General features: G+C 70.0%; 47 protein-coding genes and 1 tRNA gene. 21 read left to right on the plus strand and 27 right to left on the minus strand.

Translation table 11 applies throughout. The features are described from left to right. Positions 1 to 434: 434 nt before the first annotated feature. The 5 genes from ACFXOA_RS20210 to ACFXOA_RS20230 all read right to left on the minus strand — a co-directional run bounded on the left by ACFXOA_RS20210 (position 435) and on the right by ACFXOA_RS20230 (position 7,701). On the minus strand, positions 435 to 1,940 hold the full coding sequence (locus tag ACFXOA_RS20210; protein ID WP_385030033.1) for a methyltransferase: 1,506 nt from the start codon (positions 1,938 to 1,940) through the stop codon (positions 435 to 437). A 110-nt stretch (positions 1,941 to 2,050) separates the two neighbouring features. Then, the gene (locus tag ACFXOA_RS20215; RefSeq protein ID WP_385030036.1) at positions 2,051 to 2,677 is read right to left on the minus strand and encodes a small secreted protein; all 627 of its coding nucleotides are present in this window, start codon (positions 2,675 to 2,677) and stop codon (positions 2,051 to 2,053) included. A gap of 279 nt (positions 2,678 to 2,956) precedes the next feature. Further along, a complete protein-coding gene (locus ACFXOA_RS20220; protein WP_385030039.1) occupies positions 2,957 to 5,398 on the minus strand; it encodes a sodium-translocating pyrophosphatase in 2,442 nt (813 codons plus the stop codon). Positions 5,399 to 6,694: 1,296 nt separating this feature from the next. Beyond that, positions 6,695 to 7,141 (minus strand): ATP-binding protein, encoded by a 447-nt coding sequence (locus ACFXOA_RS20225; RefSeq protein WP_385030042.1) that lies wholly within the window; start codon positions 7,139 to 7,141, stop codon positions 6,695 to 6,697. A 206-nt stretch (positions 7,142 to 7,347) separates the two neighbouring features. After that, positions 7,348 to 7,701 carry an STAS domain-containing protein gene (locus tag ACFXOA_RS20230; protein ID WP_003967428.1) on the minus strand — a complete coding sequence of 118 codons (354 nt, stop codon included), beginning with the start codon at positions 7,699 to 7,701 and terminating at the stop codon, positions 7,348 to 7,350. Between the two features lie 79 nt (positions 7,702 to 7,780). Here ACFXOA_RS20230 and ACFXOA_RS20235 point away from each other — a divergent pair, with 79 nt between their 5' ends. Further along, positions 7,781 to 10,294: a DEAD/DEAH box helicase gene (locus tag ACFXOA_RS20235; protein ID WP_385030045.1), complete on the plus strand. Its 2,514-nt coding sequence runs from the start codon at positions 7,781 to 7,783 to the stop codon at positions 10,292 to 10,294. A gap of 105 nt (positions 10,295 to 10,399) precedes the next feature. Here the strand turns inward: ACFXOA_RS20235 and ACFXOA_RS20240 are convergent, their stop codons facing one another. From ACFXOA_RS20240 to ssd, 7 genes are all read right to left on the minus strand, one after another. Beyond that, positions 10,400 to 10,768 (minus strand): Rv3654c family TadE-like protein, encoded by a 369-nt coding sequence (locus tag ACFXOA_RS20240; RefSeq protein WP_385030048.1) that lies wholly within the window; start codon positions 10,766 to 10,768, stop codon positions 10,400 to 10,402. Continuing rightward, the gene (locus ACFXOA_RS20245; protein WP_385030051.1) at positions 10,765 to 11,142 is read right to left on the minus strand and encodes a TadE family type IV pilus minor pilin; all 378 of its coding nucleotides are present in this window, start codon (positions 11,140 to 11,142) and stop codon (positions 10,765 to 10,767) included. The genes ACFXOA_RS20240 and ACFXOA_RS20245 overlap by 4 nt, the downstream gene beginning before the upstream one ends. Then, on the minus strand, positions 11,129 to 11,320 hold the full coding sequence (locus tag ACFXOA_RS20250) for a DUF4244 domain-containing protein (RefSeq protein ID WP_385030286.1): 192 nt from the start codon (positions 11,318 to 11,320) through the stop codon (positions 11,129 to 11,131). Before ACFXOA_RS20250 ends, ACFXOA_RS20245 begins: the two co-directional genes overlap by 14 nt. A 482-nt stretch (positions 11,321 to 11,802) precedes the next feature. Then, on the minus strand, positions 11,803 to 12,276 hold the full coding sequence (locus ACFXOA_RS20255; protein WP_385030054.1) for a type II secretion system F family protein: 474 nt from the start codon (positions 12,274 to 12,276) through the stop codon (positions 11,803 to 11,805). 338 nt (positions 12,277 to 12,614) lie between these two features. Further along, the gene (locus tag ACFXOA_RS20260; protein WP_385030057.1) at positions 12,615 to 13,481 is read right to left on the minus strand and encodes a type II secretion system F family protein; all 867 of its coding nucleotides are present in this window, start codon (positions 13,479 to 13,481) and stop codon (positions 12,615 to 12,617) included. Beyond that, complete coding sequence (locus tag ACFXOA_RS20265; RefSeq protein ID WP_385030060.1) at positions 13,478 to 14,626, minus strand: TadA family conjugal transfer-associated ATPase; 1,149 nt, start codon at positions 14,624 to 14,626, stop codon at positions 13,478 to 13,480. Before ACFXOA_RS20265 ends, ACFXOA_RS20260 begins: the two co-directional genes overlap by 4 nt. After that, on the minus strand, positions 14,623 to 15,759 hold the full coding sequence (ssd, locus tag ACFXOA_RS20270; protein WP_385030063.1) for a septum site-determining protein Ssd: 1,137 nt from the start codon (positions 15,757 to 15,759) through the stop codon (positions 14,623 to 14,625). Before ssd ends, ACFXOA_RS20265 begins: the two co-directional genes overlap by 4 nt. Positions 15,760 to 16,259: 500 nt before the next feature. Between ssd and ACFXOA_RS20275 the strand changes: the two genes are divergently transcribed. Continuing rightward, on the plus strand, positions 16,260 to 17,099 hold the full coding sequence (locus ACFXOA_RS20275) for an HAD family hydrolase (protein WP_385030066.1): 840 nt from the start codon (positions 16,260 to 16,262) through the stop codon (positions 17,097 to 17,099). 537 nt (positions 17,100 to 17,636) lie between these two features. Here ACFXOA_RS20275 and ACFXOA_RS20280 read toward each other — a convergent pair. Continuing rightward, entirely contained in the window at positions 17,637 to 18,461 is an 825-nt protein-coding gene (locus ACFXOA_RS20280) for an oxidoreductase (RefSeq protein ID WP_385030069.1), read from the minus strand. 102 nt (positions 18,462 to 18,563) lie between these two features. On the opposite strand from ACFXOA_RS20280, the gene ACFXOA_RS20285 reads away from it, so the two are divergent. Beyond that, a complete protein-coding gene (locus ACFXOA_RS20285) occupies positions 18,564 to 19,556 on the plus strand; it encodes an ATP-binding protein (RefSeq protein ID WP_385030072.1) in 993 nt (330 codons plus the stop codon). Between the two features lie 25 nt (positions 19,557 to 19,581). On the opposite strand, the gene ACFXOA_RS20290 is transcribed toward ACFXOA_RS20285, so the two are convergent. Continuing rightward, entirely contained in the window at positions 19,582 to 20,910 is a 1,329-nt protein-coding gene (locus ACFXOA_RS20290) for a hypothetical protein (protein WP_385030075.1), read from the minus strand. 299 nt (positions 20,911 to 21,209) lie between these two features. Between ACFXOA_RS20290 and ACFXOA_RS20295 the strand changes: the two genes are divergently transcribed. The 6 genes from ACFXOA_RS20295 to ACFXOA_RS20320 all read left to right on the plus strand — a co-directional run bounded on the left by ACFXOA_RS20295 (position 21,210) and on the right by ACFXOA_RS20320 (position 29,561). Then, positions 21,210 to 23,708, plus strand: a complete 2,499-nt coding sequence (locus ACFXOA_RS20295) for a SulP family inorganic anion transporter (protein ID WP_385030078.1) — start codon at positions 21,210 to 21,212, stop codon at positions 23,706 to 23,708. A 183-nt stretch (positions 23,709 to 23,891) separates the two neighbouring features. Then, positions 23,892 to 25,859, plus strand: coding sequence for an acetate--CoA ligase (gene acs / locus ACFXOA_RS20300; protein WP_385030081.1), 1,968 nt, complete (start codon positions 23,892 to 23,894; stop codon positions 25,857 to 25,859). 445 nt (positions 25,860 to 26,304) lie between these two features. Then, on the plus strand, positions 26,305 to 27,708 hold the full coding sequence (nhaA, locus tag ACFXOA_RS20305) for a Na+/H+ antiporter NhaA (RefSeq protein WP_385030084.1): 1,404 nt from the start codon (positions 26,305 to 26,307) through the stop codon (positions 27,706 to 27,708). Positions 27,709 to 27,747: 39 nt separating this feature from the next. Beyond that, the gene (locus ACFXOA_RS20310) at positions 27,748 to 28,278 is read left to right on the plus strand and encodes a phage holin family protein (protein ID WP_385030087.1); all 531 of its coding nucleotides are present in this window, start codon (positions 27,748 to 27,750) and stop codon (positions 28,276 to 28,278) included. Further along, on the plus strand, positions 28,275 to 29,252 hold the full coding sequence (locus ACFXOA_RS20315; RefSeq protein ID WP_385030090.1) for an alpha/beta fold hydrolase: 978 nt from the start codon (positions 28,275 to 28,277) through the stop codon (positions 29,250 to 29,252). The genes ACFXOA_RS20310 and ACFXOA_RS20315 overlap by 4 nt, the downstream gene beginning before the upstream one ends. Positions 29,253 to 29,357: 105 nt before the next feature. Then, on the plus strand, positions 29,358 to 29,561 hold the full coding sequence (locus ACFXOA_RS20320) for a hypothetical protein (protein WP_385030093.1): 204 nt from the start codon (positions 29,358 to 29,360) through the stop codon (positions 29,559 to 29,561). Between the two features lie 328 nt (positions 29,562 to 29,889). Here the strand turns inward: ACFXOA_RS20320 and ACFXOA_RS20325 are convergent, their stop codons facing one another. From ACFXOA_RS20325 to nth, 3 genes are all read right to left on the minus strand, one after another. Beyond that, the gene (locus ACFXOA_RS20325) at positions 29,890 to 31,095 is read right to left on the minus strand and encodes a MarP family serine protease (protein WP_385030095.1); all 1,206 of its coding nucleotides are present in this window, start codon (positions 31,093 to 31,095) and stop codon (positions 29,890 to 29,892) included. Between the two features lie 90 nt (positions 31,096 to 31,185). Beyond that, positions 31,186 to 31,923: an NUDIX hydrolase gene (locus ACFXOA_RS20330; RefSeq protein ID WP_385030098.1), complete on the minus strand. Its 738-nt coding sequence runs from the start codon at positions 31,921 to 31,923 to the stop codon at positions 31,186 to 31,188. 106 nt (positions 31,924 to 32,029) lie between these two features. Then, positions 32,030 to 32,938: an endonuclease III gene (gene nth / locus ACFXOA_RS20335; protein ID WP_385030101.1), complete on the minus strand. Its 909-nt coding sequence runs from the start codon at positions 32,936 to 32,938 to the stop codon at positions 32,030 to 32,032. 290 nt (positions 32,939 to 33,228) lie between these two features. Here nth and ACFXOA_RS20340 point away from each other — a divergent pair, with 290 nt between their 5' ends. Beyond that, positions 33,229 to 33,903, plus strand: a complete 675-nt coding sequence (locus ACFXOA_RS20340; RefSeq protein WP_031090867.1) for a Crp/Fnr family transcriptional regulator — start codon at positions 33,229 to 33,231, stop codon at positions 33,901 to 33,903. Between the two features lie 142 nt (positions 33,904 to 34,045). Here the strand turns inward: ACFXOA_RS20340 and ACFXOA_RS20345 are convergent, their stop codons facing one another. The 4 genes from ACFXOA_RS20345 to ACFXOA_RS20360 all read right to left on the minus strand — a co-directional run bounded on the left by ACFXOA_RS20345 (position 34,046) and on the right by ACFXOA_RS20360 (position 36,647). Further along, a complete protein-coding gene (locus ACFXOA_RS20345; protein WP_385030105.1) occupies positions 34,046 to 34,876 on the minus strand; it encodes an MBL fold metallo-hydrolase in 831 nt (276 codons plus the stop codon). Next, complete coding sequence (locus tag ACFXOA_RS20350; RefSeq protein ID WP_385030108.1) at positions 34,869 to 35,822, minus strand: NUDIX hydrolase; 954 nt, start codon at positions 35,820 to 35,822, stop codon at positions 34,869 to 34,871. The genes ACFXOA_RS20345 and ACFXOA_RS20350 overlap by 8 nt, the downstream gene beginning before the upstream one ends. A 196-nt stretch (positions 35,823 to 36,018) precedes the next feature. Beyond that, complete coding sequence (locus tag ACFXOA_RS20355) at positions 36,019 to 36,489, minus strand: RidA family protein (RefSeq protein ID WP_385030111.1); 471 nt, start codon at positions 36,487 to 36,489, stop codon at positions 36,019 to 36,021. Next, positions 36,489 to 36,647, minus strand: a complete 159-nt coding sequence (locus tag ACFXOA_RS20360) for a DUF4177 domain-containing protein (RefSeq protein WP_019992579.1) — start codon at positions 36,645 to 36,647, stop codon at positions 36,489 to 36,491. The genes ACFXOA_RS20355 and ACFXOA_RS20360 overlap by 1 nt, the downstream gene beginning before the upstream one ends. A 72-nt stretch (positions 36,648 to 36,719) precedes the next feature. Between ACFXOA_RS20360 and ACFXOA_RS20365 the strand changes: the two genes are divergently transcribed. Both ACFXOA_RS20365 and ACFXOA_RS20370 read left to right on the plus strand, forming a co-directional pair. Beyond that, on the plus strand, positions 36,720 to 37,751 hold the full coding sequence (locus ACFXOA_RS20365; protein ID WP_385030114.1) for an ArsA family ATPase: 1,032 nt from the start codon (positions 36,720 to 36,722) through the stop codon (positions 37,749 to 37,751). Continuing rightward, entirely contained in the window at positions 37,748 to 39,217 is a 1,470-nt protein-coding gene (locus tag ACFXOA_RS20370) for an ArsA family ATPase (protein WP_385030117.1), read from the plus strand. The genes ACFXOA_RS20365 and ACFXOA_RS20370 overlap by 4 nt, the downstream gene beginning before the upstream one ends. Before the next feature lie 65 nt (positions 39,218 to 39,282). Here the strand turns inward: ACFXOA_RS20370 and ACFXOA_RS20375 are convergent, their stop codons facing one another. After that, positions 39,283 to 39,645, minus strand: a complete 363-nt coding sequence (locus tag ACFXOA_RS20375) for a WhiB family transcriptional regulator (protein ID WP_385030120.1) — start codon at positions 39,643 to 39,645, stop codon at positions 39,283 to 39,285. A gap of 398 nt (positions 39,646 to 40,043) precedes the next feature. On the opposite strand from ACFXOA_RS20375, the gene ACFXOA_RS20380 reads away from it, so the two are divergent. Next, positions 40,044 to 42,284: a transglycosylase domain-containing protein gene (locus tag ACFXOA_RS20380; protein ID WP_385030123.1), complete on the plus strand. Its 2,241-nt coding sequence runs from the start codon at positions 40,044 to 40,046 to the stop codon at positions 42,282 to 42,284. A gap of 231 nt (positions 42,285 to 42,515) precedes the next feature. Here ACFXOA_RS20380 and ACFXOA_RS20385 read toward each other — a convergent pair whose 3' ends face one another. Then, positions 42,516 to 42,980 carry a GatB/YqeY domain-containing protein gene (locus ACFXOA_RS20385; protein ID WP_385030126.1) on the minus strand — a complete coding sequence of 155 codons (465 nt, stop codon included), beginning with the start codon at positions 42,978 to 42,980 and terminating at the stop codon, positions 42,516 to 42,518. Positions 42,981 to 43,059: 79 nt separating this feature from the next. Here ACFXOA_RS20385 and ACFXOA_RS20390 point away from each other — a divergent pair, with 79 nt between their 5' ends. From ACFXOA_RS20390 to ACFXOA_RS20400, 3 genes are all read left to right on the plus strand, one after another. Continuing rightward, positions 43,060 to 43,998: a metallophosphoesterase gene (locus ACFXOA_RS20390; protein WP_385030129.1), complete on the plus strand. Its 939-nt coding sequence runs from the start codon at positions 43,060 to 43,062 to the stop codon at positions 43,996 to 43,998. Positions 43,999 to 44,086: 88 nt separating this feature from the next. Continuing rightward, positions 44,087 to 44,160: transfer RNA gene (locus ACFXOA_RS20395), tRNA-Pro, on the plus strand. 646 nt (positions 44,161 to 44,806) lie between these two features. Beyond that, the gene (locus ACFXOA_RS20400; RefSeq protein ID WP_385030131.1) at positions 44,807 to 46,396 is read left to right on the plus strand and encodes an MFS transporter; all 1,590 of its coding nucleotides are present in this window, start codon (positions 44,807 to 44,809) and stop codon (positions 46,394 to 46,396) included. On the opposite strand, the gene ACFXOA_RS20405 is transcribed toward ACFXOA_RS20400, so the two are convergent. Beyond that, positions 46,320 to 47,174 (minus strand): helix-turn-helix domain-containing protein, encoded by an 855-nt coding sequence (locus tag ACFXOA_RS20405; RefSeq protein WP_385030134.1) that lies wholly within the window; start codon positions 47,172 to 47,174, stop codon positions 46,320 to 46,322. The two genes, ACFXOA_RS20400 and ACFXOA_RS20405, sit on opposite strands and share 77 nt — an antisense overlap. A gap of 275 nt (positions 47,175 to 47,449) precedes the next feature. Next, positions 47,450 to 48,010, minus strand: coding sequence for an NAD(P)H-dependent oxidoreductase (locus ACFXOA_RS20410; protein WP_385030136.1), 561 nt, complete (start codon positions 48,008 to 48,010; stop codon positions 47,450 to 47,452). Between the two features lie 117 nt (positions 48,011 to 48,127). Here ACFXOA_RS20410 and ACFXOA_RS20415 point away from each other — a divergent pair, with 117 nt between their 5' ends. Then, a complete protein-coding gene (locus ACFXOA_RS20415) occupies positions 48,128 to 48,781 on the plus strand; it encodes a TetR/AcrR family transcriptional regulator (protein ID WP_385030139.1) in 654 nt (217 codons plus the stop codon). Here the strand turns inward: ACFXOA_RS20415 and ACFXOA_RS20420 are convergent. After that, on the minus strand, positions 48,756 to 49,982 hold the full coding sequence (locus ACFXOA_RS20420) for a damage-control phosphatase ARMT1 family protein (RefSeq protein WP_385030142.1): 1,227 nt from the start codon (positions 49,980 to 49,982) through the stop codon (positions 48,756 to 48,758). The genes ACFXOA_RS20415 and ACFXOA_RS20420 overlap by 26 nt on opposite strands. 178 nt (positions 49,983 to 50,160) lie before the next feature. On the opposite strand from ACFXOA_RS20420, the gene htpG reads away from it, so the two are divergent. From htpG to ACFXOA_RS20440, 4 genes are all read left to right on the plus strand, one after another. Continuing rightward, positions 50,161 to 52,074, plus strand: coding sequence for a molecular chaperone HtpG (gene htpG / locus ACFXOA_RS20425; protein ID WP_385030145.1), 1,914 nt, complete (start codon positions 50,161 to 50,163; stop codon positions 52,072 to 52,074). Between the two features lie 362 nt (positions 52,075 to 52,436). Next, entirely contained in the window at positions 52,437 to 53,231 is a 795-nt protein-coding gene (locus ACFXOA_RS20430) for an SGNH/GDSL hydrolase family protein (protein WP_385030147.1), read from the plus strand. A gap of 326 nt (positions 53,232 to 53,557) precedes the next feature. Beyond that, the gene (locus tag ACFXOA_RS20435; RefSeq protein ID WP_385030150.1) at positions 53,558 to 55,429 is read left to right on the plus strand and encodes a S9 family peptidase; all 1,872 of its coding nucleotides are present in this window, start codon (positions 53,558 to 53,560) and stop codon (positions 55,427 to 55,429) included. Positions 55,430 to 55,491: 62 nt separating this feature from the next. Then, the gene (locus ACFXOA_RS20440) at positions 55,492 to 56,268 is read left to right on the plus strand and encodes an SURF1 family protein (RefSeq protein ID WP_385030153.1); all 777 of its coding nucleotides are present in this window, start codon (positions 55,492 to 55,494) and stop codon (positions 56,266 to 56,268) included. Positions 56,269 to 56,474: 206 nt separating this feature from the next. Here the strand turns inward: ACFXOA_RS20440 and ACFXOA_RS20445 are convergent, their stop codons facing one another. Then, positions 56,475 to 57,626 carry a hypothetical protein gene (locus ACFXOA_RS20445; protein WP_385030156.1) on the minus strand — a complete coding sequence of 384 codons (1,152 nt, stop codon included), beginning with the start codon at positions 57,624 to 57,626 and terminating at the stop codon, positions 56,475 to 56,477. Positions 57,627 to 57,671 lie beyond the last annotated feature (45 nt).

A 57,671-nucleotide genomic window follows, 5' to 3' on the forward strand; every position in this document is an offset into this window, starting at 1 on the left:
GTAGAAGAGCCAGCGTCCGGCACGTGGGCCGGTACCGTGCGGCGGCGTCCGGCACGTGGGCCGGTACCGTGCGGCGGCGTCCGGCACGTGCGCCGGTACCGTGCGGCGGCGTCCGGCACGTGCGCTGGCACCGTGCGGCGGCGTCCGGCACGTGCGCTGGCACCGTGCGGCGGCGTCCGGCACGTGCGCTGGCACCGTGCGGCGGCGTCCGGCACGTGGGCGGAAGGTGCCCGTACGGACCAGCGCGTGTTCGCGGGACCCGCCCCGCGAACCGACCGGCAGCACATCACCCGCCCGTTTGACGGACGGGCTCGTCCGGCGGGCTCGTCCGGCGGGCGCCCGGGGGGGGCGTCCGAGGGCTTCGCGACGCGCTCCGGCGGACGCGCTTCGGCACACTCGACCTGTCCGGTACCACCGCCCGCCGGGCGTCCGGGTCAGCTCAGCGGCTCCAGAAAGCCCTCCTCCACCAGCAAGCGGATCGCCTGAGGCGTCCGGTCACGCAGCAGTACCGGGTCCTCGGACATCAGCTGGGCGATGGCGTCCAGAATCCGGCCTGCGGGGAGCGAACCGTCGCACACACCGGCGAATCCGGCTCCGACCGCGTCGACCTTCGTCGCCCGCCGCATCCCGCGGTGCTGACGCAGCACCACGTGTTCGGGATCCTCGGCGCCCGGTAGGCCGACCTGCTCCTGCACGACTTCCTCGGCCAGGGTGAAGTGCGCGGCGAGCAGGGCGGCGTCGTCGTGCTCCCGCAGGTAGTCCTGGCGGGCGAAATGGGCCTCGACGGCGGGCCCAAGGGGCTGTTCCACCGCGTGCGGCCACTCCTCGGTGACGACCGACGGATCACCGGCGGCTGCAGCGGCGGATCTGCGGAGCGTGATCCAGCCGAAGCCGACCGCCTTGGTGCTGCGGGCCTCGAACTCGTCGAGCCAGGCCTCGTAACGCTCGGTGTACAGCGCCGGGTCGGTGCGGTGGTCGCCGCTGTCGCGCAGCCAGAGCTCGGTGTACTGGGTGACGTCCTGCACCTCGCGCTGCACGATCCAGGCGTCACAGCCGGCGGGCACCCAGGAACGCACCCGGTCCTGCCAGTCCTCGCCCTCCACGTGCTGCCAGTTGGCGAGGAACTGCGCGTAACCGCCCTCGTTGAGCCGGTCGCCGGCCTGCTGCACAAGAGTGCGGCAGAGGTCGTCGCCCCCCATCCCTCCGTCGCGGTATGTCAGCCGGGCACCGGGCGAGATGACGAACGGGGGGTTGGACACGATCAGGTCGTACGTCTCCGAGCCGACCGGCTCGAAGAGGGAACCCTCACGCAGATCGGCGGCCGCCGCTCCGGACAGCGCGAGCGTCAAGCGGGTGAAATCCAGTGCGCGCGGGTTGACGTCGGTCGCGGTGACCCTGGTGGCGTGCTGGGCCGCGTGCAGTGCCTGGATACCGGAGCCCGTCCCCAGATCCAGCGCTGACTCCACCGGTCCGCGCACGGTGATCCCGGCGAGCGTCGTGGATGCTCCTCCGACGCCGAGAACGACTCCTTCCTCGTGCGAGCCGATGCCACCGGCCCCGCCCACCGCGCACCCCAGGTCGGAGACGATGAACCAGTCCTGTCCCTCGGGACCGCCGTAGGGGCGTACGTCGACCGTGGCACTGACCAGGTCCCCCTCACGGACCACCCAGCCGTCCTGCAGGCACTCCTCCAGTGGGAGAGCCGCGGCGGCCGCGTCCGCCGGCACGGAGCGCTGCAGGAGGAACAGCCGTACCAGCGTGTCGAGCCGGGAATCGCCGCGCGTGGCCCGGAGCGCGGGGACGGTCTCGCTGCGGGCGAGCGCGGTGTAGGCGGGCGCACCGAGGCGTTCGAGAAGGCCGTCGGCGGTGAAGTCGGCGGCGATCAGGGACTCACGGAGCCGGGGAGCGCGGTCGGATGCGGGGAGGCTGCTCTTACTCACCCGTCCATTGTGGCGGCTCCCTCCGACAACGGCATCGGCCCGGCACCCACGAGGAGCGCCGGGCCGATGCCGTGTCATCAGGATCGCCGTGTCACGTACCAGGCGTCATGTCAGGCCTTCTTGCTCGCCGACGCCTCGGGCGAAGGGGACTTCGAGGCATCGGCCGACGGCCCGGACGCGGGCGGGGCGGACGCCGTCGGCCGCTGGCACCCCTTCTGCTTGGCCATGGCGGAGCCGACGTCTCCCGACTGCAGCTTCTGCAGTGCCTGGTCGCCGTTGGTGCTGATCTTGTTCAGCTCGTCGGCGATTCCCTTGAGACCGTCGGCGAACTTCGCCTGGTCGTCCGTGTCGAGGTCATCGACCTTCGTCTTCAGGTTCGCGTAGGCGACCGAGGAGGCGTTGAGCTCCTTGACTGCCTCCTTCTGCGTGGTCTCCCCGTCGTCCACCGGCGGGGCGCCCGCCTCCTGCACAGCGGTGCCCAGCGCCTTGTACGCCTGCGAGATCTGCTGGAAGGCGGCCGAGTCGGTCTTCTGGACATCGGCGGGCTTGCTGTTGTCGGCGGTCTGCTGCTGGATCGCGGCGTTGGCGTTCGCGATCTTCTGCAGCTGGGGCTGGACCTGGTCGCAGACCTTCTTCGCCCAGTCGTTCACCTTGTCGTCGCTGTCGTCGCTGCAGCCCGACAGTGCCAGTACGAGTACCGCACCACCGGACAGTGCGGCTGCAAGCTTCTTGTTCACCGGATGGGGTCCCTTCCAAGGCTCTCGGCCCCGGAACTTACACGCCGGGCAGGTGCCATCGAGGCGTCAGGCATCCGGTATATATTCTTTTGCAGCCATTTGCACCAAGCAAAATGAGGGAGATTCAGCTCACCTCCGCCCCTGGATGCATATGCGGGGCATTCAGGCCCGGCGAGGGAGCGTGACGCGCGAGGCGACAGACGTCACATCAGAACCGCATGTCCGCCGTCTCGCTGACGTCTGCTCAGTCGAGATCGTCCCGCTCCTCGTCCCTGAGCCTCATGAGGCCGGTCCGGGTTCACCTCCTCCCACGTTCCCGCCTTCGCCTCTGCTGCCGCCGCCCGGGCCGCCGCTGTCCCCCACCGCGATCCCACGCCGCCTGGACACGTACACCGCACCAACGATGACGGCGATCGCGACGACGGCCACCAGGGTCCGCAGGCCGGCGCTCGCGTCGTCGCCGTAGCTGAACTGCACCACCGCCGGTGCGATGAGCAGCGCCACGAGGTTCATCACCTTGAGCAGGGGGTTGATGGCCGGCCCGGCCGTGTCCTTGAACGGGTCACCGATCGTGTCGCCGATGACGGTCGCGGCGTGGGCCTCGCTGCCCTTGCCGCCGTGGTGCCCGTCCTCGACGAGCTTCTTGGCGTTGTCCCAGGCGCCACCGGAGTTGGCCAGAAAGACGGCCATCAGAGTTCCGGTGGCAATGGCACCCGCGAGGTAGGAACCGAGCGCCCCCACGCCGAGGGTGAAACCGACCGCGATGGGTGCCAGGACCGCGAGCAGCCCGGGCGTGGCCAGTTCCCGCAGCGCGTCCTTGGTGCAGATGTCGACGACGCGCCCGTACTCCGGCTTCTCCGTGCTGTCCATGATCCCCGGGTGCTCCCGGAACTGCCGGCGCACCTCGTGGACGACCGCTCCCGCCGAACGGGACACCGCGTTGATGGCCAGACCCGAGAAGAGGAAGACGACCGCCGCTCCGAGGATCAGGCCCACCAGGTTGTTCGGCTGCGAGATGTCCAGGCTCAACCCGAGTTCACCGGCCCTGGCCCCCACGTCGTCGACCGCCGTGGCGATCGCGTCCCGGTACGAGCCGAAGAGCGCCGCGGCCGCCAGGACGGCCGTGGCGATCGCGATGCCCTTGGTGATCGCCTTGGTGGTGTTGCCGACGGCGTCGAGGTCGGTGAGCACCTGAGCTCCCGCGCCCGTGACGTCCCCCGACATCTCCGCGATGCCCTGGGCGTTGTCCGACACCGGGCCGAACGTGTCCATCGCGACGATGACACCGACCGTGGTCAGCAGCCCGGTCCCGGCCAGCGCCACCGCGAAGAGCGCCAGCATGATCGACGTCCCCCCGAGCAGGAACGCACCGTAGACACCGAGACCGATCAGGAGGGCGGTGTAGACGGCTGACTCGAGTCCGAGGGAGATGCCTGCGAGCACGACGGTCGCGGGGCCGGTCAGGGAGGACTTGCCGATGTCCCGGACGGGGCGTCGGGCGGTCTCCGTAAAATAACCGGTGAGCTGCTGGATCAGCGCGGCGAGCACGATGCCGATGGCGACGGCGACCAGCGCGAAGACCCGCGGGTCACCGCCGTGCGAGGTGATGGCCTCGTCCGTGACCCCGTCGAGTCCGGCGTACGTGGACGGAAGGTAGACGAACACCGCCACCGCGACGAGCACGAGCGAGATCACCGCGGAGACGAAGAACCCGCGGTTGATGGCGCTCATTCCGCTGCGATCGGCTCGCCGGGGCGCGACGGCGAAGATCCCGATCATCGCGGTGATCACCCCGATCGCGGGAACGATCAGCGGAAAGGCCAGACCCGAATCCCCGAAGGCGGCCTTGCCCAGGATGAGCGCGGCCACCAGGGTCACGGCGTACGACTCGAAGAGGTCCGCGGCCATACCCGCGCAGTCACCGACGTTGTCACCGACGTTGTCGGCGATGGTGGCGGCGTTGCGCGGATCATCCTCAGGAATGCCCTGCTCCACCTTGCCCACGAGGTCGGCGCCCACATCGGCCGCCTTGGTGAAGATGCCTCCTCCGACCCTCATGAACATGGCGATCAACGCGGCGCCGAGTCCGAATCCCTCCAGTACCTTGGGCGCGTCGGCGGCGTAGACGAGCACCACACAGGAGGCCCCGAGCAGACCGAGGCCCACCGTGATCATGCCGACCACTCCACCGGTACGGAACGCGATCTTCATGGCGCGGTGGGAAACAACGGCGAGGTTCTTCTCCGCCTCTCCCTCTACGGGAGTCGCCTCACGTGCGGCGGCTGCCACCCGCACATTGCTGCGAACCGCCAGCCGCATACCGATGTATCCGGTCGCCGCAGAGAAAATCGCCCCTACCAGGAAGAACAGAGAGCGCCCCGCACGCTGCGACCAGTTGTCGGCCGGCAGCAGAAGAAGCAGGAAGAAGACCACGACGGCGAAAACGCCGACCGTACGCAACTGGCGGGCCAGATAGGCATTCGCGCCTTCCTGGACCGCGGCGGCGATCTCTTTCATACGGACGGTTCCCTCACCGGCTGCCAGCACCTGCCGCACGAGCAACCGGGCGAGCACGAGCGCTGCCAGTGCGACGATCGCGACGACGACGACGATCAGCCGGTTGCCATCAGTCAGTTCCGCTGCTGCCAGCGAGGTGGAGGGGCCTGAAGTTACGGAATGGTGCGCCAGTTCTGTCAGTGGGGTTTTGAGGAAATCCGTCATACGTCCTCCTTGACGCCGAGCGCTCAAGACGTGGACGGATTGTAGGGAGCAAATGCTGATCAAAACAGTGGGTGGTCATTGAAAACGACTCCCGCCCATCAAATGACAAATGATCTGGACCCAGGTCCGACCCGAATGCAGTAATGGCGCTGGGGCGTAACGTCTTCGAATGGGCCGAGCGGGCCGAGCGAGCCGAGATCACCGATCCGGCATCGCGGCATCGCGGCATCGCCCGACGGATGGCCGTCCCCCTTCGGTATGCCGGCCGCGTGCGAGAGTTCCGAATCCGCGGCCAGGCCTCGTAGGCAGGCGTCGGTGCGCCTGCCGGACATTCGCGGGACGGCCCTGAGCGGGGAGTGGGGTCCTGCTCGTCGTCCACGAATCCGCGCTGCACCTCCCCCTACCCACCGATCGCGGATCGCCGGGCGACTGGCGACTGGCGACTGGCGACTGGCGACTGGCGACTGGCGACTGGCGACTGGCGATGATGCCTCGAGCGCGTTGCGGCGGGTCGGTGGGGCGGCGGGCTCCGCACTGGGCGAGTCGGGGAGCCGCGACGGGCGTGTCGGAGGGCAAGAGGCCGACCGGGGGGCGCGGAGCCCTGGTCCGGAATCGCGGAGGAGGGGACGGGGCGGGCTGAGGCAGGGCTGGGCAGGGCGGGGCAGGGCAGGGCAGGCGTACGGGGGCGTGGCTGCCCTCAGGGGCAGGGGGCGGCCCGTCCCCGGAGGCCCGATTTCCCGCGGGTCGATTCCCCCAGGTCCATTCCACCGAACGGTGGAACAAGCCGCGAAGGCGGGCGCTCGGGTCCCCTCCTCGGGTGCACGACTTGGATGCACGACTCGGGTGCACGACTCGGGTGCACGAAGGGGTCGCCGCGGTCGGCGGTGAACGGGTACCCGCAGGCAGTGACGGCTGATGATCCCCCGGGCATGTAGCCGGACGAGTGCACCGCCGCGCCCTCTGTGTGCTGGTCCGGGCGCGAAAGGCGGGCAGGGCGAGCAGCCACGCCGGGTGGACCACGGCGCCGCACAGGGCCGGCCGGGGGCCACGCGTGAGGGCACGAGGCCGTCACCAGGGACGCACAGTGCTCTCAGGCCGAGGCGGTAGGCGTTCTCCTCCGGGGGCGGAACGGAAGGCCCCGGCCGCCCCGCAGCCCGATGCCGGGCGCGTGGGGTCCAGGAGGGCGGGGTGGAGCGGCCCAGGAGAAAGCGCGGGCCGGGAGGGGCGCGCGGGGTCCGGGACGGAACGGGATGGAGTCGCTCAGATCAGAGACAGAGCGGGGTGGAGTCGCTCGGGTCAGGGAAGTGCCACGGCAGGTGTCGTGGGCCAGGTCATGCGGATGACGCCGCCGTCCTCACCCGTGCGCACCTCGACGTCGTCGACCAGGCCGCTGATGACCGCCAGGCCCATCTCGTCCTCCATGTCGGCGTCGGCATCCGGGTCGTCAGGGCCTCCCCCACGCGGACCCGCGACCGAGGCTCCGGGCCCAGAGGGCGGAATCCCGTCCGCCACCTCGATGGAGAACGCCTTCTCGTCCTCGATCAGGACGACTGTGACAGGGGCGGCGATCTCATGACTCCGATGCAGGCCGACAGCGCGACTGCACGCTTCACCGACCGCGAGTCTGACCTCGTCGAGCACCGCCTCGTCCACGCCGGCCCGGCGCGCCACGGCGGCAGCCACGAGGCGTGCCGTCCTGACGTGTTCAGGCTGAGCGCTGAAACGGAGTTCAACGGTTGGCATGCCATCCCCCTCGAACGTATGGGTGAGCATCTCAGGGGCCCGGGCGTGGCGCCCGGTCCCCTGTGCTCATGCTCCTCCGGAAACCGACGAAGCCGGCAGCCGGCCACTTGGCCGACCACCCGCTTGCGACGGCCGTCTGCGGCCGCCGTGCCGGTCTGTCACCGCAAGCCTGTCGACGATGGATTTGCCGCCAGGCACCGACTGGATCAGTCGGTGGCGGCGACAGCCTCGTCGACCGTGGTGTGGATGGGAAACACCTTGGTCAGACCAGTGATCCGGAAGATCTTGAGAATGCGCTCCTGGTTGCACACCAGGCGCAACGAGCCCTCATGGGCCCGGACACGCTTCAAACCGCCCACGAGCACGCCGAGGCCGGTGGAGTCGAGGAAGTCGACGCCTTCCATGTCGACAACCAGGTGGTAGCTGCCGTCATTCACCAACTCGACCAACTGCTCGCGCAGCTTGGGCGCGGTATACACATCAATCTCGCCACCGACCTCGACGACCGTACGGTCGCCACCAGGGCCGGACACATTGCGAGTCGACAGGGACAGGTCCACGGATCCTCCAGCACCTTGCTATCGAGCGGTCGCCCCTCGGTCTCCCCGACGGAGGCCAGGGGACGGATCGCCAGCCGCGATGGCATTCAATCACTTACCAGCAGCCATGCACGACGCCTTGGGACCATTGTCCGTCACGCCAGTGACACACTCGGTGCCGATGGCCAAGAATCACCGCCCCAGTCGACCACCCGAGAACCCGGGCTCGCGCCCCTCTCCCGCGGTGGTTCTCGACCGGCTCGCCGCAGCGGCGGGCCGGGCAGCGCGCATCACTCATACGGAGCACCTGCCCCCGCGTCCGGGAACCCATGCCTGCTGGCCGGATCGCATCCGGCCAGAGGTGATCGCGGCGATCGCCCGGTCTGGAATCGACCATCCGTGGACGCATCAGGCCGCCGCTGCCGAACACGCCCTGGACGGCGAGTCCGTCGTGATCGCGACAGGTACGGCTTCGGGCAAGTCGCTCGCGTATCTCGCTCCGGTACTGAGTACCCTCCTCGACGGCTCCCATGCCCCGAACGGCCGAGGCACGACCGCTCTGTACCTCTCCCCAACCAAGGCCCTGGCCGCGGACCAGCGCCGCGCGGTGAAGGCGCTCGCCGCCCCGCTGGGCTCCGCGGTCCGGCCGGCGGTCTACGACGGGGACACGCCTGTCGAAGAGCGCGAGTGGGTCCGGCAATACGCCAACTACGTACTGACCAATCCCGACATGCTGCATCGGGGCATCCTCCCGTCCCACCCCCGCTGGGCATCCTTCCTGCGTTCCCTCCGCTTCGTCGTCATCGACGAGTGCCACACCTACAGAGGCGTCTTCGGCTCCCATGTCGCCCAGGTGTTGCGGCGGCTGCGCCGCCTCTGCGCCCGCTACGGCTCCGATCCCGTCTTCCTGCTCGCCTCCGCCACCGCCGCCCAGCCCTCGGTGGCCGCGGGCCGGCTCACCGGTCTTCCCGTGAAGGAGGTGGCCGACGACGCCTCGCCCCGAGGGGAGATGGTCTTCGCACTCTGGGAGCCGCCGCTGACCGAGTTGCACGGCGAGCGAGGGGCTCCCGTCCGCCGTACCGCCACGGCGGAGACAGCAGACCTGCTGACCGATCTGACCCTCCAAGGCGTGCGCTCGGTCGCCTTCGTCCGTTCCCGGCGCGGAGCCGAACTCATCTCCGTCATCGCCAAGGAACGTCTGGCCGAGGTGGACGGCTCGCTGCCCGGGCGCGTCGCTGCCTATCGCGGAGGCTATCTGCCCGAGGAACGCCGAGCCCTCGAAAGGGCACTGCACTCCGGCGAACTGCTCGGACTGGCCGCGACGACCGCCTTGGAGCTCGGCATCGACGTCTCGGGCCTGGACGCCGTCGTGATCGCCGGCTATCCGGGCACCCGCGCGTCGCTGTGGCAGCAGGCGGGCCGCGCCGGGCGCTCCGGGCAGGGCGCCCTGGCCGTGCTCGTGGCCAGGGACGACCCACTGGACACCTTCCTCGTCCACCACCCGGAAGCACTGTTCCAGCAGCCCGTGGAGTCCACCGTCCTGGACCCCGACAACCCTTACGTCCTCGCTCCGCACCTCTGCGCCGCCGCCGCGGAACTCCCTCTCACCGAGTCGGACCTCGCACTGTTCGGTCCCGCCGTGGCGGATCTTCTGCCTCAGCTGGAGACCGCGAAGTTGCTTCGCAGACGGCCTACGGGCTGGCACTGGACACGCCGGGAGCGAGCAGCCGACCTCACCGACATCCGGGGAGGAGGCGGGCGCCCGGTCCAGATCGTCGAGGAAGGCACCGGCAGGCTCCTGGGCACGGTCGACGAATCCGCCGCCCACACCACCGTCCACGAAGGGGCTGTCCATCTCCACCAGGGACGGACCTATCTGGTCCGGACGCTGAACCTGGACGATTCGGTGGCACTGGTGGAGGAAGCCGTCCCTCCGTACTCGACCAACGCCCGTGACACGACGGCGATCACGGTGCTGGAGACCGATACCGAGATCCCTTGGGGCGAGGGCCGGCTCTGTTTCGGCTCCGTCGAGGTGACCAACCAGGTCGTCTCCTTCCTACGGCGCAGGCTGATCACCGGAGAGGTCCTGGGCGAGACCAAGCTCGACCTGCCTCCCCGTACGCTGCGCACCCGTGCGGTGTGGTGGACGGTGACCGAGGGCCAGCTCGACGCCGCTCGGATCAACCCAGAGATCCTCGGAGGCGCCCTGCATGCCGCTGAGCACGCTTCCATCGGCATGCTGCCGCTCTTCGCCACCTGCGACCGCTGGGACATCGGCGGGGTCTCCGTCCCGCTGCACCCCGACACACTCCTCCCCACGGTCTTCGTCTACGACGGACACCCGGGTGGGGCCGGCTTCGCGGAGCGTGCCTTCCATACGGCGCGCACGTGGCTGACGGCCACGCGTGAGGCCATCGCGTCCTGCGAGTGCGAGGCCGGCTGCCCGTCCTGCATCCAGTCCCCCAAGTGCGGTAACGGCAACGAACCACTGCACAAACGGGGTGCCGTTCGCCTCCTGACCGAACTCCTCAGAACAGCACCGGAAGTCCCCGCACAACGCCCCCTCGCGGACGGGTCGGACGCCCCGCGGCCGGAGAACCCCGACGCGTGAGGTGTGCTGTCACCGCTCCACCCCGAGGATGAGACCCTGCCGGGACCAAGGTCCCGGCGGCGGTGCGATGGCCTGCGCAGGCCATCGCTCAGCAGCCCGTGCACTTCACCGGGCCGGTCCCTCGGCGGCCTCCGGAGGACCAGCCCTCGACCGGACCTCCGGTGCGTACGGGCCGAACCGCGCGCGAACCGTCACGTCCGCGATCTCCCCCTGGATCGCGCACCGGATCACCTCCGTCCCCTGCGCTCGGGCGACGTCACCCGCCGAACGGCAGGCGCTCCCCGCTCCGCTGAGCGCCCTGTCCGCCGCCGCGAGCGCCGCCAGATCTGCTGCGCCACCCGCGCGGTGGCGGGCGGACACCGCCTGCCCGAGTGCGAGTACGACCGCGAACACGGCGCAGAGAGTCGCAGCGGTCACGACAGCCCAGACCGTCGCCACTCCTCGGTCGCCGCCACATCGCCGACCCACCCTCACAGTTCCGCTCCCACGGCGTCCTCGGCGGCGGCAACCGCTTCCGCCCCGAGAGTCAGTTCCAGACCGTGAGGGCCGGGTGTCGGAGCCTCGACACGGACTCGCCAGAAGCTCCCTGTCCGTGCCACCACCACCTTCGCCCCGGCAGGAGCGGCCCCCTGGGCAACGGCACGCACCGCCTGCTCCGGTTCGGATCTGGCTGCGGCCCGCGCTCCGGCCCGCGCCGCGTCCACACAACGAATCTGATCCGAGGCGGCCACCAGAGCCCACGCCAAGGCGAGCACGAAAGCCACGAGCACGGGGAGAACCATGGCCGCCTCGGCCGTGACGGCCCCGCTGTCTCCGGACCGGCCCCGTTCCGCCTCAGAACTTCGCATCAAGGGCCTCCTTGATCAGCGACTGCAGCGCCGACATCACCGTCCCACTGGTCACCACCTTGTAGAGCACCGCCGCGAAGGCACACGCGGCGATGGTCCCCACCGCGTATTCGGATGTCGTCATTCCCCGGTCCGGTCCACCGCCCCGGGAATGCCTGGCGAACCTCGAACTCCACATCCGTCGCAGCGCACGCGATGCCCGCATCGTGATCATCCTGTTCATCTCAACCCCCATGTCGAATACCTCGCATCGGTTCGTTCCGGACCACGTCCGTCGTCCACTCAGAGCTCTCCGTCAGGCCCAGGGACTCGGGCCGGGTCCCCGGTCCCAGGTCCCGGATCCCTGGATCCCTGGATCTGGTCCTGGGGCAAACAGCCGGACACCGGTCCGGGACCGGTCCGTTGCCGCAGGTACGGGCCCGTTCTCCGCCGGCCGGCTGCCGCGTTCGCTCGCGTCCGGGCGGTTCGCCAGGCGCACGCTCCCGACCGACTCGGCCGAGACTCGCTCTCGTCCACCGCCCGGCCGGGAACGCCGCAGGACATGCGCCGCCACCCCGTCTCGGGCATCCAGGTCCGAAGCGGCCCGTCGGCTCGGTGAGAACGAGCCCTGGCCGGTTCGGAAATCCGTCCGGCGGCCCTGGCGAGTACTCCTGATCCCCTTCAGCCGTGCCGGAGCAGACCGGTCGCAAGACCGATCACCACGGGGGCCACTCCCACAGCCAGGAAGGCGGGGAGGAAACAGAGCCCCACGGGTGCGGTGATCAGTACGGCCGCACGCCGCGAGCGCGCCACCGCGGCGCTCGCGTACTCCGCACGTATCCCGTCAGCGATCGCCGAGACGGACTCCGCCGCGGGCGCCCCCGTGGACTCCGCCCGCTCCAGGCAGCGGGCCAGGGAAGCGGCTCCTGGTATGTCCCCGAACCGGGCCCACGCCTCGGCAGGTTCGGCCCCGAGGAGGATCTCCGCGGCCGACCGCGCCAGTTGCTCACCCACCGGCCCCTGCATGGATTCACCGACCGCCTCCGCGGCCTCCCTGGGGCCGGCCCCCGCCGACAGACAAGAGGCCAGCAGATCCGCGGCAAGGGGAAGCTGCCGGGCGATCAGAGCGGAATCGACCTGCTTCCGCGAGGCCACCCGCCCGCTACCGGAGCGCTGGTGACGGAACACGCACACGCCGATCACGAGTCCGACCGCACAGCCGATCGGCCCACCGACGAGAATCCAGCAACCCGTCCAGATCACAAGGGAGGTGGACCACCACCGAAGCCTCCTCCGCGTCTCCGGACCTGGCCGCCCGAGCCTCGGCCCAGAGGGCTCCTGCGCCCAGGGCGATGCCAGCGCTGCCGCGCGCCTCCGCAGAGCAAGTGCTCGGCGACGGTCGGCGAGCACCATCGCGAGGCACACCGACGATCCCAGGCCCGCGCCCGCCACCCCAGCCGCACCGAGGCCTTCACCCACGCCAGGAAGGTCCTTCATGCTTCCCCCGCCCGCACGATCCTCGAAGCCCAGAACAACCCCGCACCCTCCAGCAGGACCCCGGTCACCAGGCACACCAGTCCGCCCGGGCTGTGCAGCAGGACCGCCAGCGGATCGGCGCCGAGAGCCGCCCCCAGGGCCAGCCCCGCCACGGGGAGCAGCGCGAGGATCACAACCGTCGACCACGCGCCCGCCAACTGTGCCCTCAACTCGTCCCGACGGCGCTGTTCCCCTGCCAGAGCGCCCTCCAGGCGGGCCAGCCCCGCGGCGAGTCCGGCCCCACCGTCGACTGCCACCCGCCAGCAGGCCGCCATACCCGCGAGTCCCTCGAGACCGGGGCCGGCCGACGCCGTGCGGAGCGCACCCGGCACATCGCCGCCGAACCGAGCGGCAGCGAGTACCTCAGGTCCCGCCGCCCCCAGAGCACCGGTGTTCCGCGCTGCCACGAGCAGCGCCTGCCCGGGATTCCGCCCCGCCCGCAACTCTCCCACCACTGCCCCACAGAGCGACGTCACCTCGTCGGTCGCCCTCTCCCGTTGCCGGGTGCCGGCCCTCCTCCGCAGCCAGCGCCTCATGAGCGGGACGGCGAGAGCGCCGGCGAGCAACGGGAGCACCGAGTCGCCCAGCACCGCGAGAGCAGCCGCCACAGGGGCACAGAGCCATTCCCGCCGTCCGTCCAGGAAGGTGCGAAGCCGCGTCCCCCATGCGAAGCCCCACCATTCATCCTGCGCCGGCCGCATGAGACGCCTGGCACGTCTCGCTCCCGGATCCCGGGCCACGGCCAGACCACCCGCCAGCCCCACGCAGCAGGCCCACACCCAGACCGGTACCTGGTTCAGGGCGGCCCAACCGGTCGCCGTCACAACCGCTCCCCGATGAGCGCTCCGAGCGTGTCCCAGCCGCGCTCCGACGCGAATCCTCCGGGGGCCCAGCGCAGAGCCGGCACGGTGACCACCAGTCCGGCGGGATCACGCTCCAGCACATGCACCTCGGCCAGCCTCCGCTGCCCGCTGCGGTCGCGGACGAGATGGAGGACCACGGACAGCGCTGCCGCCAACTGGCTGTGCAGAGCAGCCCGGTCGAGGCCCGCCGCCGTGCCCAGCGCCTCCAAGCGGGCGGGAACATGTTCGGCGGCGTTCGCGTGCACCGTGCCGCAGCCTCCCTCGTGTCCGGTGTTCAGTGCCGCCAGCAACTCCGTCACCTCGGCGCCACGAACCTCGCCGACAACCAGCCGGTCGGGCCGCATGCGCAGTGCCTGGCGGACAAGGTCCCGCAGGGTCACACGTCCGGCGCCTTCCTGATTGGCCGGACGGGACTCCAGGCGGACGACGTGAGGATGGTCGGGACGCAGTTCCGAGGAGTCCTCGGCCAGCACGATGCGCTCTCCCCCGCCGACGGCACCGAGCATGCTCGAGAGCAGAGTGGTCTTACCCGCACCCGTGCCACCGCTGATCAGGTACGAGGCCCTGGCCTCGACGAGCGCCGCGAGCAAACGGTCACCACCGGGCGGTACCGTGCCCGCCGCCACGAGCTCCGCCAGAGTGAACGCCCTGGGTCGCACGACCCGCAGCGAAAGGCAGGTCGATCCCACCGACACCGGCGGAAGGACCGCGTGCATGCGAGTGCCGTCGGGCAGCCGCGCGTCCACCCACGGCCGGGCGTCGTCGAGCCGCCGGCCGGCCACCGCCGCGAGTCGCTGAGCCAGCCTCCGGACGGCCGCGGCATCCTGGAAGGCGACCCGGGTCAGCTCCAGTCCTCGCCCCCTGTCGACCCACACCCGGTCCGGAGCGGACACCAGCACATCGGTGACCATGGGATCGGTCAGCAGCCGCTCGAGCACTCCGGTGCCGACCAGTTCACCCCGCAGTTCCTCGGCGGTGTGAAGCACGTCGGCATCGCCCAGCAGGCGGCCCTGGGCCCTGAGCGCGGCCGCGACCCCGGCGGGGGTCGGCTCCGCACCACTGCTGGCGAGCCGCTGTCTCACGGCATCGAGCAACTCGGCCGTCATGACGCACCGCCTCCGCCCGAACTGACCGGGACACCGTCGCGGAGGCCGGGATCGGCCAGATCCCAGAAGGCTCCGCAGAATCGGGCCAGCGCGCCCCGGGGATTCCCACCCGGGGGCACGCCGTTGTCCTGGGCGGACGACAGCCCTGTTTCCACCGGGAGTTCGCCCGCGAGCGGCAGTCCGAGCGCCTTGGCGACCCAGTGCTCGTCCAGACCCGCCGTGTACGGCCCCCTGGCCACGACCCGGAGATCGTTCAGGACCATGCCGGCGGCCGAGGCCACGCGTTGGGCCGCCGCCACCGCTCGCAGCTCACCCGGCACGACCAGCAGCCCGACGTCCAGTTGGGCCAGGGCCTCGGCCACCCCTTCGTCCACCCGCCGAGGCAGATCCACGACCACCACTCCGCCGAGCCGCCGCCCGGCGGAAAGCACCGAGCGCATGGCCTGCGGAGGCACGACGACCTCGTCCTCCCGGTCCCAGCTGAGCACTCGCAGTCCGTGCAGGGCAGGCAGGGACTCCTCCAACGCCCCACCGCCCAGTCTGCCTTTCGAACGCGCGAAATCCGGCCATCGCAAGCCTTCCGACGCCTCACCACCGAGCAGTACGTCGATGCCGCCTCCCAGAGGATCGCCGTCGATCAACAATGTCCTGCGCCCAGTACGCGCCGCCGTCACGGCGAGGGCGCAGGCCAGCGTGGACGCCCCGGAACCACCCCGCCCGCCGAGCACCCCGACGGTGAGGGCAGGCCGGCCCGTACCTTCCACGGCATTGGCGATCTGATCGACGAGCCACGACTCGGAGTCCGGCAGCCGAAGCACGTACTCGGCCCCGATCTCCACGGCGCGCCGCCACACGTCGGGGTTGTCCTGGTCCCTTCCGACCAGCATGACCCCAGGCCTTCGCGACATGGCACGGCACTTCGGCGCCGCGTCGTCGCCAACGAGCACCATCGCTGCCCGCTCCCAGTCGCCCCTCTCGGCGGGCGGCCCGTGGCGCACTTCGGGTACCGCCCCCGCCGCCGCGCACAACCTGAGCAGGTCGTCCAGGACCTCCGCGTCCTCGGTCAGGATCAAAGGCCCGCTCCGCCGGTCCCCGGTGTCCGGAGGAGTCTCGTCAGCGAACGATCCAGCCATGATCCCCGCCCCTTCCCGTTGCTCCTTCAGCCGGTTTCGCGACGCCCTCGAGCACTTCCGAGATGCGCGATTCCGGATCCCGCGGACTTCGCGGGTGGAATCAACATGCATCCACGCGGAAAAACTTGTGGATCAAGGTCAGGAACTGTGGACAACGAGAGCGTTGTGAATATCCCGGTAGCTCGTACAGGGGACATTCACAGCGCACCCCTTCCACTACGCAGCGTGACGAGCCATGATCGAGCGGAGCCCACCGAGGCGAAGCCACCGACACCGGCGCGAGGAAAGGGACGAGATGAGCCGCAACCGCGAAGCGCGTCCGGACATGCGACGACCCCCGCCGGGGGGGAGAGCGGGGGTCGTCCCCACGGCCGACTCGGGGGGGGGAGGAGCCGGACCGGGTTAGCACGGTCGCGAACGATCCGTGACTTCCATGGTGTACCCGAGCACCTTCTCAAGCAAACCCACCCACCGGACTTTACGCCGAATGGCGGGCCCCTATGCTCACCATTGTGGAAAACTGCTTCTCGCCGCGCACAGCAGCCTTCTTTGACCTGGACAAGACGGTCATTGCGAAGTCATCGACACTGACCTTCAGCAAGTCCTTCTACCGGGGCGGGCTGATCAACCGCCGCGCCGTACTGCGCACCGCGTACACACAGTTCGTGTTCCTCGCCGGGGGCGCCGATCACGACCAGATGGAGCGCATGCGTGACTACCTCTCGGCCCTCTGCAAAGGCTGGAACGTCCAGCAGGTCAAGGACCTCGTAGCGGAGACCCTGCACGACCTCATCGACCCGATCATCTACGACGAGGCGGCCACCCTCATCGAGGAGCATCACGCCAGCGGGCGCGATGTGGTCATCGTCTCGACCTCCGGCGCCGAAGTCGTCGAACCGATCGGAGAGCTTCTCGGCGCCGACCGGGTGGTGGCCACTCGCATGGTCGTCGGAGATGACGGCTGCTTCACCGGGGAGATCGAGTACTACGCCTACGGGCCGACCAAAGCCGAGGCGGTCAAGGCGCTCGCGGAGTCGGAGGGCTATGACCTCTCCCGCTGCTACGCGTACAGCGATTCCGCGACAGACGTGCCGATGCTCGAGTCGGTGGGGTACCCGCACGCGGTCAATCCGGACAGGGCGCTGCGGCGTGAGGCGACCCTCCGGGAGTGGCCGGTCCTCGTCTTCAACCGGCCGGTCCGACTCAAGCAGCGGCTGCCCGCGTTCTCCATGCCCCCACGACCGGCACTGGCGGCCGCCGCCGCGGTGGGCGCCGCCGCCGTGACCGCTGGGTTGGTCTGGTACGCCAGCCGCCGCCGGGGATCAAGGCAGGCCGCCTGACCCTCGGGCGCTGCACGCAGCCACCGAGGCGCCCCGCCCCCCCTCTGCAAAGGGCCGCTCTCGGTGTCCTGCCCTCGTCTCTCCGCGGGCAGGGCACCAAGGGCGTCCGACTCGCGTCATTTGAACATAAAAGTAAAGAAGTTGAGGCAGGCCTTCCGCTCTCACCGGACGCGGAGTACAAAGGATTCAACGGCCCGCGAGACCAGGGACATCCGAGAGGATCACCTTTCTACGCACCACGGCCCACGGACCGAGCACGAATGCCGAGCACCCACGCGACGTCGACCCGTCGATTACGGGCCAGCCGCACCAGGTGACGGGCAAAGAACCCGACCTGATGGGCGAACTCCGAGGACGCTTGGTAACTCGGCGGACGTGCCAGCGGCGGCACCGCATCCGGTGCCGCCGCATCTCTGTCTCACGACCACAGCCCTCCACCGCAGACTGCCTACGGTCGACCGATGGAAGTGCCGGCGACCGGCGCCTCGCCTCACGACGGCGGCGGGCCGCTGATCCGGCTTCCAGGAACAGCCGGGATCACGCCGCGCCGCGCTGCAGCGCCTCGCAGACCGCCGTGGTCTCCCTCACGCCCAGACCCACCGCACGGCCGCAGTGCGCGATCCAGGCGGCCATCCCTTCCGGCCTCCCCGAGAGATATCCCTCGAATGCCGCGACGTATGCCGCACGGCCCTGCTCGGCATGGCCCACCTCGGCAGGACAGATCGACTTGGGGTCCAGTCCACTTCCCACCAGCACGATCCGCTCGGCAGCCCTGGCCACCAGGCCGTTGTGCGAACAGAAAGGGCGAAGCGCCAGGAGTTCGCCGTGCACCACGGAGGACATCACCAGCGCGGGGGCGGAGCTGCCCTTGATGATCAGCCCGGACAGACCGTCGAGTCTCCCGGCCACCTCCTCGGCGTCCGGGAGCGACGCCTCGATCAGTGGCTCACTGACCACCTCGCCCGCCAGCCGAGGCCGGCCCACCGTGTCGTCGGGCGTGACTCCTCCGGCCGCCACGAGATGCAGTCGCGCCAGCACGCGAAGCGGCGACTGCCGCCAGATGGAGAGAAGTTGGCCCGCCTCAGCGGTGAGTCTCAGGGCCGCCCCGACGGTGCGGGCCTCCTCCTCACCGCTGAAGTCGGTACGCCGACGAACCTCCTCGAGGTTCCAGTCGGCACCCGACAGCGCCGCCGAGCCGCGCGCTCCACGCAAGGCCGCCTCCGCGGTGACCTCGTTGCTGCGCCGCCGCATGACCCTGTGCCCGTAGGCCGCATCCACCGCCTTGCGCACCGAGTCCACCGCTTCGGTCACGCCCGGCAGGCCACTCAGGGCGGCAAGCGGGTCCGAGGAAGTCGTACTCATAAGTAAGGAGGCTACGCGCACCCCGGACAGATGCCGCCCTGGAGTGGCCTTCTTCACGAAGAGCGACCACGAAGAGCGATTGTGCGGCTACCCTAGGTGAACATGAAGATCGCTTTCGTAGGGAAGGGCGGCAGCGGCAAGACCACACTGTCCTCGCTCTTCATCCGCCACCTCGCCGCCAATGAAGCACATGTCGTCGCAGTGGACGCCGACATCAATCAGCACCTCGGGGCCGCCCTCGGCCTGGACGACCAGGAAGCGGCCGCGCTCCCTGCCATGGGGGCGCACCTGCCGCTCATCAAGGACTATCTCCGCGGGAGCAACCCCCGGATCGCATCCGCCGCAACCATGATCAAGACCACCCCGCCGGGAGACGGCTCCCGGATCCTCCGCGTCCGCGAGGACAACCCTGTGTACGACGCCTGTGCCCGCACGGTCGCGCTCGACGACGGAGATGTCCGCCTGATGGCCACGGGCCCGTTCACCGAGTCCGATCTCGGTGTCGCCTGCTACCACTCGAAGGTGGGGGCCGTGGAGCTCTGCCTGAATCACCTGGTCGACGGCCCGGACGAGTACGTGGTCGTCGATATGACCGCGGGGTCGGACTCCTTCGCCTCAGGGATGTTCACCCGCTTCGACATGACGTTCCTGGTTGCCGAACCGACTCGCAAGGGGGTCTCCGTCTATCGCCAGTACAAGGAGTACGCCCGCGACTACGGCATCGCCCTGAGGGTCGTGGGGAACAAGGTGCAGAGCCAGGACGACCTCGAGTTCCTCCGCGAGGAGACCGGCGACGACCTGCTGGTGACCGTCGGTCAGTCCGACTGGGTCCGCTCCATGGAGAAGGGGCGCCCCGCCCCGTTCGAGCTCCTGGAGGCGGACAACCGAATGGCACTGCAAGCCCTGCAGGACGCCGCGGAGGACTCGTACGAACTGCGCGACTGGGGGCGCTACACCCGGCAGATGGTGCACTTCCATCTGAAGAACGCGGAGAGCTGGGGCAACGAGAAGACGGGCGTCGACCTGGCCGCCCAGGTCGACCCCGCCTTCGTTCTGCACGAACATCTCACGGAGACCGCCGCACAGCCCGCCTGAGCGGGCGCCGGCGCAAAGGCCCGCCCTATCCCGCGTCCCCGCCGGGACCGCGGTCCGCCGCCCCGCCCCGCGTTCCGGTGGGCGTGGGGGCGGCCGGGGTCCCGGCGGCAGCCGGTCCCGCCAGGAACGACGCCCAGCCCTGCGCGGGCTTCTGCCCCACCTTCAGGGTTCCCAGCTTCTCGAGTGCCGCCGGGTCCTGGGCATCGAGCCAGTCGGCCAACTGCCGGAAGGAGACACAGCGAACCTCCCGTCGGGTACAGACCGTTCTGATCGTCTCCTCGACCGCGCGCATGTAGGTGCCGCCGTTCCAGGACTCGAAGTGGTTGCCGATGATGAGCGGTGCGCGGTTGCCGTCGTAGGCGCGGTCGAATGCCTGGAGCAGCCCGTCCCTCATCTGGCTCCCCCAGTACTCGTGCTTGTCCGGGTCGCCCTGGGTCGTCGTTCCGGACTGGTTGAACATGAAGTTGTAGTCCATCGAGAGCGTCTCGAAGTCACGGCCCGGCATGGGAACGAGCTGGAGAGGAAGATCCCACAGCCCGTCCTTCCTGGCGGGCCAGACCTGGTTCCCGATGCCACTGGAGTCGTAGCGGAACCCCATGGTCCGCGCAGCCGCGACCATGTTCTTCCGGCCTTCCAGGCACGGGGTGCGGGCGCCGATCAGTTCCCTGTCGTAGTCGAAGGGCAGCGGCGCCTCGGCCTTCAGGGCCGGAGCATTCGTCTTCCAGCCCTTCACGAACGCCTTCGCCTGGCCGATCTCGCTCTTCCACTCCTCGACCGACCAGGTGCCGACCCCACCGTCGGGTCCGCAGAAGTGACCGTTGAAGTGGGTGCCGATCTCATTGCCGTCGAGCCACGCGGCACGCAGCTCCGTCAGCGTGTCACGAATGCCCTGGGTGTCGTTGAACCCGATGTCGGAACGGCCCGCGGCATGCTGGGGCGGGTCGTACAGCGCCTTCTTCTCCTCCGGCAGCAGGTACACCCCGCTCAGGAAGTACGTCATGGTGGCGTCGTACTTCTTCGCGACCGCGCGGAAATGCGAGAACAGCCGCTGGCTGTCCTCACCGGCTCCGTCCCAGGAGAAGACCACGAACTGCGGCGGCCTCTGACCGGGCTCGAGCCGCTTCGGCACGGGCAGCTTCGGCTGCGCTCCGGTGAACGCGGTGGAACCGTCGCCGATGAGGTCGACCGCCGCCTTCGGCGCCGCCGCAGGGGACTTCCCCTGGGCCGGCTCCTTGCCATGGCCGGGGCCCGCGGCACCGGACCCCGGTCCCGAGCAGCCGGCGAGACCCACAGCCAGGGCCGCCACCGCGGCGCCCAAGGCGATTCGCTTCGAGGCGTTCGAGGCGGAAATCATCCGTCCACCTTCTTCCTTGCGGGATTGGTGCACCGAAGTGCCGACACAGCGCGGCCCACCTCACACGCAACCCACAGAAATCAGTAAGACAAAACAGATGAAAAGCTGCTTATTCACTTGATTGAGTGATACATACGGCCAAGTGCCCGAAAGAATGGACAGCTTTCTTTACTCTGCATTACCTTTCATTTACGGATAGTTGATAAATCCCGCCGCTTTGCCCACCGCCGCACGCCGTGACTCACGGCCGCCGTCACTCGAAACACCGCGACCGCGCTGCCCCGGAGGAGACGGGAAACATGTCTGCCTGCACCCCCATCCGCAACGACCGCTCAGCCCGCAGTCCGCACTCGTCCCCGGCCTCGGGAATCAAGCGTCCCCACAGCCCCCCGCCCGGTCGAGGCCGATTCCGGGTTTCGGGAGCGGACCTGTCCGCATCCATCACCGTCTTTTTGATCGCCGTTCCCATGTCGCTCGGCCTCGCCGTCGCCATGGACGCGCCGCTCGCCGCAGGCCTGGTCTCGGCAGCGATCGGCGGCATCGTCGCCGGGGCGCTGGGGGGGACCCCGCTCCAGGTCAGCGGCCCCTCCGCCGGACTCACCGTGGTGACGGCGGAGTTGATCCAGATCTACGGATGGCGCACCACCTGCGCGATCACCGTCGCGGCGGGCCTGCTTCAGATCCTTCTGGGCTCGCTGAGAGCAGCCCGCAGCGCCCTGGCCGTCAGTCCCGCCATCGTGCACGGCACCCTCGCGGGAATCGGGGTCGCCATCGCCCTCGCCCAGCTGCACATCGTGCTCGGCGGAGCACCGCAGAGCTCCGCTCTCGACAACGCCCTCTCGCTGCCCGCCTCCCTGGCACGGTTCGAGCCGGCCGCCCCGCTCATCGGGGCGCTCACGATCGCGCTTCTCATCGCGTGGCCGCGGCTGCCCGGGCGGATCGGAGCCTCTCTGGGCAGAGTTCCCGCCGCCCTCGCAGCCGTGGCGGTCGCAACCGCCGTGGCAGCGGTGGCGACCCCGGGGATCGCCCGGGTGGACCTTCCCTCGTGGCACTCGCACGCGCTGCCCGAGATGCCCAAGGGGCCGGTTGCCGGCCTGGCGGCGGCAGTGCTCACCGTCATGCTCGTCGCCAGTCTCGAGTCCCTGCTCGCCGCAGTCGCAGTGGACAAGCTGGCGGCAGACCGCGCGGCGACCGCCTCGAAGGCCGAGGCGACACCCGCCCCTCCGAAGAAGGCGGACCTCGATCGCGAACTGCGAGCCCAAGGTGTGGCCAACGCCCTCTCGGGACTGGCCGGGGGGCTGCCGGTGTCCGGCGGCGCCGTCCGCAGTTCCGCGAACGTCCGGGCGGGTGCACGGACTCGGGCCTCCACGGTGCTGCACGGCGTCTGGGTACTGCTCGCCGCCTTGCTGCTGGTCACAGCGCTGGAATGGATCCCGCTGGCTGCGCTGGCCGCACTGGTGATGATGGTCGGCATCCAGATGGTCAACTTCGCACACATCCGCAAGGTCCACAGGCACCGCGAGTTCCTGGTGTACGGAGCGACCATCAGCGGTGTGGTGCTCGTCGGCGTGCTCGAAGGGGTGGCCATCGGCATCGTCGTCGCGGTGGCCGTCGCCCTGCACCGGCTGGCCCGGACGCGCATCACTGTGACCGAGAAGGACGGTAGCCACCTGATCTCCGCCCGTGGCCAACTGACCTTTCTGGCCGTGCCCCGTCTGAGCCGCGTCCTCGGACGTATCCCGCACGGGGCCGACGTCGTGGTCGAGCTGGACGGCTTCTTCATGGATCACGCGGCATACGAGGCGATCCAGGACTGGTACGCGGCGCAGACCGCGACGGGTGGCCGGATCGAGTTCACCGGACGTTCGGGAGGCCGTATCGCCGAGCCCGCGTCGGCTGCACACTCCTGTTGTCGCCCGTGGACGCCGTGGCGCAATCACCACTGCCACGACAGCGCGCAGGATGGCGTGCCGGCCATGTCAGGATCCGTCTCGCACCCAGTGACGGTGAAGGCTCCCGTGGCCGGTTCCGGGGACTCTCCCACCCGGCGTGGCGCCCACCGCCTCCTGAGCGGTCTCAGTTCGTTCCAGCGGACCACCGCCCCGCTGGTCCGCGACGAGCTTGCACGGCTCGCCTCCGAAGGACAGCGCCCCTCCCAGCTGTTCCTCACCTGTGCCGACTCGCGCCTGGTGACCAGCATGATCACTGCCAGCGGTCCAGGTGACCTCTTCACCGTGCGCAATGTCGGAAACCTGGTGCCGCCACCGGACCCCGAGGGTGCATCAGGCAACGACGATTCCGTGGCCGCCGCCATCGAGTACGCGGTGGACGTTCTCGGGGTCGAGTCGATCACCGTCTGCGGCCATTCCGGATGCGGTGCGATGCAGGCCCTGCTCGGAGCGGGTCAGGACGACCCCGGGACACCCCTCTGGCGGTGGCTGCGGCACGGCATGCCGAGCCTGCACCGGATGCGGTCCCGCCACCACTCCTGGGCCCGCATCGCGGGACGCATGCCCACCGACGCCGTCGAGCAGCTCTGCCTGACCAACGTGGTACAGCAGTTGGAGCATCTGCGGGCACACGAGTGCGTGGCGCGCAGGCTGGCCGCGGGCACCCTGCAACTGCACGGTATGTACTTCCACGTCGGCGAGGCACAGGCCTATCTGCTGACCGAGGGCGCCAGCTCCGGAACGGGACCCGACGAGGTGTTCGCCCGGGTCGCGCCCGAGGCCGAATGGGAGGAGCCGGACCCCGGTTCCCTCGACCGGCTCACACCGGGCGCCGCGGTCGGAGCCTGAACCACTCCCCTCCCCGGTCCGTGAGACCTTGTGGTCCCGCTTCCGTCGGGCTCGGCCTGCGACGGAAGCGGGGCTCGTACCTCATTACACGAGGCACAGGTCTAAACCAATTCCCGGCAGACACTTGTCACCTGGCCCGTGGCCTGATGAGCTGTCCCCCGGGACACAACGGACACCCTGGGAATGGGAGATGTCGTGAGCAACGAAAGCCTGGCCAATCTGCTCAAGGAGGAGCGGCGGTTCGCACCGCCTGCCGATCTGGCCGCGAACGCCAACGTGACAGCGGAGGCGTACGAGCAGGCCGAGGCGGACAGGCTGGGCTTCTGGGCCGAGCAGGCCCGTCGCCTGACCTGGGCCGAGGAACCGACCGAAACGCTCGACTGGAGCAACCCGCCCTTCGCGAAGTGGTTCGCGGACGGCAAGCTCAACGTCGCGTACAACTGCGTGGACCGCCACGTCGAGGCCGGCAACGGCGACCGTGTCGCGATCCACTTCGAGGGCGAACCCGGCGACAGCCGCGCCATCACCTACGCGGAACTCAAGGACGAGGTCTCCCGCGCGGCTAACGCGCTCACCGAACTCGGCGTCGGCAAGGGAGACCGGGTCGCCGTCTACCTGCCGATGATTCCGGAGGCCGCCGTCGCGATGCTGGCCTGCGCCCGCATCGGCGCCGCCCACTCGGTGGTCTTCGGGGGCTTCTCCGCCGACGCGATCGCCGCCCGGATCCAGGACGCCGACGCCAAGGTCGTGATCACGGCGGACGGCGGGTACCGGCGGGGCAAGCCGTCGGCCCTCAAGCCGGCCGTGGACGACGCCGTCTCGCGCATCGACACCGTCGAGCACGTACTCGTGGTCAGGCGCACCGGTCAGGACACCGCTTGGAACGAGGGCAGGGACGTCTGGTGGCACGAGATCACCGCCAGGCAGCAGGCCGAGCACACACCGGAGGCCTTCGACGCGGAGCAGCCGCTCTTCATCCTCTACACCTCCGGCACCACAGGTAAGCCGAAGGGCATCCTGCACACGTCCGGGGGCTACCTGACCCAGGCGTCGTACACCCACCACGCGGTCTTCGACCTCAAGCCCGAAACCGACGTGTACTGGTGCACCGCCGACATCGGCTGGGTGACCGGACACTCGTACATCGTCTACGGCCCGCTGGCCAACGGCGCGACCCAGGTCATGTACGAGGGCACCCCCGACACGCCCCACCAGGGACGCTTCTGGGAGATCGTCCAGAAGTACGGCGTCACGATCCTCTACACCGCGCCCACCGCGATCCGTACGTTCATGAAGTGGGGCGAAGACATCCCCGCGAAGTTCGACCTGTCCTCGCTGCGTGTCCTCGGATCGGTCGGTGAGCCGATCAACCCCGAGGCGTGGATCTGGTACCGCAAGCACATCGGCGCGGACTCCTGCCCGATCGTGGACACCTGGTGGCAGACCGAGACGGGCGCGATGATGATCTCGCCCCTCCCCGGGGTCACCGCGACCAAGCCCGGATCCGCCCAGCGCGCCCTGCCCGGCATCTCCGCAACGGTCGTCGACGACGAGGCTCGCGAAGTGCCGAACGGCGGAGGCGGCTACCTGGTCCTCACCGAGCCGTGGCCTTCGATGCTGCGCACGATCTGGGGCGACGACCAGCGCTTCATCGACACGTACTGGTCTCGCTTCGAGGGCAAGTACTTCGCGGGCGACGGCGCCAAGAAGGACGAGGACGGCGACGTCTGGCTGCTGGGCCGGGTCGACGACGTGATGCTCGTGTCCGGCCACAACATCTCGACCACCGAGGTCGAGTCCGCCCTCGTGTCGCATCCGTCGGTGGCCGAGGCCGCAGTGGTCGGAGCCAACGACGAGACGACCGGCCAGGCCATCGTCGCCTTCGTGATCCTTCGCGGCACGGCGACCGCCTCCGAGGAGCTGGTCGCCGAACTCCGCAACCATGTGGGCGCCACTCTGGGCCCGATCGCCAAGCCCAAGCGTGTCCTGCCGGTGGCGGAGCTGCCCAAGACCCGGTCCGGCAAGATCATGCGGCGTCTGCTGCGCGATGTCGCCGAGAACCGTGAACTGGGCGATGTCACCACGCTGACGGACTCCTCGGTCATGTCTCTCATCCAGACCCAGCTGCCCTCCGCCTCCTCGGAGGACTGAGGCCCGGGGTACGCGGGTCCCGGGGCGAGGACAGCGCCGAGGACGGCTCCCGCCCGTCACCCTCCCAACACCCGACAGGGGCATCCGGATCTCTCCGGATGCCCCTGTCGGCGATCCGGGCGCGAAAGGCCGTCCGAGGACGGCTGAGCTCGCCAGGCGGCGGACGCCGGCACCGGATACGTTTTCGATGCCCCAGGTAGAGTGAACTTCCAGTCACCGGGCACGTCTGTACGAGTGCCTCGGCGCAGCGATCAGGCAGACCCGTCGGCGATTCTGGTAGATCCGCCGGCGATTCAGGCAGATCCGTCGACGATCAGGCTGATGCGTCGGCACGAACGCACACGACGACAACTGCAGAGAAAAGTCCACAGGGGCGCCGGGAAGTCTGGTCGGCATGTGAGTCCGTCATGCCACCACCACACCAACCGACCCGGAGGTCTCCCCAGTGGCCCCGCCCACCCGCTCGTCCGAGCGCCGCAGCACCCTGTTCGACCGGCTGCCCCTGCCCGAGCGCAACTACGTCGCGGAGGCCCTGCGCACCGAGACGGTCGGCGGCGTCATCCTGCTCGTCGCAGCGGTCGCAGCACTGATCTGGGCCAACACCGCCGGGTCCGGCTATCACTCGGTCAGCGACTTCCACTTCGGTCCCGAGACCCTCGGGCTGGACCTCTCGGTCGCCCACTGGGCCGCGGACGGACTGCTCGCCGTCTTCTTCTTCGTGGCGGGCGTCGAACTCAAGCGTGAACTGGTCGCCGGTGAGCTCCGGGACCCCCGCGCAGCAGCCCTGCCTGTCGCCGCGGCGCTCTGCGGCATGGCGGTGCCCGCGATCGTCTACACCCTCACCACGGTGATCGGGGATGGTTCCCTGTCCGGCTGGGCCGTTCCCACCGCCACCGACATCGCCTTCGCTCTGGCGGTTCTCGCGGTCATCGGCACGTCCCTGCCCGCGGCACTCCGCGCCTTCCTGCTCACCCTCGCCGTGGTCGACGACCTCTTCGCCATCCTCATCATCGCGGTCTTCTTCACCGAGAACATCAATTTCATGGCGCTCGGCGGCGCGGCCGTCGGGCTGGTCGTGTTCTACGCGCTGCTCCGGGCAGAGGTGCGGGGCTGGTACATCTACATCCCGCTCGCGCTGGTCATCTGGGGTCTGATGTACAACAGCGGTGTCCACGCGACCATCGCCGGTGTGGCCATGGGGCTCATGCTGCGCTGCACCCGGCGAGACGGCGAGGAACAGTCCCCGGGCGAGCACATCGAGCACCTGGTGCGGCCCCTGTCGGCCGGCGTCGCGGTTCCGCTGTTCGCCCTCTTCTCGGCCGGCGTCACCCTGAAGGGCGATGCCCTGGCGGGTGTCTTCACCCGGCCCGAGACGCTCGGCGTGGTGCTCGGTCTGGTCGTCGGCAAGACGATCGGCATCTTCGGCGGCACCTGGCTCGTCACCCGTTTCACCAAGGCACAGCTGAACAAGGACCTGGCCTGGGCCGACGTCTTCGCCGTGGCCACACTGGCCGGTATCGGCTTCACCGTCTCGCTGCTCATCGGGGAGCTCGCGTTCGACGGCGATGACACCATGATCAACGAGATCAAGGCCGCAGTACTCATGGGCTCGCTGATCGCCGCGCTGTTCGCAGGTGTACTCCTCAGGCTGCGGGTACGCAGATACAGGGCGCTGTACGACGCCGAGGAACTCGACGAGGACGAATCAGGGGTCCCCGACGTCTACGAGCAGGACGACCCCGAGTACCACCGGCGCATGGCGGTGATCCACGAAAGGAAGGCCGCCGAGCACCGGCGCCTTGCCGAAGAGGCGGGGGCAGCGAGCAACAAGCCGGACAGTCCGGCATGATCTGACATCGGATGTACGGAAGACGAGAGGGAGTCAGGGATGAGCGACCCCGGCAACTACGCGGGCAGCACCGACCGTAGTCTCGGACAGCTGTTCGCCTCGGCCACAGCCGAGATGTCCGCGCTGGTTCACGACGAGATCGCCCTGGCGAAGGCCGAGGTACGGCAGGACGTCAAGCGCGGCGTCATGGGCAGTGTGGCGTTCATCGTCACAGCCGGCCTGCTGATCTTCGCGATCCCGATGCTGAGCTTCGCCGCGGCTTACGGAATCCACAACCTCGGGCTCGGTCTCGCCTGGTCGTTCCTGATCGTGGGCGGTGCCTACATCCTGCTGGGCATCCTGCTCGCCCTCTTCGGATACGCCAAGTTCAAGAAGGTCAAGCCGCCGGAGAAGTCCATCGCGTCCGCCAAGCAGAGCGCGGCCGTGCTCCAGAGCGTCAAGCCGCATCCGCGCCCCGTCGCCACCGCTCGCGCGATCGAACAGGCTCAGGGCAGCACCCTTGCGGACAAGGCCATCGAGAACCGTCCGGTCACGGACAAGGCGCTCCCTGTGACACGCTCGTCCGCATGACCGATCCCGACTTCAGCGCGTACGGCCCGGTGGGGCCGCTGGCCCCGGCTGCGGCGGCGGGCGGCCCCGTCCGTCTCGACGGCCCCTGGACCCACCGCGATGTGGCGGCCAACGGCGCCCGTTTCCACATCGCCGAACTCGGTGACGGGCCCCTGGTCCTCCTGCTGCACGGATTCCCGCAGTTCTGGTGGACCTGGCGCCACCAGCTCACGGCACTGGCCGACGCCGGGTACCGCGCGGTCGCGATGGACCTGCGCGGCGTCGGCGGCAGCGACCGTACGCCCCGGGGCTACGACCCCGCGAACCTGGCGCTGGACGTCACCGGCGTGATCCGCTCGCTCGGCGAGCCGGACGCGGCGCTCGTGGGGCATGACATGGGCGGCTATCTCGCCTGGACGGCCGCCGTGATGCGACCGAAGCTGGTGCGGCGCCTCGTGGTCTCGTCCATGCCGCATCCCCGTCGCTGGCGCTCCTCGATGGTCGCGGATCTGGCGCAGTCCAGGGCCGGATCGCACATCTGGGGCTTCCAGCGGCCCTGGGTGCCGGAACGTCAGCTGGTGGCGGACGACGCCGCGTTGGTGGCCCGGCTCATTCGGGACTGGTCCGGCCCGCGCACGCCGGAGTTCCCCGACGACTGCACCCTGGACGTCTACCGGCGCGCGATGTGCATCCCGTCGACGGCGCACTGCTCGATCGAGCCGTACCGGTGGATGGTGCGTTCCCTGGCGCGTCCGGACGGCGTGCAGTTCAACCGCCGGATGAAGCGCCCCGTGCGCGTGCCCACGCTGCACCTCCACGGCTCCCTGGACCCGGCGATCCGCACACGCAGTGCTGCGGGGTCGGGCAGGTACGTCGAGGCGCCCTACCGTTGGCGACTTTTCGACGGTCTGGGGCACTTCCCCCACGAGGAGGATCCGGTCGGATTCTCGACCGAACTCATCAACTGGCTCAAGGATCCCGAGCCCGACAGGTAGTCCGGGCGCACACCTGTCCGACGAACAGCCAATTGCCTTCCGCATAAGCCAATTGGCCGAGTCGCGCGCGATTACCGACCTTGGGTCACGGGCAGACGTCGGGGTATGGGCTGGACGCGCGACTTCAATGACGTAGCACGCAACCGCCGCTCGACCGCTCTCGTCGGTCCGGGCACTCCTGAGGGGGACGGCTCACCGAGCCGGGTGCATGAGGTGAACGATTTCCACGAGCTCAGGCTCGGCATTCCGCGCATTCTCCACCGCCGGGCCCGCTGGGTCTCGGCGCGGCTGCGCCATCCCCGCGGGTGACGAAGCCTGCACGGACGAACGAAGCCGACACGGACGCCGACGCGGACGAAGCAGACGCGGACACAGCCGACACCGGGACGACACGTCGTCGGGGGATCGGGCCCTGGGCCGACCGGCCCGGGGCCTGTCCATGGCATCCGTACGGCGAGCCCGGAACCACTGTCCGGCGTCGCACGGCGCGCCGGACGTTCCCGACCCGTCGGTGCCCTCGCGTCGGCCCCCCGAGCCCTCGGGCCCCCGACGGCCATGTGGCGGCCCGGGAGGGGACCCGCTGGGGGTGCGGGCAGCGGGCGTCCCTCTCAGGACGCGCGGCGGCGCGGCTGCTCGCTCAGAGCGCGCAGCCCTGGCTGTCGACCTCCTGGGCCGCGGACCTTCCCAGCTCGATGTCCTTGCGGATCTCGTCGGCGGTCAGCGCGTAACCCGTGTCGGGGTCGTCGAGGGACTTGGCGAACACCACTCCGTACACCTTGCCGTCCGGGGTGAGCAGCGGGCCGCCGGAGTTTCCCTGCCGCACGGTCGCGAAGAGTGAGTACACGTCGCGGCGTACGGTGCCCCGGTGGTAGATGTCCGGGCCGTTCGCATCGATCCGGCCCCGGATGCGGGCGGAACGCACGTCGTAGGCGCCGTTCTCCGGGAAGCCGGCCACGATCGCGCTGTCGCCGCTCCCCGCGTCGTCGTCGGCAGCGGTGAAGCGCAGGGGCCGGGCGTCCAGGTCAGGCACGTCCAGTACGGCGATGTCCCGCTGCCAGTCGTAGAGCACGACCTTCGCGTCGTACAGACGCCCCTCGCCCCCGATCTGGACGGTGGGCTCGTCGACACCGCCGACCACGTGGGCGTTGGTCATCACGCGGCGGTCGGAGAAGACGAACCCCGTCCCCTCGAGCACCTTGCCGCAGCCCGGTGCCATACCCACGACCTTCACGATGGACTTCTTGGCGCGCTCCGCGACGGGGCTCCCGACCAGGGCCGGGTCGGGAGGGTCGACCTCGGTGATGGGCTCGTTGGCGAAGGGGCTGAAGACCTGCGGGAAGCCGTTCTGCGCCAGCACGGAGGAGAAGTCCGTGAACCAGGTCGAGGCCTGATCGGGCATCACCCTCGACACCCCGAGCAGGACCGAGGAGCTTCGTACCTCCTTGCCCAGCGTCGGCAGCGAGGTGCCTGCCAGCGCGGAGCCGATGAGCCAGGACACCAGGAGCATGGCCACGACGTTGACCAGGGAGCCGCCCGTGGCGTCCAGGGCGCGCGCAGGCGACCAGGTGATGTGCCGGCGGAGCCGGTTGCCGAGGTGGGTGGTGAGGGCCTGGCCCACCGAGGCGCACACGATCACGACCACGACCGCGACGATGGCTGCGGTGGAGGAGACCTCCGCTCCGTCGGTCACCTGGTCCCAGACGACCGGCAGCAGGTAGACGGCCACGAGGCCGCCGCCCAGGAAACCGATCACGGACAGGATGCCGACGACGAAGCCCTGGCGGTAGCCGATGACCGCGAACCACACGGCACCGACGAGCAGCAGGATGTCCAGCACGTTCAACGTCTATAGCCTCGCAGATTCGTCACCTGGCCCGTCCGGAACGACGGGGTCCGGGCCAGGCCCGGAACAGCGCAGCAGGGAGTCAGCCTGTCATGCGCGCCAGTCGAGCGGCACCTGTCTGGCCCTGTCCCAGGGGCGTTCCCATCCGGCGTAGTGCACAATCCTGTCGATCACACCGGCTGTGAACCCCCAGACCAGAGCGGATTCGACCAGGAACGCGGGGCCTCGGTGCCCGCTCGGATGGACCGCCGTCGCCCGGTTCGCGGGGTCCGTGAGATCCGCCACGGGGGCGGTGAAGACCCGGGCGGTCTCGGCCGGATCCACGGCGCCCACCGGGCTGGGGGTGTGCCACCACCCCAGGACGGGTGTGACGACGAAGCCGCTCACCGGGATGTAGAGCCGGGGAAGCACGCCGAAGAGCTGCACCCCGCTCGGATCGAGCCCGGTCTCCTCCTCGGCCTCGCGCAGTGCCGCTCTCAGCGGGCCTGTGGTCGTGTGGTCGCCGTCCTCGGGGTCGAGGGAGCCCCCCGGGAACGAAGGCTGGCCGGCGTGCGCGCGCAGCGTGCCGGAGCGCTCCATCAGGAGGAGCTCCGGGCCTCGCTCCCCCTCGCCGAAGAGGACCAGTACGGCCGACTGACGGCCTGCACCGTTCTTCGGAGGGAGGAAGCGGCTGAGCTGCTGGGCCTCGACCGTCCGCGCCGCTCGGGCCACGGGCTCGAGCCAGGCGGGCAGACCGTCGGCGGAGACGGCGATCTCGCCGTCGCGGCGGGCCGCAGTCCCGGTGGTGGCCGCGTCGGCCGCGGCCCTTGTGCTCCGTGCGTGCGTCATGGACACCCCCGTCGTGGCAACGCCTGCGGCCGGCCGTTTCGTTCCGCCGGGGGCGGCACCGATTCGCCACGCAGATCCGGCCGACGGTGCCGCGCGGAGAGGCCGTTCACCCCGCTCCCAACGGCGGGGCGGGGCTGCCCGGATAGTCCGGGGGCGGGCTGAGCCGCTGGCCCGGCCTGCCGCCCATCTCGTACTTCAGCAGCTTCTTCGCCTTCTCCGGGTCCGTCTCGCCCTCGCCGTAGGCGGGACAGAGCGCGGCGATGGGGCATGCGCCGCAGGCGGGCTTACGGGAGTGGCAGATGCGGCGGCCGTGGAAGACCACCCGGTGCGAGAGCATGGTCCATTCGCTCTTCGGGAAGATGGCGGCGATCTCCGCCTCGACCTTCTCCGGGTCCTCCTGCTCCGTCCACTTCCACCGGCGGACCAGCCGGCCGAAGTGGGTGTCCACGGTGATGCCCGGCACGCCGAAGGCGTTGCCGAGGACGACGTTGGCCGTCTTGCGTCCGACACCGGGCAACTTCACCAGGTCCGCGAGCCGCCCCGGAACCTCCCCTCCGAAGTCGTCCCTGAGCGCGGCGGACAGCCCCATGAGGGAACGCGCCTTGGCACGGAAGAAACCGGTCGGCCGGATGATCTCCTCCAGCCGCTCGGGCACCGCCGCGGCCATGTCCTCCGGCGTCGGGTAGGCGGCGAAGAGCGCGGGGGTGGTCTGGTTGACCCTCAGGTCGGTGGTCTGGGCGGAGAGGACCGTGGCCACCAGCAGCTCGAACGGGTTGCGGAAGTCCAGCTCCGGATGGGCGTACGGATAGACCTCCGCGAGCTCGCGGTTGATCCGGCGCGCGCGGCGGACCATCGCCAGATGCGATTCCGGCTTCGCCGCCGAGGATCTGGGGGCCGTGGAGCTCGCGGACGAGGACTTGGCGGCCGCTCCCGGGCGCTTGCCCGGTGGTCCGGCAGGACGCCTCGGCTGATCGCCGGAGGGCTTCGCCGACGCCTTCCCGGCGGATCGCTTCACCGCTTTTGCACTAGTTCGCCCGCCCTGTTCGCCCACAGCGGAATTCTTGTCCTGCGACACCCCATCAGCCCCCTCTGCCTGCGCTGTCACCGGCGTTCCGGACACCCGCCCAGCCTAGAGCCAGGGGCCGACATCCACCCCTGTCGCCACCTGTCCACGCCCGATCGGCCCCCCTGCCGTAGGGTCCGGCACGCCCGTGCGTCAAACTGGTTTGTGATCGATCGCACTGTTTTACCGTCCGGCATCATGGAAACCACGCTTCCCTGAACAGGCCGACAAGGAGAGAACTCGTGGACGACGTTCTGCGGCGCGCCCCGCTTTTCGCGGCGCTCGATGACGAGCAGGCCGCGGAGCTCCGCGCCTCGATGAGTGAGGTGACCCTCGCGCGCGGCGACGCGCTGTTCCACGAGGGCGACCCGGGCGACCGCCTGTACGTGGTCACCGAGGGCAAGGTGAAGCTCCACCGCACCTCTCCCGACGGACGGGAGAACATGCTGGCCGTCCTCGGCCCCGGCGAGCTGATCGGCGAGCTGTCGCTGTTCGACCCGGGTCCGCGTACGGCGACCGCGTCCGCGCTGACCGAGGTCAAGCTCCTCGGTCTCGGACACGGAGACCTGCAGCCCTGGCTGAACGCGCGCCCCGAGGTGGCCACCGCCCTGCTGCGCGCCGTCGCCCGTCGGCTGCGCAAGACCAACGACCAGATGTCCGACCTGGTCTTCTCCGACGTGCCCGGCCGTGTCGCGCGGGCGCTCCTCGACCTGTCGCGCCGGTTCGGCGTGCAGTCGGAGGAGGGCATCCACGTCGTGCACGACCTGACGCAGGAGGAGCTGGCGCAGCTGGTCGGCGCCTCCCGCGAGACGGTCAACAAGGCCCTCGCGGACTTCGCGGGCCGCGGCTGGCTGCGGCTCGAGGCACGCGCCGTCATCCTGCTCGACGTGGAGCGGCTGGCCAAGCGCTCCCGCTGAGGTCCCGGACGTACGGCGCCCTCACCGGCTGCCGCGGTGCGCCCGGCGTGCGTGCGCCCTCACCGGCACCGCGACGTCCCGGACACACACCTCTCGCCTGAGGCCCCACCGACCGGTGGGGCCTCAGGCGCGGAACGGCCGGTCAGATCAGTCCGTGCTCCCGCAGGTACTCCATCTGGGCCCGCACCGACAGCTCGGCCGCCGGCCAGAGGGAGCGGTCGACGTCGGCGTACACCGCCGCCACCACCTCGGAAGGCGTCAGGTGCCCCGCTTCGACGGCGGTCTCGACCTGGGCCAGGCGGTTGGCCCGGTGGGCCAGGTAGAACTCCACCGCACCCTGCGCGTCCTCGAGCACCGGTCCGTGCCCGGGGAGAACCGTGTGCACCCCGTCGTCGACCGTCAGCGAACGCAGTCGCCGCAAGGAGTCCAGGTAGTCGCCGAGCCTCCCGTCCGGGTGCGCGACGACGGTCGTGCCACGCCCGAGAACCGTGTCCCCCGTCAGCACCGCGCGGTCGGCCGGCAGGTGGAAGGAGAGCGAGTCGGCCGTGTGCCCCGGAGTGGGGACGACCCGGAGCTCGAGCCCGCCGGTGGTGATCACGTCACCGGCCGTGAGCCCTTCGTCTCCGAGCCGCACGGCAGCGTCAAGGGCACGCACCTCGGTCCGCGTGAGTTCGGCGAACCTGCCGGCGCCTTCCGCGTGGTCCGGGTGCCCATGGGTGAGCAGGGTGAGGCCGACCCGCCTCCCCGACCTCTCGACTGTTTCGACGACCGCCCGCAGGTGTATCTCGTCGAGCGGGCCGGGGTCGATCACGACCGCCAGGTCGGAATCGGGTTCCGCCACGATCCAGGTGTTCGTGCCGTCCAGGGTCATCGCCGAGGGGTTGGGAGCCAGGACGTTGACGGTCCGGGCGGTGGCGGGGCCGGAGAGCGCCCCGCCGCGTGGCTGCCCGGGCAGCACGGCCGCGTCACTCATCGGAGCCTCCGTCCGCGGCACCCTCGTGCCCGGGGACGCCGCTCACGGGCGGTGAGCCGGCCCCTTGCGCGGATCCCCTCCCGACGTGCTTCGTGAACTCCTCGTGCCCGGGCCAGCTGAGCACCAGCTCGTCGCCTTCCATACGGGCTTCTGCCAGAACCGGGGCGAGGTCCTGCGAATCCGCCGCCTTCAGGGCCTCCTCGGCCGTTCCGTAGGGCGTCAGCGCCCGCAGGGTCGCCACCGTGGGCGGCATCATCAGCAGTTCGCCCCTGTCGTAGCCGTGGGTGGCGTCGGCGGGCCGGATCCACACCGTCCGGTCGGCCTCACCGGAGGCCCCCAGCGTTCGCTGCCCCTCCGGCAGCGCGGCGACGAAGAACCAGGTGTCATAGCGTCGCGGTTCGAACGCCGGAGTGATCCAGCGGGCCCAGGCGGCCAGCAGGTCGGAACGCAGCACCAGACCGCGGCGGGCGAGGAACCCGGCGAAGGACAGCTCGTGGGCGACCAGTGCTTCGCGGTCGGCCTCCCAGTCGGCGCCCGTGGTGTCGCTCACGACGGTCTCGGCGGTGGGACCGGCCAGCAGGACGCCGGCCTCCTCGTACGTCTCCCGGACGGCGGCGCAGACCACCGCCTGCGCCTCCGCTGCCGTGGCGACGCCCAGACGCCCGGCCCAGGTCTCCAGCGAGGGGCCCGCCCATCCCACGAGCTGATCGTCGTCGCGCGGGTCGACCCCGCCACCCGGATAGGCGTACGCACCCCCGGCGAAAGCCATCGAGGTCCGTCTGCGCAGCATGTGGACCCGCGGACCCCCGGCGCCCGTCCCCGGCGCGGAGTCCCGGAGCAGCATCACGGTGGCCGCCCGCCTGGGGGTCACGGCTGTCAGCTCGCCGCTGGCGAGTGCCCGGATCCTGGCGGGCCATTCCGGTGGGTACCACTGACCGTTGGACATGGCCGGAGGCTATCCGGTACCGCGCCGATGTTCGAGGGGTCCTGGACCAGGCGTCCGGCCAGGTCATACGTGTGCCCTCCGGTGCCGGCCCGCTGGGACGCCGCCCCTGTCCCCGTGCGCGGGAGGCCCTGACGCACCGATCCCGCCCGGTCTCAACCGGGCGGGATCGAAGATGTGCTGGGCCGGGCGTGCGAGCTCAGGCGTCGACGAGCTCGACCTGCACCTCGACCTCCACAGGAGCGTCCAGCGGCAGCACCGCGACGCCCACCGCGCTGCGGGCGTGCACGCCCTTGTCTCCGAGGACCGCGCCGAGCAGTTCGCTCGCGCCGTTGATCACGCCGGGCTGACCCGTGAAGTCGGACGCCGAGGCGACGAACCCCACGACCTTCACGACGCGCGCGATCCGGTCCAGGTCACCGGCGACCGACTTGACGGCCGCCAAGGCGTTGAGCGCACAGGTCTTGGCCAGTTCCTTGGCCTCGTCCGCCGTCACCTCCCCGCCGACCTTGCCGGTCACCGCGAGCTTGCCGTCCACCATGGGGAGCTGGCCGGAGGTGTAGACGTACACCCCGGACCGCACGGCGGGCTGGTACGAGGCCAGCGGCGGCACCACGTCCGGGAGGGTGAGGCCCAGTTCGGCGAGCTTCGCCTCGACGGCGCCCGCCACTACGGCTTCTCCCGCTTCAGGTAGGCCACGAGCTGCTCGGGGTTGTTCGGGCCGGGAACGACCTGGACCAGCTCCCAGCCGTCCTCGCCCCAGGTGTCCAGAATCTGCTTGGTCGCGTGCACGAGAAGGGGCACGGTCGCGTATTCCCACTTGGTCATGGGCCCGACTGTAATGCCTGGCACAGGCGGCCTCGTGCGTAGCCTGCCTGCCGACTGGTTAGGCTCGAAGACGTGAGCAGGTTCCAGGTCGTCAGCGGCAAGGGCGGGACCGGTAAGACCACGGTCGCCGCCGCACTCGCGCTCGCCCTCGCGACCGAGGGCAAGCGCATCCTTCTCGTCGAGGTCGAGGGCCGGCAGGGCATCGCCCAGCTCTTCGACACCGAACCGCTCCCCTACGAGGAGCGCAGGATCGCCGTCGCACCGGGGGGCGGCGAGGTGCACGCCCTGGCCTTGGACGCGGAGCGGGCGCTCCTGGACTACCTCCAGATGTTCTACAAGCTGGGCAGCGCCGGCCGGGCGCTGAAGAAGATCGGCGCGATCGACTTCGCCACGACCATCGCCCCTGGGGTCCGGGACGTCCTGCTGACCGGCAAGGCGTGCGAGGCGGTACGCCGCAAGGACAAGCAGGGCAGGTTCGTCTACGACCACGTGATCATGGACGCGCCGCCCACCGGTCGCGTCACACGCTTCCTCAACGTGAACGACGAGGTGGCCGGGCTGGCCCGGATCGGCCCCATACACAACCAGGCACAGGCCGTGATGCGGGTCCTGAAGTCCCCCGAGACCGCGGTCCACCTGGTCACGCTGCTGGAGGAGATGCCCGTCCAGGAGACCGCGGACGGCATCGCCGAGCTGCGGGCCGCCGAACTGCCCGTGGGGCGGGTCGTGGTGAACATGGTGCGTCCTCATCTGCTAGACGAGGACGCCCTGCGCACGGCGTCGGGAGGCCGCCGCAAGGAGATCGCCAAGACGCTGACCAGCGCCGGAGTGACAGGTTCCGCGGGCCTGGTGAGGCCGCTGGTCGAGCAGGCCGCCGAACACGCCCAGCGCGTGCGCCTGGAGCGTGAGCAGCGCGCGGTGCTGACCGGTCTGGGGCTGCCGATGGCCGAGCTCCCGCTGATGGGCGAGGGAGTGGGTCTGTCCGCGTTGCACGAGCTGGCCGAGGAGTTCCGCAAACAGGGCGTCGGCGACGACAGCGCGGACGCGGCGGGCGAGGCGCCCCGGGGCGGGAAGCGCGGTTCGGGAAGAAGGATGGGGTCATGACACCGGGCACCGGTACGGCAGAGACCGGCGACGCGCAAGGGCTGGCGACGGACGCGCTGCTGGACGACCCGAAGATCCGGATCGTCGTCTGCTGCGGCTCCGGCGGCGTCGGCAAGACCACGACCGCGGCGGCACTCGGCGTACGGGCGGCCGAACGGGGCCGCAAGGTGGTCGTCCTCACCATCGATCCGGCCCGCAGGCTCGCTCAGTCCATGGGCATCGACCGGCTGGACAACGTTCCGCGGCGGGTCGACGGCGTCGAGGGTGAGGGCGAGCTGCACGCCATGATGCTCGACATGAAGCGCACCTTCGACGAGACCGTCGAGGCGCACACCGATGCCGAGCGGGCCCGCGCCATCCTGGAGAACCCCTTCTACCAGTCCCTGTCGGCCGGCTTCGCGGGCACACAGGAGTACATGGCCATGGAGAAGCTCGGCCAGCTGAGGGCGCGCGACGAATGGGACCTGATCATCGTCGACACCCCTCCGTCCCGTTCGGCGCTGGACTTCCTCGACGCGCCGAAGCGTCTCGGTTCCTTCCTGGACGGGAAGTTCATCCGGCTGCTGATCGCCCCGGCGAAGATCGGCGGACGGGCCGGGATGAAGTTCCTCAACGTCGGGATGTCGATGATGACGGGCACGCTCGGCAAGCTGCTCGGCGGGCAGTTCCTGAGCGACGTACAGACCTTCGTCACGGCGATGGACTCCATGTTCGGCGGATTCCGCACCCGGGCCGACGCGACGTACAAGCTCCTCCAGGCTCCCGGCACCGCCTTCCTCGTCGTGGCGACGCCCGAGAGGGACGCGCTGCGCGAGGCCGCCTACTTCGTCGAACGGCTGGCAGCCGAGGACATGCCGCTGGCCGGTCTCGTCCTCAACCGGGTGCACGGCAGCGACGCTTCGCGGCTCTCCGCCGAGCGCGCGCTGGCCGCCGCAGAAAATCTTGAAGGCTCCCGCATTGTGGATCAGGCGGCCGGGAAGGCTGGCTTTGGTGACACGGCGGACCGGGTCGCCGCCACCTCTCCCGAGGCGCCGGAGTCCTCCCTCCCCCCGGAGGACGACGAGTCGCATCCGCACGAGCCGCCACAGCAGGAGCCGCCCCAGCACGACCGGTCGTCGCACAACGCCGAACAGCGTGGCCGGAAGTCCTCAGGTCCGTCGGGTCTGCCCTCGGACACCGCTGAATCGCCCACAGCAACCAGGCACGACAGCCACGACGCGGAGGCCGATTCGACCGAGCTGTCCGTCGAGCAGCTGACCGCGGGGCTGCTGCGCCTGCATGCCGAGCGGATGCAGGTCGTCGCGCGCGAACAGGACACGCGCGACCGCTTCACCGTGCTCCATCCCGAGGTCCCCGTGACCGAGGTGGCCGCGCTGCCGGGTGACGTGCACGACCTCTCAGGCCTCAGGGCCATCGGGGAACGGCTCGCGGCCGGCTCGGCGTCCGACACGGCCGGGACCGTCTAGCCGGCAGCCCGGGCGAGGCACAGGGAGAAACCACCGGTCCTGCCGGGGGCTCCCTCCCGGGGCTCTCACCCGACGGCGGCGAACGTCTCGTGCAGTTCGTCGTCGTGCAGATCGTCATCGAGGCCCACCGCTGCGGGCAGCATGCCCGTGGACCGCTCGTACTCACTGCGCGCGGTCTCCAGCAGCCGGCGCCAGGACGTCACGGTGGGCCGCCGTCGCAGCAGTGCGCGGCGTTCCCGCTCCGTCATCCCACCCCACACGCCGAACTCGACGCGGTTGTCCAGCGCGTCGGCCAGGCACTCGGTGCGCACCGGGCATCCGGTACACACCGCCTTGGCCCTGTTCTGCGCTGCCCCTTGTACGAACAGTTCATCCGGATCGGTAGTGCGACAGGCTGCCTGCGCACTCCAGTCGGTTACCCAGCCCATACCGGCGCCGTCCTCTCCCGAATCGAGGCTCCCCCACGGCGGCAGAGGCATATTCACCGCTGCCAGTTGAGGACGTTACGGAAGGTGGCGACAGCACAACACCCCCTTCGGGCCCAATCTTGAATGGCCCGAACGGACTATGCGTACGCGGCGGATCACCCAGAGGAGTGACGCGAGGACATGCGTGACCATCCCTAATGAATCGGGACACAGAACCCAATTCGGAACGGACATTCAGCGACAGATGAGGCGAATTCGGGGGCGCCTCGGCGGTTGGCTGAATTCTGCAGTGGGCGGTGCAGAGGGGTTGATGCACCAACAGACTGCTGTGACAGTTGAGAGCAGCTTAGGCCAAGGCCTATACGCGTGTCCGGCGAATCAGAACGTAGGCTGCCCTCATGCCAAAGAAGCGCTCAGGCGGGGGTCTGACGACGACCCAGCAGGCCGCCAAGTTCCTCGGTGTCGCCGCGCTCTCCGGAGCTGTGCTCGCAGGCATCGCGCTGCCGGCCGCCGGCGCACTCGGGCTCGCGGCCAAGGGGACGGTCGAGGGATTCGACGAGATCCCCTCCAACCTCAAGACGCCGCCGCTGAGCCAGCGGACCAAGATCCTCGACAGCGAGGGCGGCACGATCGCCACCGTCTACTCCCGTGACCGCACGGTCGTCCCGCTCAAGGACATGTCCCCGTACATGCAGGACGCGATCATCGCGATCGAGGACTCCCGCTTCTACGAACACGGGGCCGTCGACCTCAAGGGCATCCTGCGTGCGCTGAACAGCAACGTCCAAGCCGGCGGCGGCACTCAGGGAGCCTCGACGCTCACCCAGCAGTACGTGAAGAACGTGTTCGTCGAGGAGGCGGGCGACGACCCGGAAAAGGTCGCCGAGGCCACCCAGCAGACCCTGGGACGCAAGGTCAAGGAGCTCAAGTACGCGATCCAGGTCGAGGAAGAGCTCGGCAAGAAGAAGATCCTCGAGAACTACCTCAACATCACGTTCTTCGGGCAGCAGGCGTACGGCGTCGAGGCGGCTTCCCAGCGCTACTTCTCCAAGCACGCCAAGGATCTGAAGGTGGAGGAGGCCGCGATGCTGGCCGGCCTCGTCCAGTCGCCGACCCGCTACGACCCGGTCAACGACGCGGAGGAGGCGACCAAGCGCCGCAACATCGTGCTGCAGCGCATGGCGGCGGTCGGCAGCATCTCCCAGAGTGAGGCGGACAAGGCCATCGCCAGCCCGCTCAAGCTGAAGGTCAGCAAGCCGAAGAGCGGCTGCATCACCGCTGTCAGCGGCTCGGGCTTCTTCTGCGACTACGTGCGCAAGACGATCCTGACCGACCCGGTCTTCGGGAAGACCGAGGAGGAACGCACCAAGCTCTGGAACCTCGGCGGGCTGACCATCCGGACCACGCTGTCGCCGCAGGCGCAGCAGGCGGCCGACGACGCGGCGACCTCCAAGGTCGACAAGACCGACAAGATCGCCGCGTCTGTGGTGCAGGTCGAGCCCGGCACGGGCAAGATCCTCTCGATGGCCCAGTCCAGGCCGTACGGCCTGGACCAGAAGAAGCACGAGACGGTGCTGAACCTGGCGGTCAGCAACAAGATGGGCGGGAGCACCTACGGCTTCCAGGTCGGCTCCACGTTCAAGCCGATCACCGCCGCCGCCGCCCTGGAGAAGGGCATCAGCCCGGCACAGACCTTCGACACCCCGTGGAAGATCTCCCTGCCGCTGGACGAGTACCGGACCTGCGACGGCGGCCCCGCCGGCGGTGGTGACTGGTCGGTCCAGAACGAACTGGAATCCGAGAAGGGCTCGTTCGACATGACGAGCGCCCTCGGCAAGTCCATCAACACCTACTTCGCGAAGCTTGAGCAGCGGGCCGGTCTCTGCGAGACGCTCACCATGGCGGGCAAGGTCGGATACCAGCGCGGCAACGGCAAGCCGCTCACGGAGAACCCCTCGATCACCCTCGGTACCACGGAGAGCACTCCGCTCAGCATGGCCACCGCATACGCCACCTTCGCCAACCGGGGCATGTACTGCACCCCCGTCGCGATCGAGTCGATCAAGGACGCCAACGGCAAGAAGCTGCCGATCCCCGAGTCCGCCTGCTCGCGTGCGATGAGCGAGAAGACGGCCGACACCCTCAACCAGATGCTCAAGGGAGTGGTGGAGGACGGCACCGGCACCCTGGCCGGTCTCACCGACCGGGACAACGCGGGGAAGACCGGTACGACGGAGCAGCGCGTGGACGCCTGGTTCGTCGGCTACACGCCGAACCTCTCCACCGCGGTGTGGGTCGGCTCCGACGGCGGCCAGAAGGTTCCGATGTACGACATCACCATCGGTGGTCAGTACTACGACAAGGTCTGCGGTGGCTGCCTGCCGGGCCCGATCTGGAAGACCGCGATGACCGGCGCGCTCAGCGCCTCCGAGACCCCCTCCTTCAACCCGATCGCGGTGCCGCGCGCCAAGGAGAAGGTTCAGGACAAGGAGAAGGACAAGGGGCGTGGCCGCGACCGCGACCGCGACACGGGCGGCGACAACGACAAGCCCGGGGCGGACCCCATCGGCGGCATCACCCTCCCGCCCGGCATCATCGGCGGGAACGACGGTGGCGGGCGGGGCGGCAACGGGCCCTGACCGCTCCGGGTCACGCGAAGAACGACGGAGGGTGCTCCCCGGCCGGGGAGCACCCTCCGTCGTTCACGTACCCTGACCGGCGCCCCGGCACCGGCCCGCGCCGGGCGGGGTACGCGGGCGCCTCCGGGGCGAGGAGTTCCCGGCCTCCGGGGTGAGGGGCCCGTGCTCTCGGACGGGAGGACGCCGGCGTCCGGTCCGGACCTGCGCCCAGCCCGACGCGCAGCCCTGCGCTCAGCCCGCGAGCAGCTTCTTCACGGTGGCAGCCACCCGGCCACCCTCGGCAAGGCCGGCCACCTTCGGATTGACGATCTTCATGACGGCCCCCATGGCCCGGGGGCCCTCCGCGCCGCCCGCCTTCGCCTCCTCCACGGCCTGCGCCACGATCACGTTCAGCTCGTCGTCGGAGAGCTGCTTGGGCAGATAGGCGTCGAGCAGCTCGCCCTCGGCCTTCTCCCGCTCCGCCTGCTCCGTCCGGCCGCCCTGCGCGAACGCCTCGGCCGCCTCACGGCGCTTCTTGGCCTCCTTGGCGATCACCTTCTGCACCTCGTCGTCGGAGAGCTCGCGCGACGTCTTGCCGCTGACCTCCTCCTTGGTGATGGCGGTGAGGGTGAGCCGGAGGGTGGACGAGGTGAGCTCGTCACGCGCCTTCATGGCCGTGGTGAGGTCTTCCTGGAGCTTGGACTTGAGCGTGGTCATGCGGTGATTGTGACAGGTACGGGGCACCTGCCGCCCTCCCGTTTTCGTCCGGCACCACGGCTTCTGCGACGATGGGACCATGCGCGCACGCTACGGAGTACCCCTGAAAGTCACGGCAGTCGGCGCGGCGGTGGGTGCCGCAGGCATCGCGTACGCGGCCGGATTCGAGGCTCGCTCGTTCCGCCTCCGCCGGATCGCCATTCCCGTACTCCCGCACGGGGCACGCCCGTTGCGCGTACTCCAGGTCTCCGACATCCACATGGTCAGCGGTCAGCGCAAGAAGCGCGCCTGGCTCCAGTCGCTGGCGGGCCTGCGCCCGGACTTCGTGGTGAACACGGGCGACAACCTCTCCGACCCGGAGGGCGTGCCCGAGCTGCTCGACGCCCTCGGCCCGCTGATGGAGTTCCCCGGGGTCTACGTCTTCGGCTCCAACGACTACTACGGGCCCAAGCTGCGCAACCCGGTGCGCTACCTCATGGAGAAGGCGCAGGGCAAGCACGGCCTGAACGGCAACGCTCCTGCCGTCGGCGTCGTCCACAACCCGTGGGAGCCCATGCGTGACGCCTTCGACGAGGCGGGCTGGCTGAACCTGTCGAACACCCGGGGCAGGATCAAGGCCGACGGGCTCGAGATCGCCTTCACCGGCCTGGACGACCCGCACATCAAGCGGGACCGGTACGCCGAGGTCGCCGGAGGTCCGGAGACCGGCGCGGATCTCTCGATCGGCGTCGTCCATGCGCCCTACCTGCGCTCCCTGGACGCCTTCGCGGCCGACGGGTACCCGTTGATCCTCGCCGGCCACACCCACGGCGGACAGCTCTGCATTCCCTTCTACGGCGCTCTGGTCACCAACTGCGACCTGGACACCGACCGGGTGAAGGGGCTCTCGGGCCACACGGTCGGTGAGCGGCGCTCCTACCTCCACGTCTCCGCCGGGTGCGGGACGAACCGGTACACCCCTGTCCGCTTCGCCTGCCCGCCGGAGGCGACCCTGCTGACGCTGACGCCCCGGGACTGAGGCCGCGGCCCGGCCTCCGATACCGGATTTCGCCTCCGGGCGCGGGTGGGCTAAGGTTGTCGATGTCGCCGGGAGAACCGGTGGACATCGGGGTGTAGCGCAGCTTGGCAGCGCGCTTCGTTCGGGACGAAGAGGTCGTGGGTTCAAATCCCGCCACCCCGACAGCTGAAACACCAGGTCAAGGGCCTGATCCGCATCGCGGGTCAGGCCCTTGCTGCGTCTCGGGTGATCGTTCGGGAAGAGGCCGGGGAGAGGATCCTGGCCGGCTCCCCCCGCGGGCGGTCTCACGACAGGGGCGGTACGCCTCCCCCGCGTCCGCTCGCACTCTCGTCTCTCGAGCTCCGGTCACCCGCCCGCCCCCGGGGACTGCCTGTGGGCCACGGCTCGGTTAGCACCCGGACGCGGACGGCAGTGCTCCCGGGCAACCGGTCGGCGGTCGCCCATGCGCGGTCTGCGGTACGGCGATGAGGTGGTTGAAGTCGTGGTGCCTGCCAAGCGGCCGTCCAGGCACGTATTGATCTTGCGGCGGATCCGACGCGGGACCGCGAGCCGCTGTTCAGTACCCGTGGGCGATGTGGCCACTCCGACCGCCTTCCCCCTGGGAATCGAGGACTGCCGGTCGTCCCACGGCAGCCTGTCGGTCCGTCGCGGCACGACGGTGCCGCTCTCGGACCGGCTCCCCGTGCGGGATCACCACTCGGCCTGGCCGCTACGCGCAATCGGCAGTCCGCGTACGTCATTTCTGACAGCCCTGGTGCGGCCCTAGCGTCGTGACCACTGCCGTAGCCCGACCTACCAGGGGGTTTCCATGTCCGTATCCGCGGCGCGCCGGCCCGGCCCAGTGCTGTTCATGGTCTGCGTCGCCATCTTCATGTTGATGCTCGACGCGATGGTCGTATCGGCCGCACTGGCCGAGATCCGTGCCGAGTTCCACGCGTCGATCGACGGGTTGCAGTGGGTCGTCGACGCCTACTCCATCCCACTGGCGGGCGTCCTGCTCACGTTCGCCACGCTCGGTGACCGCTACGGGCGCAAGCGCCTGTACGTGGCCGGGATGGTCGTGTTCACCGCCTCCTCGCTCGCCATCACCATGGCGGGCGGCATCGTGGCCCTCGACGTCCTGCGCATGGTGCAGGGCATCGGAGCCGCCATGCTGTTCGCCACGACGCTGCCGCTGCTCGCGGTGGCGTTTCCCGAGGCGAAGCCGCGGGCGAAGGCGATCGGCGTCTACGGGGCCGTCATGGCGAGTGCGACGGTGCTGGGGCCGGTCGTCGGCGGCGGACTGGTCACGCAGTTCGGTTGGCGATCCATCTTCTTCATCAACGTACCGATCGGTCTCGCCATGATCGTGCTGGCCGTGGTGAGGATGCCCGAGGGAGACAGGGGCCCCGAGCACCGCGCCGACTGGTTGGGGTCGGTGCTGCTCACCGGGGGACTCGTGGCCGGGGTGTTCGCCGTGACACGCAGTCACGCCCTCGGCTGGACGTCGGCTGCCGTTCTGTCCCTGACAGCCATCGGTCTGATCCTGCTGGTCGGGTTCTTGTTCCGGCAGACGCGGATCGCGCACCCGCTCTTCGATCTCTCGATGGTCCGCAATCCCGGCTTCACCGGAACCGCGGTGGTGTCGGTCGCACACATGGCCACGCTGATGGCCTCTGCCACGTACCTGGCGCTGTTCCTCATGGGCCAGGGGTACACGCCGCTGGAAATGGGCCTGCGACTGCTGCCGATCAGCGCCTGTGCGATGGTCGCGGCTGCCGTCACTCCGGCCCTCGCCCGGCGCGTCCCGCTCCCGGCCGGAATGACGGGCGCCATGGCCCTGGTGTCCGTCGGCATGTACCTGCTGGGTCACTACGGTGATGACGACGACTGGACCCACTTCCTGCCCGGCATGATTGTCGGCGGGCTGGCCATCGGCGCGCTCACCTCCCTCAGCCAGGCCGCTTCCCTGAACTTCGCCCCGCCGGAGAGGGCCGGGATGTCCAGCGCCACGTTCGCCACTCTGCGACAGGTCGGTCTGGCGATGGGGATCGCCTCGCTCGGCGCCGTGTTCACTCGTGCGGCCACCCGCGGCGTCGAGTCCGGGCTGGCTGCGGCTCCCGAAGCGGCCTCGCTTCCTGAGGACTTGAGGCAGCAGTTCGTCGATCAGGTCGGGTCGGGCTCCGGGCACCAGGTGGCCGCCGCCGTGCCCCCGCAGTTCAGCGAGGTCGTACCCGCGCTGAAGCGGGCGGCGGACAGCGCCTCGATCGACGGGCTGAACGCCCTTGTCGACCTGGGTGCTCTCATCGGGGCCGCGTCCGTGCTCCTCGCGGCCGCCGCTTTCATGATCGGTCACCACCGGGCCGGCCGGGCGCGACAATCGCGGCGGGAATCGCAGCCGCAGACGGTGTCCGTGTGATGGAAGGGGCACCGCTCCCGCTGAAGTATGCGGCGGGAGTGGTGCCCACTTCGCGGCGGAACGCGGTGATGAAGGCGCTGGCGGTCTGATAGCCGACCGTATGCGCGACGCGGGACACCGGATGTCCCGAGCCCAGCAGGGGCAGCGCGGCGTTGAGCCGTTCGTTCGTCCGCCAGCTGCTGAAGCTCACTCCGGTCTCGGCCCGGAAACGGCGCGAGAGAGTGCGCGCCGACGCGCCGACCTCCCGGCCCCATGCCTGCAGATCCCGGGGGTCGGCGGGGTTCTCCTTGATGGACAGGGCGACCCGTAACGCCAGGGGGTCGGTGGGCAGTACGGCCGGGAGCGTGGCGACCGACAGGGGCGTCAGCAGATCCCACAGCACGGCCGTGGCCCGGGCCCGCTGTTCCCCCGCCCGGGCGCCGAGCTGCACGAGGTGACGCAACAGGGGTCCGACCAGCCCCGTGGCGTCGACCACGGTCGGAGCGGGCCAGCGCAGCGGGCAGTCATCGGCCTCGAAGTGCAGCGAGAGCATCGAGGACGAGGAGGAGCCGGGGACGACGGAATGGGCCACGCCGCCCGGTATCCACAGGGCGCGTGAACGCTGCACCACCCAGCGTGCGTGGTCGACCTCGATCGTGAGCGGGCCGCCCGGTGCCCAGGTCAGTTGGTGCTGGGCGTGCTCGTGCGTGCGGACGTCGACGCCCTGCTTGAGCGTGATGACGACGCTCGCGATGGCGTAGGCCGGCCCGCCCACCGTGAAGTGCGTATCCCCCGACACAGGCACCGACTCTAGTGGTCCCCGAGCCGGCTCGGGGCGTGTTCACACTCGACCGGGTCTCGCTTCTCCCGAAGCCGTGATCCGCCCCGCCACCCGTCCCCGGAGGCCGGCCCGGGTCACACCGCTGTGGCGACGGCCCTCCCCTCCCTGGATTCCGGTCCGCGGCGACAAGCGCGAGGGCCCGGCCGGCCCCACTCGATGGGATGCCTGCCGGGCCCTCATGGCACCGGGTGGACGGTGCGGCGATCTCCGCCGCGACCGTCACCGGAAGCGGATCAGGCAGCCGCCGCAGCGCCCTGCGCGACCTGGGCGAGCACCTCGGTCAGCGAAGCGACGACCTCGGCGTCGTCCGCCGGGTGGGTCTCGGCGAAGCGGACCACGGAACCGGGGATGGAGAGCTTGACGTCCTCCAGGACCGCTCCACCCGCGAGACCGGCCGCCTTGCGGGCCTCGTCCTGGGCCCACACGCCGCCGAACTGGCCGAAGGCGGTGCCGACGACGGCGACCGGCTTGCCGGACAGCGCGCCGGCGCCGTACGGGCGGGACAGCCAGTCGATGGCGTTCTTCAGCACGGCCGGCATGGTGCCGTTGTACTCGGGCGAGAACAGCAGGAAGGCGTCGGCACGGCCGGCTGCCTCACGCAGCTGCGCGGCGGCGGCGGCGGGGACGCTGCCCTCGACGTCGATGTCCTCGTTGTAGAAGGGGACCTCGACGAGGCCCTCGTACAGCTCGACGTCGACACCCTCGGGCGCGTGCTTGACGGCGGCCTCGGCCAGCTGGCGGTTGTGGGAGCCGGCGCGGAGGCTGCCGACGAGGGCGAGGATGCGTACAGACATGGGGGAAGCTCCAGGGAGACGGAGACTGCAGAGGTAAGCGGACCATGGTCCGTTTAAAGTTGTACCACCTAAACGGACCGCGGTCCACTTACCTCCGGTCCGCACTACCCTGAAACCATGACCGCTCCCCTCCTCCCGCAGCCCGGGCCCCCGGACCCCGGTGCGGCACGGCCGAATCTCACCATGGCCCCTGCCGACGGGCCGGAGCCGCTGCGGGCGGACGCCGCCCGCAATCGTGCCCTGCTGCTGGACGCCGCGCTGAGCCTCCTGGCCCGCTGCGGCGCAGCCGACCTCACCATGGAGTCGGTGGCGGCGGCGGCCGGAGTGGGCAAGGGCACGGTCTTCCGGCGGTTCAAGGACCGCACCGGCCTGCTCATCGCGCTCCTCGACCACCGCGAGGCCCTGCTGCAGGCGGCGTTCCTCTCGGGGCCGCCTCCCCTGGGCCCGGACGCCCCCGCCGCCGAGCGGCTGCACGCCTTCGGCCCGGCCCTGATGCGCCACGAACGAGAGCACCACGAGCTCATCCTGGCCTCGCGCACCGACCCCCTGCGCACCTTCTCCGTCCCCGCCCAGCGGCTACGGCACAGCCACGTCTCCCTGCTCCTGCGCCAGGCCGGCGCCGAGGGGGAACCCGATCTGCTCGCCCACACCCTGCTCGCCTCGATCGACACCCCCCTCGTCCACCACCTGACATGCGAGCGGGGCCTCGCCGCCGAACGGCTCGAACAGGGCTGGCACGAGCTGCTCAGCCGCTACGGTGTGGCCGGCTGAGCCTGCCGCGCACCTGAACCGAGGCATGGGTCCCGCTGGTACGCCACGCCCCGCCTGAGGCGTCCAGCTGGTCGAGTGCCTGGGGAGTGAGCCCGACGACCACGTCGGACTTCAGCGTGCGCAACGAGGCGACGGCGCCCGGAAAGTGGGCGGTGAGCTCGGCGAAGGAGGTCGTCGCCGGCCAGAGTCGGTCACCCACCAGGCGACGGTGGTTGAGGTCGCCTTTCAGGATCGTCACCGTGACAGCGTCGAACTCGGCTCGGAGATCCCCGGGCATGCGCTCGTACGGAAGCGGGGCGCAGAAGAACGGGTGCGTACGCACGTCGACCCGGCCCTCGCCCATGGCCGCACGGACCCGTCCTCCGATCGCCCCGGCCTCTCCCGGTGCCTCGCACAGCCGTCGGACACAGTCGACGACGTCGGCGGTCATCGCGTCGGAGACGTAGTAGGGCGCGGGTTTGACGTGGAGCAGCACCTGGGCGGCGCGCCCCTGCTCCAACAGGTGGTCGACGAGCACAAGGTCGGGAATCAGCTCACGCCCGGCGTTGTCCGCGATCACCGCGACCGTGCCACCGGAACCGGGGGGCAGCAGCTCCCAGAGCGCGGCGCTGTCGTCCGCGACCAGGGCGTGTCCCGCCTCTCCGGGTGCGGACGCCCCGCCGCCGCTGAACCCGAGGTCGGCCCTGTTGCCCCACAGCGAAGCCTGGAGAAGGGCGCCGTCCCGCGCAGGAGCCGGCAGCTCCACGAGTCGGTCCAGGGAGCGCAGTTCCTCCTCGACCGTGCCACCGAGCAGTTCGGCGCGCTTGAACGGCTCGAAGGGGTCGACACCCCGCCATGGCCCCGCACCGAAGTAACCGATCGCGTCCAGCAGCCTGCGGTAGAAGTAGCTCTCCGCCCAGAGGAACGGGGCATCGAACCACGGCCGTCCGAAGTACGCCTCCCCGTGTGCCTCCCAGAAGGCGCGGTCCGGGCTCTCCTGCCCGAGCGGCTCCACGACGCCGTGAAGGATCTCGTTCAGCAGTACGTCCAGTGCGCGGTGCTGCCGGGGGCCGTAGGGAAAGGCGTCGCGGACCCTCTCGATCAGTGCGGGATGACGCTCGGCCATCACGCTGTGGGCGAAGCTGCCGCGCTCCCGGCAGGTGATCACCGGAGGGGGGCCGGGAGCCCCCGTGGCCTCGAAATACGTTCGCGTATCGCCCATGACCGACAGTCTGCCCCCATGCCGTGCCTCCCCTGTCCCGTGCGCCTCCCTGGTGTGTCTCCCACGCGGCAGGCCCCAGGCCCAACGGCCCTGCTCGAAGCGGCACATGGGTGGTCCGCCGCCTGGTTACGATGTTCAGCGGCTAGACGACTTACCCCAGGAAAAGGAACCCGTACCCATGCCGGCCGAGACGTTCGAGTTTCAGGTAGAAGCGCGCCAGCTCCTGCAGATGATGATCCATTCGATTTACTCGAACAAGGATGTATTCCTGCGTGAGCTCATTTCCAATTCTTCGGACGCGCTGGACAAGCTGCGGCTGGAAACGCTTCGCGACGAGACGCTCCAGGCGGATACCTCCGACCTCCACATCGCCCTCGAAGCCGATCAGGAGAAGCGCACCCTGACGGTGCGCGACAACGGCATCGGAATGTCGCACGACGAGGTCGTGCAGCTGATCGGCACGATCGCGAATTCCGGTACGGCGAAGTTCCTCAAGGAGTTCAAGGAGGCTAAGGACGCCGCCGCGTCCGAAGAGCTCATCGGACAGTTCGGTGTCGGGTTCTACTCGAGTTTCATGGTGGCCGACGAGGTGACCCTCCTGACCCGGCGCGCGGGCGAGACCACCGGCACCCGCTGGCAGTCCACCGGCGAGGGGACTTACACCGTCGAGTCCGTCGACGACGCCCCGCAGGGGACCTCCGTCACGCTCCGGCTCAAGCCCGAGGACACCGAGGACAAGCTCTTCGACTACACCTCGCCCTGGAAGATCAGGGAAATCGTCAAGCGGTACTCCGACTTCATCACCTGGCCCATCCGCATGGCGGCGGCATCGGGGGAGGAGGGCGCGGAGCCCGAGGTCGAGACGGTGAACTCGATGAAGGCCCTGTGGGCCCGGTCGAAGGACTCGGTGACCGACGAGGAGTACAGCGAGCTCTACAAGCACATCAGCCACGACTGGACCGACCCGCTGGAAACCATCCGCATGCAGGCGGAGGGCACGTTCGAGTACCAGGCCCTCCTGTTCCTTCCGGCCCACGCGCCGCAGGATCTGTTCATGCAGGACCACAAGCGCGGGGTACAGCTCTATGTGAAGCGCGTGTTCATCATGGATGACTGCGAAGCGCTGATGCCGACGTATCTCCGTTTCGTGAAGGGTGTGGTCGACGCCCAGGACCTCTCGCTCAATGTCTCGCGGGAGATTCTGCAGCAGGACCGCCAGATCGAGATGATGCGCCGCCGCCTGGTCAAGAAGGTCCTCTCGACCGTCAAGGACATCAGGTCCAACGACCCCGAGAAGTACGCGACCTTCTGGAAGGAATTCGGACGGGTCCTCAAGGAGGGGCTGTTCCAGGACTTCGAGAACCGTGACGCGATCCTGGAGATCTGCTCGTTCGCCTCGACCCGGGACGAGGTGGAACCGACCACCCTGCGTTCGTACGTGGAGCGGATGAAGGAGGGCCAGGAGGAGATCTACTACATGACGGGCGAATCCCGCGCGGCCATGGAGAGCTCCCCTCACATGGAGGCCTTCCGCGCCAAGGGTTTCGAGGTGATCCTGCTGACCGATCCCGTGGACGAGGTCTGGGTCCAGTCCGTCCCCGAGTTCGACGGGAAGCCGCTCCGGTCCATCTCCAAGGGCGAGGTCGACCTCGACACCGAGGAGGAGAAGAAGGAGGTCGAGGCCGAGCGGGAGAAGCAGCAGCAGGACTACGCGGACCTGCTGTCCTGGATGACGGAACGGCTCGGCGACACCGTGAAGGAGGTGCGCCTGTCCACGCGCCTCACGGTTTCGCCCGCGTGCATCGTCTCCGACACGCACGACGTCACCCCGGCCCTGGAGAACATGTACCGCGCCATGGGCCAGGAGGTTCCGCACATCAAGCGCATCCTCGAACTCAACCCGTCGCACGGGCTGATCAGCGGACTGAACAAGGCGTACGCGGAGCGGAGCGCCGACGAGGGGGCCACTGCCGAACTCGCCGAGGCCGCTGAGCTCGTCCACGGCCTCGCCCTGCTGTCGGACGGCGGCGAACTGAGCGACCCTTCCCGCTTCAGCAGGCTGATGGCCGATCGCCTGGAGCGCACCCTGTAACCCCGCTCGCTCACGCATCCGCGGCCGCCGGGACGTTCCCGGCGGCCGCGGCCGCATGCGGTGCGAGACCAGTCGGTGAAGACGGAACGGCGACGGGAAGCGGTGACCGGACGAACCTCGGACGGTCCCTCACAGGGTGGGCTCGCAGAAGCCCCGCGCGAGGTCGATAGATCCATAACTTCACCCATTCGAGGGCCGGTTGATGGTTTATCTACGCGCGGAGCATCACCTGTCGAACGGCCCTTCGGGCATATCAGACGACTTCTTCCGGGCCTGATACCGCCGGGTACCGGAAGCTGCTAGAAACGTGCTCGCCCCACGAACTCCCCACTCGTCCCCCACATTTCGAAGGGCTGGCAGCCATGTCAGTACGAACCTTCCGGGCGTCCGTCTTCACCCTCGCGATCGCCGCCCTGGCGGCGCTCGGACTCGCACAGCCCGCGTTCGCGGCCGGCGAGAACTACGTCGCCCTCGGCGACTCCTACTCCTCCGGTGTCGGAGCAGGCAGCTACACGTCGGAGAGCGGCAGCTGCATGCGCAGCACCAACGCCTATCCGTATCTCTGGCGGAACGCCAACGCCCCGGCCTCCTTCAACTTCGTCGCCTGCTCGGGCGCGACGACGGCATCGGTGGCCAGTGGCCAGCTGGGCGCCCTCAAATCGTCGACCACGCTCGTGAGTCTCACGGCCGGCGGCAACGACGTCGGCTTCGCCGACGTCATGCAGACCTGTGTCCTGCAGAGCGAGGCGACCTGCGTGAGCCGGGTGGACACCGCCGTCTCCCAGATGCAGAGCACGCTCCCGGGGCGCCTCGACTCCCTTTACGCGGGCATCAGTTCGCGCGCTCCGCAGGCGCATGTGGTGGTCCTGGGATACCCCCGCTTCTACAAGCTGTCCGGCTCCTGCATCGCGGGCCTCACCGAGACGGAGCGCGGCGCGATCAACAACGCGTCGGACGTGCTGAACGGGGTGCTGGCCAAGCGGGCGGCGAACGCGGGTTTCACCTACTCCAGCGTGGTGGACGAGTTCACCGGGCATGAACTCTGCTCCGGCGATCCGTGGCTTCACAGCGTGTCCATCCCGGTGAGCAACTCCTACCACCCCAGGGCCATCGGGCAGTCCAACGGCTACCTCCCCGCCTTCAGGTCCGTGGCCTGACGCGCGTAGAGGAGACCGTTTCGGCCCCTGAACCACAGCGGCCGGCTCACCGGCCGGCCCCGCGCCTCTCCTGGCACGGGGCCGGTCGGGCCGGGAGATGTGCGGGGGCCGGTCGGGCCGGCGGACCGCCTCGACGGCGGCCCGCGCCTCGGCCGCTCCCCCGTCCTTCGGCGCCTTCGCGGCCGTCTCGTCCATGCACCGGAGTGTGACACCCGCCACCGACAGCGCGACGCCGTCGGCCCCCGCTCGGGACCGTGAGCGGCGGGGCCGCCAGAAGTTGTCCACAGGCCACGTCGCCCCGTGGGGACATCGGGTTTGATGGGGGCATGAGCGACACACAGAACGACGCGTCCGTACCGGGTCGGAAGCAGGAGCCGCCGCTGTGGGAGCAGCGCTTCCGGGCCGCCCGGGTGTCTCTGCCCGAGTGGGCGGAGGACGCTCCCGACCACTCGCTCTTCGTCTCGAACGCCACCGGGACGTACGAGTTGTACACCTGGGACCGGGCGACCGGGAAGCAGCGGCAGGTGACGGACCGGCCCAACGGGACGACCGATGGTGTGCTGACCCCGGACGGACACGCCGTCTGGTGGTTCGCCGACACCGACGGCGACGAGTTCGGTGTGTGGATGCGCCAGCCGTTCGACGGCGGCCCGGACGAACCGGCGGCGCCCGGGCTCGAGCCCTCCTACCCGGCGGGCCTGGCGATCGGCCGTGACGGCACAGCGGTGATCGGCCGGTCGACGGACGACGACGGCACCAGCGTCCACGTGGTGCGTCCCGGGAGGGAGCCGGTCGAGATCTACCGGCACCGGGAGTCCGCCGGAGTGGGCGACCTCTCGCACGACGGGACCCTCATCGCCCTGGAGCACACGGAGCACGGTGACGCCATGCACTCCGCGCTGCGGGTGGTACGCCCCGACGGCTCGACGGTAGCGGAGCTCGACGACACCGAGGGCGGCACGAAGGAGCTGGGGCTCTCGGTGCTGGGATTCGCCCCGGTCGCCGGCGACACCCGGCTCCTGGTGGGACATCAGCGGCGCGGGCGCTGGGAACCGATGATCTGGGACCCGGTGGCCGGGACGCAGACGGATCTGCCGGTCGATCTGCCCGGCGACGCCGGTGCCGAGTGGTATCCGGACGGTTCCGCCCTGCTGATCGAGCACAGCTTCGAGGCACGCAGCGAGCTGTGGCGGTACGAGCCCGGCGCGGCTGCTCCGGTACGGGTGGAGACCCCGCCGGGCACGGTGTCGGGGGCCACGGCCCGCCCGGACGGCACCGTGGAGTATCTGTGGTCGTCGGCCGCGCAGCCGCCCGCGGTCCGCTCCACCTCGGGTTCCGTCGTCCTCGACCCGCCCGGCGCGAAGGCGCCGGCGTCGGTGCCGGTGCGGGACGCCTGGGTGGACGGTCCCGGAGGCCGTGTCCACGCCCTGGTGCAGACACCGGACGCCGGGGAGGGGCCGTTCCCCACGGTCTTCGAGATACACGGTGGCCCCACCTGGCACGACAGCGATGCCTTCGCCTCCGGCCCCGCCGCGTGGATCGACCACGGCTTCGCCGTGGTGCGGGTCAACTACCGCGGGTCGACGGGGTACGGCCGCGCCTGGACGGACGCGCTCAAGCACCGGGTCGGCCTGATCGAGCTGGAGGACATCGCGGCCGTCCGGGAGTGGGCCGTGGCGTCGGGGCTGGCCGATCCCGGGCGACTGGTACTCGCCGGAGGTTCCTGGGGCGGATACCTGACGCTCCTCGGGCTCGGTACGCAGCCCGAGGCCTGGGCTCTCGGGCTGGCGGCGGTCCCCGTCGCCGACTACGTCACGGCCTACCACGACGAGATGGAAGCCCTGAAGGCGATGGACCGCACGCTGCTCGGAGGGACCCCGGAGGAGGTGCCGAAGCGCTTCGAGGCCTCGTCCCCGCTGACCTACGTGGACGCGGTCCGGGCTCCGGTGTACATCTCGGCGGGCGTCAACGACCCCCGCTGCCCGATCCGCCAGGTGGAGAACTACGTGGACCGCCTCGCGGCCCGCGGCGCCGTGCATGAGGTCTACCGGTACGACGCCGGGCACGGCTCCCTCGTGGTGGAGGAGCGGATCAAGCAGGTACGCCTGGAGCTGGACTTCGCGATGCGGCACCTCGGCCCCGGCGATCACGTCCGGGGGCAGGCGACGGGCGGGGACGAGAGCAAGCCGACCGTATAAGCAACGGATAAATGGTGCACCCCGCTCCCTTGGCCCGGAGCGGGGAACCGTACCGTGGAGGGGTGTACCGGTTCCTGCTGACCCCGCGGTGGTGGGGGATCAACCTCTTCGTCGTGCTGGCGATCCCGTTCTGCGTCTTCATGGGCACGTGGCAGCTCGGACGGTTCGAGGACCGGGTGCAGACGCACGAGAAGGCCGAGGACCGCCCCGACCCGGGCACCCGTTCCCCGAAGCCGCTCGACGAGCTGCTGCCCGTGAGCACGGAGACCTCGGGGCGCCCGGCCGTGGCGACCGGGACGTACAAGGACCAGTTCCTCGTGCCCGGGCGCGAACTGGACGACCGCACGGGCTACTACGTCCTGGATCTGCTGCGCACCGACAGTGGAAAGGCCCTCCCCGTCGTGCGGGGCTGGCTGCCCGGCCACCCTGGCACCGCCCAGGTGCCGTCCCCACCTGCCGGTGAGGTCACGGTGACCGGCGATCTGCAGGCATCGGAGAACAGTGGGTCCACCGGGGTCGACCTCAGTGGCGGACTCCCTGACGGTCAGCTCGGCATGATCAGTGCCGCGTCACTGGTGAACCTCGTCCCGTACGACGTGTACGACGCCTGGATCACCCTTCCCGCGACCGGCAAGGGGGCGGGCGCCGGGATGCTGCCCGTACCCCCGGCGGCCGCCCAGGGAAGCGGTCTCGACCTGAAGGCCTTCCAGAACCTGGGCTACACCGGCGAGTGGTTCGTCTTCGGCGGATTCGTGCTCTTCATGTGGTTCCGGCTGGTGCGGCGGGAGGCCGAGGCCGCCCGCGACGTGCGGCTGGGCCTCGCTGCCGACGCGGACTGACGCCCGACACCCTCGGCACCCTCGGCGCCCCCGCGCCCCCGCGCCCTCAGCACTCAGCCCTGTCCTCACCCTGCCGACGATCCCGCGTCGGCAGGGCGCGGCCTCCGTGGCCCGCAGCCGCACACCCCGGCCACGGGCTGGGTCTGCCGTCATCTGCCGCCAGGGCGTCCGGAGTCCGTGCCGCTCTGGACGCGTCCGGCCGTCGCTCAGGACGGGTCCAGTACGCCGGTGCGGTAGATCGTCCCCGCACACGCGTTGTCGATGGTCGTCTCCGCGGTGGGCGCACCGGCCTCCGGGGTGTGGGTGACGGCGATACTGCCGTCCGCCGGGCCCTCGTCCGCGGTTCCGAACTGAGCGGCGGTGTCAGCGGCAGCCCCCTCAGCCGCTCCCACCCCGTCGCCGCCGCCTCCGACGCCGTCCGTGGGTGTCGGGCTGGGCTCGCCACCAGCCGTCGGGCAGGTGTCCGAGGGAACCCAGGCGAAGCGCACCTCGTACGTCATCGTCGGCTTCAGGAGCACGGTGCCGGGCTCCAGCGAAGGGTCGGGCAATCCGACTGCCGGATCTCCGGGGGTGTGCTGCACAACGGTGATCTTCAACGGATCGGCGGCCCCGGCGGCCTGGAAGCCGACCGTGCCGTTGCTGGTCACGGAGCAGGCGTCTCCCGACACGTTGGCGATCTTGAATGTGCCGTACACCGTACCGTCCGCGCCGGGCGCACCGGCTGCCGCGGAGGCGACCCCGAGCTGGCCCGGGTCACATGTCGTGGTGGCCGCGGCCGCGGAGCCCGGCGAGGCGCCGAGACCGCTGGCTCCGGTGCTCTCGGCGTCCGGGTCCGAGCCCTGTGAAGGTGCCGTCTCGGCGGCGCTCTCCCGTTCGCCGGTCTCGCTCCGGCTGTCACCGGGGCCTGCTGCCTCGCCGTCCGATGCGGCGCCCGCGTCCTCCCCGCTGCCCCCTTGAGCCTGTTCGCCATGGCCGGCGATGGCGGGGTTGGCGGAGACGGAGCCACCCGAATTGGCGACGTGGACGAACGCCGGAACCGCCGTGCCGATCAGGAGGGCCGCGGCGGCTGCGCCGACGACGCCCTGGCGCCGCCTGGCACGTCGGGCGGGTACCGCGCGGTGCAGATGGTCGAGGCTGCCGACGGAGGGCTGGAGACCGTGGACGGCGCCCTGCAGCATGCGGCGCAGCGCTGCCTCATCAAGGCTTCCGCCGAGATCCGGGGCGTCGCTACGATCCGGGTCGTCGCCCGCACCGTCACCGGAACTTCCGGTGCCACCGGTCCCGGCACGCCCCTGGACGCCGCCTCCCCTGCCACCGAAGAGCTGGGTCAGAGTGCCGGCGCCGGACCCGCCAGGCATCTCCTCCTCAGCCGGCGATCCGGCCTCGTCAGCCCGGTCGGACAC

Origin of the sequence: Streptomyces sp. NPDC059166, from assembly GCF_042755185.1 — a bacterium.
In the GTDB taxonomy this organism is placed as follows: domain Bacteria; phylum Actinomycetota; class Actinomycetes; order Streptomycetales; family Streptomycetaceae; genus Streptomyces.

Excerpts from the sequence above, each read along its gene's own strand:
- ACFXOA_RS20280 (WP_385030069.1), bottom strand. The coding sequence starts at position 18,461 with ATGAGTACGACTTCCTCGGACCCGCTTGCCGCCCTGAGTGGCCTGCCG.
- ACFXOA_RS20345 (WP_385030105.1), bottom strand. The coding sequence starts at position 34,876 with ATGAGTGACGCGGCCGTGCTGCCCGGGCAGCCACGCGGCGGGGCGCTC.
- ACFXOA_RS20220 (WP_385030039.1), bottom strand. The coding sequence starts at position 5,398 with ATGACGGATTTCCTCAAAACCCCACTGACAGAACTGGCGCACCATTCC.
- ACFXOA_RS20350 (WP_385030108.1), bottom strand. The coding sequence starts at position 35,822 with ATGTCCAACGGTCAGTGGTACCCACCGGAATGGCCCGCCAGGATCCGG.
- ACFXOA_RS20385 (WP_385030126.1), bottom strand. The coding sequence starts at position 42,980 with ATGACCACGCTCAAGTCCAAGCTCCAGGAAGACCTCACCACGGCCATG.
- ACFXOA_RS20410 (WP_385030136.1), bottom strand. The coding sequence starts at position 48,010 with ATGTCTGTACGCATCCTCGCCCTCGTCGGCAGCCTCCGCGCCGGCTCC.
- ACFXOA_RS20330 (WP_385030098.1), bottom strand. The coding sequence starts at position 31,923 with ATGACGCACGCACGGAGCACAAGGGCCGCGGCCGACGCGGCCACCACC.
- ACFXOA_RS20235 (WP_385030045.1), top strand. The coding sequence starts at position 7,781 with ATGGCATTCAATCACTTACCAGCAGCCATGCACGACGCCTTGGGACCA.
- ACFXOA_RS20420 (WP_385030142.1), bottom strand. The coding sequence starts at position 49,982 with ATGGGCGATACGCGAACGTATTTCGAGGCCACGGGGGCTCCCGGCCCC.
- ACFXOA_RS20360 (WP_019992579.1), bottom strand. The coding sequence starts at position 36,647 with ATGACCAAGTGGGAATACGCGACCGTGCCCCTTCTCGTGCACGCGACC.
- ACFXOA_RS20285 (WP_385030072.1), top strand. The coding sequence starts at position 18,564 with ATGAAGATCGCTTTCGTAGGGAAGGGCGGCAGCGGCAAGACCACACTG.
- ACFXOA_RS20370 (WP_385030117.1), top strand. The coding sequence starts at position 37,748 with ATGACACCGGGCACCGGTACGGCAGAGACCGGCGACGCGCAAGGGCTG.
- ACFXOA_RS20435 (WP_385030150.1), top strand. The coding sequence starts at position 53,558 with ATGAGCGACACACAGAACGACGCGTCCGTACCGGGTCGGAAGCAGGAG.
- ACFXOA_RS20310 (WP_385030087.1), top strand. The coding sequence starts at position 27,748 with ATGAGCGACCCCGGCAACTACGCGGGCAGCACCGACCGTAGTCTCGGA.
- htpG (WP_385030145.1), top strand. The coding sequence starts at position 50,161 with ATGCCGGCCGAGACGTTCGAGTTTCAGGTAGAAGCGCGCCAGCTCCTG.
- ACFXOA_RS20430 (WP_385030147.1), top strand. The coding sequence starts at position 52,437 with ATGTCAGTACGAACCTTCCGGGCGTCCGTCTTCACCCTCGCGATCGCC.
- ACFXOA_RS20375 (WP_385030120.1), bottom strand. The coding sequence starts at position 39,645 with ATGGGCTGGGTAACCGACTGGAGTGCGCAGGCAGCCTGTCGCACTACC.
- ACFXOA_RS20415 (WP_385030139.1), top strand. The coding sequence starts at position 48,128 with ATGACCGCTCCCCTCCTCCCGCAGCCCGGGCCCCCGGACCCCGGTGCG.
- ssd (WP_385030063.1), bottom strand. The coding sequence starts at position 15,759 with ATGGCTGGATCGTTCGCTGACGAGACTCCTCCGGACACCGGGGACCGG.
- ACFXOA_RS20400 (WP_385030131.1), top strand. The coding sequence starts at position 44,807 with ATGTCCGTATCCGCGGCGCGCCGGCCCGGCCCAGTGCTGTTCATGGTC.
- ACFXOA_RS20225 (WP_385030042.1), bottom strand. The coding sequence starts at position 7,141 with ATGCCAACCGTTGAACTCCGTTTCAGCGCTCAGCCTGAACACGTCAGG.
- ACFXOA_RS20320 (WP_385030093.1), top strand. The coding sequence starts at position 29,358 with ATGGGCTGGACGCGCGACTTCAATGACGTAGCACGCAACCGCCGCTCG.
- ACFXOA_RS20275 (WP_385030066.1), top strand. The coding sequence starts at position 16,260 with ATGCTCACCATTGTGGAAAACTGCTTCTCGCCGCGCACAGCAGCCTTC.
- ACFXOA_RS20245 (WP_385030051.1), bottom strand. The coding sequence starts at position 11,142 with ATGCGAAGTTCTGAGGCGGAACGGGGCCGGTCCGGAGACAGCGGGGCC.
- acs (WP_385030081.1), top strand. The coding sequence starts at position 23,892 with ATGGGAGATGTCGTGAGCAACGAAAGCCTGGCCAATCTGCTCAAGGAG.
- ACFXOA_RS20315 (WP_385030090.1), top strand. The coding sequence starts at position 28,275 with ATGACCGATCCCGACTTCAGCGCGTACGGCCCGGTGGGGCCGCTGGCC.
- ACFXOA_RS20295 (WP_385030078.1), top strand. The coding sequence starts at position 21,210 with ATGTCTGCCTGCACCCCCATCCGCAACGACCGCTCAGCCCGCAGTCCG.
- ACFXOA_RS20290 (WP_385030075.1), bottom strand. The coding sequence starts at position 20,910 with ATGATTTCCGCCTCGAACGCCTCGAAGCGAATCGCCTTGGGCGCCGCG.
- ACFXOA_RS20445 (WP_385030156.1), bottom strand. The coding sequence starts at position 57,626 with ATGCCTGGCGGGTCCGGCGCCGGCACTCTGACCCAGCTCTTCGGTGGC.
- ACFXOA_RS20265 (WP_385030060.1), bottom strand. The coding sequence starts at position 14,626 with ATGACGGCCGAGTTGCTCGATGCCGTGAGACAGCGGCTCGCCAGCAGT.
- ACFXOA_RS20390 (WP_385030129.1), top strand. The coding sequence starts at position 43,060 with ATGCGCGCACGCTACGGAGTACCCCTGAAAGTCACGGCAGTCGGCGCG.
- ACFXOA_RS20380 (WP_385030123.1), top strand. The coding sequence starts at position 40,044 with ATGCCAAAGAAGCGCTCAGGCGGGGGTCTGACGACGACCCAGCAGGCC.
- ACFXOA_RS20250 (WP_385030286.1), bottom strand. The coding sequence starts at position 11,320 with ATGTGGAGTTCGAGGTTCGCCAGGCATTCCCGGGGCGGTGGACCGGAC.